This window comes from Collinsella aerofaciens (assembly GCF_901212495.1).
Taxonomy (GTDB): Bacteria; Actinomycetota; Coriobacteriia; order Coriobacteriales; family Coriobacteriaceae; genus Collinsella; species Collinsella aerofaciens_H.
The window spans coordinates 21,386-66,966 of record NZ_CAAKNY010000041.1 but is presented as its reverse complement, the minus strand read 5'-3'; the positions used below and the strand labels follow the sequence as shown (position 1 = coordinate 66,966).

At 58.5% G+C, this 45,581-nt stretch carries 44 protein-coding genes and 1 pseudogene; 20 read left to right on the top strand and 25 right to left on the bottom strand.

Going from position 1 to position 45,581, the window contains the following annotated elements; genetic code table 11:
* Positions 1-30 precede the first annotated feature (30 nt).
* Both SFLMC1_RS04535 and SFLMC1_RS04530 read right to left on the bottom strand, forming a co-directional pair.
* Positions 31-984, bottom strand: a complete 954-nt coding sequence (locus tag SFLMC1_RS04535; protein WP_152074256.1) for a tRNA dihydrouridine synthase — start codon at positions 982-984, stop codon at positions 31-33.
* 54 nt (positions 985-1,038) lie between these two features.
* Positions 1,039-1,923, bottom strand: coding sequence for a LysR family transcriptional regulator (locus tag SFLMC1_RS04530; protein WP_152074255.1), 885 nt, complete (start codon positions 1,921-1,923; stop codon positions 1,039-1,041).
* Between the two features lie 141 nt (positions 1,924-2,064).
* On the opposite strand from SFLMC1_RS04530, the gene SFLMC1_RS04525 reads away from it, so the two are divergent.
* From SFLMC1_RS04525 to SFLMC1_RS04510, 5 genes and pseudogenes are all read left to right on the top strand, one after another.
* Positions 2,065-3,084, top strand: a complete 1,020-nt coding sequence (locus SFLMC1_RS04525) for an aldo/keto reductase (protein WP_152074254.1) — start codon at positions 2,065-2,067, stop codon at positions 3,082-3,084.
* A gap of 4 nt (positions 3,085-3,088) precedes the next feature.
* Positions 3,089-3,322 carry a hypothetical protein gene (locus SFLMC1_RS04520; RefSeq protein WP_152074253.1) on the top strand — a complete coding sequence of 78 codons (234 nt, stop codon included), beginning with the start codon at positions 3,089-3,091 and terminating at the stop codon, positions 3,320-3,322.
* Between the two features lie 5 nt (positions 3,323-3,327).
* The gene (locus SFLMC1_RS04515) at positions 3,328-4,080 is read left to right on the top strand and encodes a carboxymuconolactone decarboxylase family protein (RefSeq protein ID WP_152074252.1); all 753 of its coding nucleotides are present in this window, start codon (positions 3,328-3,330) and stop codon (positions 4,078-4,080) included.
* A 12-nt stretch (positions 4,081-4,092) separates the two neighbouring features.
* Positions 4,093-4,842 (top strand): annotated as a pseudogene (locus SFLMC1_RS11270) (aldo/keto reductase); the annotation flags it as partial.
* Between the two features lie 250 nt (positions 4,843-5,092).
* Positions 5,093-6,340, top strand: coding sequence for an MATE family efflux transporter (locus SFLMC1_RS04510; protein ID WP_373422690.1), 1,248 nt, complete (start codon positions 5,093-5,095; stop codon positions 6,338-6,340).
* A 72-nt stretch (positions 6,341-6,412) separates the two neighbouring features.
* Here the strand turns inward: SFLMC1_RS04510 and SFLMC1_RS04505 are convergent, their stop codons facing one another.
* From SFLMC1_RS04505 to SFLMC1_RS04490, 4 genes are all read right to left on the bottom strand, one after another.
* Positions 6,413-6,568 carry a hypothetical protein gene (locus SFLMC1_RS04505; RefSeq protein ID WP_187323857.1) on the bottom strand — a complete coding sequence of 52 codons (156 nt, stop codon included), beginning with the start codon at positions 6,566-6,568 and terminating at the stop codon, positions 6,413-6,415.
* 29 nt (positions 6,569-6,597) lie between these two features.
* Positions 6,598-9,357 (bottom strand): magnesium-translocating P-type ATPase, encoded by a 2,760-nt coding sequence (gene mgtA / locus SFLMC1_RS04500; RefSeq protein WP_152074387.1) that lies wholly within the window; start codon positions 9,355-9,357, stop codon positions 6,598-6,600.
* Between the two features lie 276 nt (positions 9,358-9,633).
* Positions 9,634-10,116, bottom strand: coding sequence for a winged helix-turn-helix domain-containing protein (locus tag SFLMC1_RS04495; protein WP_152074250.1), 483 nt, complete (start codon positions 10,114-10,116; stop codon positions 9,634-9,636).
* A 9-nt stretch (positions 10,117-10,125) separates the two neighbouring features.
* Positions 10,126-12,570, bottom strand: a complete 2,445-nt coding sequence (locus tag SFLMC1_RS04490; RefSeq protein ID WP_152074249.1) for an HAD-IC family P-type ATPase — start codon at positions 12,568-12,570, stop codon at positions 10,126-10,128.
* Positions 12,571-12,782: 212 nt separating this feature from the next.
* Here SFLMC1_RS04490 and SFLMC1_RS04485 point away from each other — a divergent pair, with 212 nt between their 5' ends.
* Positions 12,783-12,968, top strand: a complete 186-nt coding sequence (locus tag SFLMC1_RS04485; protein WP_152074248.1) for a hypothetical protein — start codon at positions 12,783-12,785, stop codon at positions 12,966-12,968.
* A 264-nt stretch (positions 12,969-13,232) separates the two neighbouring features.
* On the opposite strand, the gene SFLMC1_RS04480 is transcribed toward SFLMC1_RS04485, so the two are convergent.
* From SFLMC1_RS04480 to SFLMC1_RS11410, 5 genes are all read right to left on the bottom strand, one after another.
* On the bottom strand, positions 13,233-16,481 hold the full coding sequence (locus tag SFLMC1_RS04480) for an ATP-binding cassette domain-containing protein (protein ID WP_152074247.1): 3,249 nt from the start codon (positions 16,479-16,481) through the stop codon (positions 13,233-13,235).
* A 217-nt stretch (positions 16,482-16,698) separates the two neighbouring features.
* On the bottom strand, positions 16,699-16,914 hold the full coding sequence (locus SFLMC1_RS04475; protein WP_154063908.1) for a DUF3923 family protein: 216 nt from the start codon (positions 16,912-16,914) through the stop codon (positions 16,699-16,701).
* A 101-nt stretch (positions 16,915-17,015) separates the two neighbouring features.
* Positions 17,016-17,990 (bottom strand): TlpA family protein disulfide reductase, encoded by a 975-nt coding sequence (locus SFLMC1_RS04470; protein WP_152074245.1) that lies wholly within the window; start codon positions 17,988-17,990, stop codon positions 17,016-17,018.
* A 33-nt stretch (positions 17,991-18,023) separates the two neighbouring features.
* A complete protein-coding gene (locus tag SFLMC1_RS04465) occupies positions 18,024-18,935 on the bottom strand; it encodes a 4Fe-4S binding protein (RefSeq protein ID WP_152074244.1) in 912 nt (303 codons plus the stop codon).
* Positions 18,928-19,104: a CD1871A family CXXC motif-containing protein gene (locus SFLMC1_RS11410; protein ID WP_152074243.1), complete on the bottom strand. Its 177-nt coding sequence runs from the start codon at positions 19,102-19,104 to the stop codon at positions 18,928-18,930. Before SFLMC1_RS11410 ends, SFLMC1_RS04465 begins: the two co-directional genes overlap by 8 nt.
* Before the next feature lie 61 nt (positions 19,105-19,165).
* On the opposite strand from SFLMC1_RS11410, the gene SFLMC1_RS04460 reads away from it, so the two are divergent.
* From SFLMC1_RS04460 to SFLMC1_RS04440, 5 genes are all read left to right on the top strand, one after another.
* On the top strand, positions 19,166-19,840 hold the full coding sequence (locus SFLMC1_RS04460) for a response regulator transcription factor (RefSeq protein ID WP_187323856.1): 675 nt from the start codon (positions 19,166-19,168) through the stop codon (positions 19,838-19,840).
* Positions 19,837-20,976 carry an ATP-binding protein gene (locus tag SFLMC1_RS04455; protein WP_152074241.1) on the top strand — a complete coding sequence of 380 codons (1,140 nt, stop codon included), beginning with the start codon at positions 19,837-19,839 and terminating at the stop codon, positions 20,974-20,976. Before SFLMC1_RS04460 ends, SFLMC1_RS04455 begins: the two co-directional genes overlap by 4 nt.
* Before the next feature lie 159 nt (positions 20,977-21,135).
* A complete protein-coding gene (locus SFLMC1_RS04450) occupies positions 21,136-21,678 on the top strand; it encodes an HD domain-containing protein (RefSeq protein WP_222838030.1) in 543 nt (180 codons plus the stop codon).
* A 272-nt stretch (positions 21,679-21,950) separates the two neighbouring features.
* On the top strand, positions 21,951-22,892 hold the full coding sequence (locus tag SFLMC1_RS04445) for an SPFH domain-containing protein (protein WP_152074240.1): 942 nt from the start codon (positions 21,951-21,953) through the stop codon (positions 22,890-22,892).
* A gap of 51 nt (positions 22,893-22,943) precedes the next feature.
* Positions 22,944-24,008 carry a hypothetical protein gene (locus SFLMC1_RS04440; RefSeq protein WP_152074239.1) on the top strand — a complete coding sequence of 355 codons (1,065 nt, stop codon included), beginning with the start codon at positions 22,944-22,946 and terminating at the stop codon, positions 24,006-24,008.
* 233 nt (positions 24,009-24,241) lie between these two features.
* Here the strand turns inward: SFLMC1_RS04440 and SFLMC1_RS04435 are convergent, their stop codons facing one another.
* The 5 genes from SFLMC1_RS04435 to SFLMC1_RS04415 form a co-directional block, all read right to left on the bottom strand.
* Positions 24,242-24,382: a hypothetical protein gene (locus SFLMC1_RS04435; protein WP_187323855.1), complete on the bottom strand. Its 141-nt coding sequence runs from the start codon at positions 24,380-24,382 to the stop codon at positions 24,242-24,244.
* Positions 24,382-24,912, bottom strand: a complete 531-nt coding sequence (locus SFLMC1_RS04430; protein ID WP_152074238.1) for a hypothetical protein — start codon at positions 24,910-24,912, stop codon at positions 24,382-24,384. The genes SFLMC1_RS04435 and SFLMC1_RS04430 overlap by 1 nt, the downstream gene beginning before the upstream one ends.
* A gap of 316 nt (positions 24,913-25,228) precedes the next feature.
* A complete protein-coding gene (locus tag SFLMC1_RS04425) occupies positions 25,229-25,945 on the bottom strand; it encodes a hypothetical protein (RefSeq protein WP_152074237.1) in 717 nt (238 codons plus the stop codon).
* Positions 25,946-25,971: 26 nt separating this feature from the next.
* Positions 25,972-26,556 (bottom strand): hypothetical protein, encoded by a 585-nt coding sequence (locus tag SFLMC1_RS04420; protein WP_152074236.1) that lies wholly within the window; start codon positions 26,554-26,556, stop codon positions 25,972-25,974.
* Between the two features lie 9 nt (positions 26,557-26,565).
* Complete coding sequence (locus SFLMC1_RS04415; protein WP_152074235.1) at positions 26,566-26,796, bottom strand: helix-turn-helix transcriptional regulator; 231 nt, start codon at positions 26,794-26,796, stop codon at positions 26,566-26,568.
* A gap of 255 nt (positions 26,797-27,051) precedes the next feature.
* On the opposite strand from SFLMC1_RS04415, the gene SFLMC1_RS04410 reads away from it, so the two are divergent.
* From SFLMC1_RS04410 to SFLMC1_RS04395, 4 genes are all read left to right on the top strand, one after another.
* Entirely contained in the window at positions 27,052-28,434 is a 1,383-nt protein-coding gene (locus SFLMC1_RS04410; protein ID WP_152074234.1) for an ATP-binding protein, read from the top strand.
* Positions 28,435-28,700: 266 nt separating this feature from the next.
* Positions 28,701-30,698, top strand: a complete 1,998-nt coding sequence (locus tag SFLMC1_RS04405; RefSeq protein ID WP_152074233.1) for a type IIA DNA topoisomerase subunit B — start codon at positions 28,701-28,703, stop codon at positions 30,696-30,698.
* 45 nt (positions 30,699-30,743) lie between these two features.
* Positions 30,744-32,825 (top strand): DNA gyrase subunit A, encoded by a 2,082-nt coding sequence (locus tag SFLMC1_RS04400; protein WP_261981426.1) that lies wholly within the window; start codon positions 30,744-30,746, stop codon positions 32,823-32,825.
* A gap of 383 nt (positions 32,826-33,208) precedes the next feature.
* A complete protein-coding gene (locus SFLMC1_RS04395) occupies positions 33,209-34,516 on the top strand; it encodes an LPXTG cell wall anchor domain-containing protein (protein WP_152074227.1) in 1,308 nt (435 codons plus the stop codon).
* Positions 34,517-34,633: 117 nt separating this feature from the next.
* On the opposite strand, the gene SFLMC1_RS04390 is transcribed toward SFLMC1_RS04395, so the two are convergent.
* Complete coding sequence (locus SFLMC1_RS04390) at positions 34,634-35,194, bottom strand: hypothetical protein (RefSeq protein WP_152074226.1); 561 nt, start codon at positions 35,192-35,194, stop codon at positions 34,634-34,636.
* Between the two features lie 369 nt (positions 35,195-35,563).
* Between SFLMC1_RS04390 and SFLMC1_RS04385 the strand changes: the two genes are divergently transcribed.
* Positions 35,564-36,145, top strand: a complete 582-nt coding sequence (locus SFLMC1_RS04385) for a hypothetical protein (RefSeq protein ID WP_152074225.1) — start codon at positions 35,564-35,566, stop codon at positions 36,143-36,145.
* Positions 36,146-36,469: 324 nt separating this feature from the next.
* On the opposite strand, the gene SFLMC1_RS04380 is transcribed toward SFLMC1_RS04385, so the two are convergent.
* The 4 genes from SFLMC1_RS04380 to licT all read right to left on the bottom strand — a co-directional run bounded on the left by SFLMC1_RS04380 (position 36,470) and on the right by licT (position 40,204).
* A complete protein-coding gene (locus SFLMC1_RS04380; RefSeq protein ID WP_152074224.1) occupies positions 36,470-37,156 on the bottom strand; it encodes an N-acetylmannosamine-6-phosphate 2-epimerase in 687 nt (228 codons plus the stop codon).
* Positions 37,157-37,169: 13 nt separating this feature from the next.
* A complete protein-coding gene (locus SFLMC1_RS04375; RefSeq protein WP_152074223.1) occupies positions 37,170-37,688 on the bottom strand; it encodes an RDD family protein in 519 nt (172 codons plus the stop codon).
* Positions 37,689-37,767: 79 nt separating this feature from the next.
* Complete coding sequence (locus SFLMC1_RS04370; RefSeq protein WP_152074222.1) at positions 37,768-39,270, bottom strand: PTS transporter subunit EIIC; 1,503 nt, start codon at positions 39,268-39,270, stop codon at positions 37,768-37,770.
* A 49-nt stretch (positions 39,271-39,319) separates the two neighbouring features.
* A complete protein-coding gene (licT, locus tag SFLMC1_RS04365; RefSeq protein WP_187323854.1) occupies positions 39,320-40,204 on the bottom strand; it encodes a BglG family transcription antiterminator LicT in 885 nt (294 codons plus the stop codon).
* A 436-nt stretch (positions 40,205-40,640) separates the two neighbouring features.
* Between licT and SFLMC1_RS04360 the strand changes: the two genes are divergently transcribed.
* A complete protein-coding gene (locus tag SFLMC1_RS04360; RefSeq protein WP_152074220.1) occupies positions 40,641-41,090 on the top strand; it encodes a PH domain-containing protein in 450 nt (149 codons plus the stop codon).
* Between the two features lie 172 nt (positions 41,091-41,262).
* Here the strand turns inward: SFLMC1_RS04360 and SFLMC1_RS04355 are convergent, their stop codons facing one another.
* The 4 genes from SFLMC1_RS04355 to SFLMC1_RS04340 all read right to left on the bottom strand — a co-directional run bounded on the left by SFLMC1_RS04355 (position 41,263) and on the right by SFLMC1_RS04340 (position 42,970).
* Positions 41,263-41,568 carry an ATP-binding cassette domain-containing protein gene (locus SFLMC1_RS04355; RefSeq protein ID WP_152074219.1) on the bottom strand — a complete coding sequence of 102 codons (306 nt, stop codon included), beginning with the start codon at positions 41,566-41,568 and terminating at the stop codon, positions 41,263-41,265.
* A gap of 174 nt (positions 41,569-41,742) precedes the next feature.
* On the bottom strand, positions 41,743-42,024 hold the full coding sequence (locus SFLMC1_RS04350) for a hypothetical protein (RefSeq protein WP_152074218.1): 282 nt from the start codon (positions 42,022-42,024) through the stop codon (positions 41,743-41,745).
* A gap of 15 nt (positions 42,025-42,039) precedes the next feature.
* On the bottom strand, positions 42,040-42,663 hold the full coding sequence (locus SFLMC1_RS04345) for a DUF1700 domain-containing protein (protein WP_152074217.1): 624 nt from the start codon (positions 42,661-42,663) through the stop codon (positions 42,040-42,042).
* Complete coding sequence (locus SFLMC1_RS04340) at positions 42,650-42,970, bottom strand: PadR family transcriptional regulator (RefSeq protein WP_187323853.1); 321 nt, start codon at positions 42,968-42,970, stop codon at positions 42,650-42,652. Before SFLMC1_RS04340 ends, SFLMC1_RS04345 begins: the two co-directional genes overlap by 14 nt.
* An 840-nt stretch (positions 42,971-43,810) precedes the next feature.
* On the opposite strand from SFLMC1_RS04340, the gene SFLMC1_RS04335 reads away from it, so the two are divergent.
* The 3 genes from SFLMC1_RS04335 to SFLMC1_RS11260 all read left to right on the top strand — a co-directional run.
* On the top strand, positions 43,811-44,251 hold the full coding sequence (locus SFLMC1_RS04335) for a LytTR family DNA-binding domain-containing protein (protein ID WP_152074216.1): 441 nt from the start codon (positions 43,811-43,813) through the stop codon (positions 44,249-44,251).
* 25 nt (positions 44,252-44,276) lie between these two features.
* Positions 44,277-44,756 (top strand): DUF3021 family protein, encoded by a 480-nt coding sequence (locus SFLMC1_RS04330; protein WP_152074215.1) that lies wholly within the window; start codon positions 44,277-44,279, stop codon positions 44,754-44,756.
* Between the two features lie 577 nt (positions 44,757-45,333).
* The coding region (locus SFLMC1_RS11260) for a YjdF family protein (protein ID WP_261981425.1) at positions 45,334-45,581 on the top strand (248 nt) is incomplete at its 3' end.

The following is a 45,581-nucleotide window of genomic DNA, read 5'->3' as shown; positions in this document are numbered from 1 at the left end:
TAGTCGTTTAAGAACGTCCCCAATGACTAGCTAGTTGTGGAAGCGGGCTGTGGGCGCGAGGGGTTGTTCGCGGAAGACGCGCTCGACGGTGGCTCGGTATTCGTCGACCTTTTTGGTCTTGCGCACCAGCTTGTGAACGGTGGCGGGATCGGCGAAAGCGCACTTGGCGTAGAACCACCACTCCTTCATGCGAAAGACCGCATTGCCGCCAATCTCTTCTGCATATGCCGCGAACAGCGTGTCGTGGAAGCGCTGCAGCTCGGCGACCGTGGCAGCAGGGCCGCCCTTGACCATGCGGGCCAGCGCAGGATTCGCAAGCAAGCCGCGCCCCAGCATCACGTGGCGCGTGCCGGGATAGGCCTCCACCAGCGCGTCCATGTCCTCAAGATCAAAGATGTCACCGTTATAGGCCACCGGGAACGGCGCACGCGCGAGCGTCTCACCGTAAAACGCTTTGCGCGGCGAGCCCGTGTAGCGATCCTTTTGCACACGAGGGTGCACGATTAGCTCGGCCAGTGGCATGCGGCAGTACAGGTCGAGCACGCGCTCGTATTCGCCGTCATCCTCAAGTCCCAGTCTGGTCTTAACGGACACCGGCAACGGCGAGCGTTCGCACACGTCACTCAAGAACACCTCGAGCTCGTCCAAGTTGCGCAGGAAACCCGAGCCTTTGCCCTTAGCAACGACCGTTCCCGAGGGACACCCCAAGTTGAGGTTGACCTCGTTATGGCCCATATCGGCGAGCACTTGCGCCGCCCACACAAACTCGTCCGCATTCTTGGACATAAGCTGGGGGACGACGTTGAGCCCCTGGTTGTTTGCGGGATCGACTTCCTTTAACGCCTTGCCGCCAAAACGGTTGCCCACCCGCGGCGGCGGCAAAAACGGCGTGTAGTAGCAGTCGAGCGCACCAAAGCACTCCGCATGCACGCGGCGGAACACATGCCCGGTAATCCCCTCCATGGGAGCCAGCGATAGAATCATCAACATCAACTTTCAAATCTATGTGACAAAGGGACAGTCCCTTTGTCACATGCATTATGCCTTGCGCTTTAAGCGATTCAGAAACTCTTCGCAGGCACGCGAACGCAGACGGTACTTTTTCCATACCAAGAACGACGCAATCTCGATCGGTGGGTCAAGCGGCACAAATCGCATCTGGGAGCTCGCATCCACTTGCAGCAGATGATCGATGCCCATGGCGCACGCCGCGCCCGAGCGGATGAGATGCGAGGCGTTGCCGATCAAGTCGAAGCACCCCACCACGTTAAGGTCTTCGGGGTCAATCCGCCCGCCCGACCATGCCACCAGGTCAATCGCCTTATTTGATGTGCGCGAACTCAGCAGCAGCGGCATCTTTGCCAAATCAGTCGGAGTCAACGAATCGAATGCTCCCCATGGACCATCGCTCGCTACAGCCACACCCGCTCGATCGGTTTGCGGAATACGGACCCACTCATACTTATCCAGGTTAACCGGCTCGAGCAGCAGGGCAAAATCCAGCAGGCCTCGTTCCAGGCGTTCCTCGGTCGCATCGGCATTGCCCGTGTAAAGCTCAATCGTCACGGCTGGATAATCACGGCGCAGTGCAGCAAACGTATCCAGCACATAGCTCATGGCCTGCGTTTCGCCCGCGCCGATCCGTATGTTGCCGGCAATGCCGAGCTCTTGGTCGCCCATCTCCGATTCGGTCTGGTCCACCAGCGCCAGAATCTCTTCGGCGCGCTGACGCAAGCGCATGCCGTCCCCCGTAAGCGCGCACGATCGATTGGTCCGTTCGAACAGCTCAACGCCCAGCTCGCGCTCCAAGTCGGCAATTTGGCGCGACAGCGTAGGCTGCGTCACATGCAACACGTTGGCCGCCTCTGTCATATTTTCCTCGCGCGCCACCGCCAAAAAATAGCGCAGGGTTCGCAGTTCCATCGCCGCCTCCAATAGCAGTACGTACCGTGCCAACAGTCCATCATTCGCAATTCGTATATCCAGCTAGTCATTATAAGCACTATACATCACAAAACCAGCGACATACGCTATAGCCATCCCCTAGAGAAGATGGAGAGCGCTATGCAATACACCACCCTTGGACATTCCAACATTAAGATCTCCAAGCTCTGCCTGGGCGGCATGAGTTTTGGCGAGGCAAGCCCCGACTTCCACCAGTGGACTATCGGGCCCGACGAGACCCGCGCCGTCGTCAAGCGTGCAATCGACGCCGGTATCAACTTTATCGACACCGCCAACTGCTACAGCTTTGGAACGAGCGAGGAGTACATTGGCGCCGCGCTGCGCGATCTGGGCATCGTGCGCGAAGATGTCGTCCTTGCCAGCAAGGTTCACTTTAACGAAGGCGGCCTTTCCGCTGCGGCCATTAAGCGCGAGATTGAGGGTTCGCTCAAGCGCCTGGGCACCGACTACCTTGACCTCTACATCATCCACCGTTTTGACTACGACGTGCCCATGGAGGAGACCATGGAGACGCTCAACGACTTGGTACGCGAGGGCAAGGTTCGCGCACTGGGCGCCAGCGCCATGTACGCCTACCAGCTGCATAACATGCAGGTTATTGCCGAGCAAAACGGCTGGACCAAGTTCACGAGCATGCAGTGCCACTACAACCTGCTCTATCGCGAGGACGAGCGCGAGATGATTCCCGTATGCCGCCAGTACGATATGGCCATCACGCCGTATAGCCCCATGGCCTCCGGCCACCTGTGCCGCCCCACCTGGGAGAGCGCCAGCACGCGCGGCACCACCGACAAGACCATGGTCGACAAGTACGATCACGACCGCGCCATCGATATGCCGATCGTTGAGCGCGTGGCCAAGGTCGCGGCCGATCATGGCGTACCGATGTCGCAGGTCGCGCTCGCATGGCACTGGGCACGTGGCGTCGAGGCCCCCATCGTGGGCTGCTCCAAGCCCGAGCGCGTTGATGACGCCGTAGCAGCTCTCGGCCTGGCCCTCTCCCCCGCCAAGGTCGATTTTCTCGAGGATCTCTACCAGCCGCACGCGCTCGTGGGACCCAAGAGCCGCCCGGGCGAAAAGCCGCTTGCCGGCACCACTAGCGTCAAGACCTCAAGGTAGGCCCATGGACGGCAGCATCATCGACAACCTGCGCGACGCCGGCTGTAGCGAGGAGCTTATTGAGCAGTACACCTCTGCCGCCAGCGGCTGCGCGCGCATCTGCCTACTCAAACAATATCGTCGCGAATTGCTCGAGAGCATCCACTCGGAGCAAAAGGAGCTCGAATGCCTCGACTACCTCATCTACCAGCTGCGCAGCGTCTCAACCGGATGCTGTTCACGCACATCAAAGGAGTAACCGCCATGACCATTAAACAGACCGCAGGCCACGATGCCCTGGGCGAGTTCGCCCCCGAGTTCGCACACCTTAATGACGATATCCTCTTTGGCGAGGTCTGGAACCGCGAGGCGCAGTTGCCGCTCAAACTGCGCAGCATCGTTACCGTAAGTGCCCTGATTGGCAAGGGCATCACGGACGGCTCGCTCAAATACCATCTGGCCAGTGCCCGCCAAAACGGCGTGACACGCGAGGAAATGGCCGAGATTCTGACGCATGCCGCCTTCTATGCCGGCTGGCCCAACGCCTGGGCCGCCTTCAACATGGCGAAGGAAGTCTATGCCGACGATGCTGCGCGCACCGACGGCCACGGCGGCTTCTTTGGCTTAGGCGAGCCAAATACCGCTTTCGCCCAGTACTTTATCGGCCAGAGCTATCTTAAGGCGCTCACGGGTACCGACGACTACCTGCCCATCCATAACGTGACGTTTGAGCCGGGCTGTCGCAACAACTGGCATATCCACCACGCAAGCAAGGGCGGTGGCCAGGTGCTGATCTGCGTTGACGGCGAGGGCTGGTACCAGGAAGAGGGCAAGCCCGCACAGCGCCTGCATCCTGGCGACGTCGTCGAGATTCCGGCGAATGTCAAACACCGGCACGGCGCCGCGGCCGACTGCTGGTTCAGCCACCTGGCCTTTGGGTTCCCGGGTGAAGACACCAGTAACGAATGGCTCGAACCCGTGGACGATGAAGCCTACAACGCGCTGGACAACCATTAGAAAGGAACCGACATGGACTACGTGACACTTAACAACGACGTCAAGATGCCCCAGGTGGGCCTGGGCACGTACCTGCTTACGCCCGATGACGCTCAGCCGTCCGTCACCTACGCTCTGGACAACGGCTACGAGCTTATCGATACGGCCAACTCCTATGTCAACGAGCACGCCGTGGACCGCGGCATGCGCGACTCCGGTCGCACCCGCGAGCAGATTTTCCTCGAGACCAAGCTCTGGCCGTGCTTCTATGAATCCGATACCGCCGTGGACGAAACGCTCGAGCGTCTGGGCTGCGACTATATCGACCTTATGATTCTGCACCAGCCCGCAGGTGACTACGTGGCAGGCTACGCCAAGCTCGAGGCCGCCTACAAGGCAGGCAAGCTGCGCTCCATCGGCATCTCCAACTTCAATCAGTCCGAGATCGAGAATCTGCTCGCCCACTGCGAGGTAATGCCCGCCCTTATCCAGGTGGAGTGCCACCCCTACTTCCCGCAGACCGAGCTCAAGGCGCTGCTGGACAAGTACGGCATCGTGCTTCAGGCCTGGTATCCGCTCGGCGGCCGCGACAACAAGGTCATCCTCGAGGAGCCCGTCGTTCGCGAGCTTGCCGCCAAGTACGGCAAGACCCCGGCCCAGGTCATCATGCGCTGGCATGTCCAGCAGGGCAATGTCGTAATCCCCGGCTCCAAGACGCCGTCGCACATCGCCGACAATATCGACATCTTCGACTTCGAACTCACCGACGAGGACATGTCGCAGATGGCCGCCCTCGATCACGGCAAGCCCTTCTACGAGCGCACGGCCGAGAAGCTCGCGTTCTACAGCACCTGGCACCCCGACGTCGAAGGCCAGAAAAAAATAGGGAGGGCACAAGCAAACTCTCATGGCTCAATCGAACACCAACATCGACATCCTTCACGGTTCGCTGTGGCGCGATATCCCGTTGTTCGCATTACCTGTCGCCATCACCGGCATTCTCGAGCAGCTATCGAATCTCATCGACACCTTGATGATCGGACACTTCTCGCCCGACGGTGGAACGCTTGGCATGGCCGGCGTAGGCTCGACCACACCCATTGCAGCCTTGCTCATCATGTTGTTTGTCAGTCTCTCTTTGGGTGCGAACGTCACGATCGCGCATGCCGTAGGCGCCGGTGATCGTGAGCGCGCGAATCGCTGCGCACACACCGCCGTCGTCCTCGCGCTTCTTGGCGTCGTTGTGACCATCCTGATGGAGATTGCGAGCCAGCCGGTTTTACAATGCCTGAGCGTGCCGCCCGAGATCTTTAATGACGCCCTTGTCTACCTGCGCGTTCATCTGTTGGGTATCCCGGCAATTCTGCTATTTAACTTTGAATTCGCCATATTTCGAAGCGTTGGCGTTACGCGCATGCCGCTTGTGGCTCTCGCCATCTCGGCGGCCCTCAACGTCGTACTCGATGGCATCTTCGTAGCATTCTTGGGCTGGGGCGCCGCTGGCGTGGCGTTGGCTACCGTGCTGTGCTATATCGTAAGCTCCGGTTTTCTCTTCACGCGTCTTCTCAAAGCAGACGAGGCCATCTGTATCGACCCAAAGCACCTGCGCGTCGACCGCGAATCGGTCACCAAAATCGTTCGCATCGGACTTCCCGCAGGCATCCAGGGCAGTTTCTTTTCGCTGGCAAACATTCTTATCCAGACCTGCATCAACAGTCTGGGCGCACAGGTCGTGGCAGCCTCTTCTGCCGCCCTTGCGCTGGAATTTGTCTGCTACAGCCTGCTTAACTCGTTTAGCCAAGCGTGCACCACATTCGTGGGGCAGAACAACGGGGCAAAAAACCTTGAACGCTGCCGAAAGACGCTCAAGGTCTGTCTTGTCGAAGACGGCATCGTCACCATCGCGATGATTCTCCTCGTTGTGTGGCAGGGACGCACGCTACTGTCCGTCTTTAGCTCGGATGCCGAGGTCATCAATATTGCCTACGTGCGCGTATGCACGATCTTCCCCGCGTACGCGTTTAGCATGATCTACGAGAACATGTCCGGCTACTTGCGAGGGTTCGGCATCTCGGTTCTTCCCTCGGTTCTTACGGCAATCGGCGTGTGTGGCGCCCGATTCTTTTGGGTCCTGGTCGTTTTTCCGGCAAGCCCGACATTCCCAACCGTCATGCTCGCCTATCCTGTGAGCCTCGGTCTCACCGCCCTGCTCATCACCGGCGCGCTTGTCTACTGCAGGCCCGCTCAACAGGTCAAGCGACCCGTCGCAACCGCATCGTAGCGCTTTGAAAAGCTCTGCGTCAGAACATGTCCAAAGCAAAGGGGGCCGTCGCGCGACGGCCCCCCTTTCTTGTTATTCATCCCTCGGCAGCGGCTTCATGCTCCAAAAGACGACGTTCATAATCACAACGATCACCAGCACCACGCCGCTGGCCACCCAAAAGCCCATGTTAAGGCCGAGCCACTCCGTAGTCCCAAACAAATCAATCCAAATCTGCGTCCAGTTCATAGGAACGCTCCTCTCTGCATCGAAGTCCGCTATAGCAGCTCGCCGTAGCGCTTGACGTAGGCCTTCTTAAGACTCGTCGCGAGCGCCATGTACAGCAGGATGCACGGGATCAGGAACAGGAAGTACTCCACAGGCAGCGCACCCAGGCCCAGCGCGGGCCCAAGCGGGCTAAACGGAATCAGCGTGAGCACCGCAATGCCCGTCATCGTAAGCAGCATCACCGGCGCCGAGGCACGGCTCTGGATAAACGGCAGCTTGGGCGTGCGGATCATATGGATGACCAGCGTCTGGCTCCACATGGACTCGACGAACCAGCCGGCCTGGAACAGTGCGATGTAGGCCAGCTGCATCTGCTCCAGCGCAGCGCCCGAGTAGACGCTCACCAGGTCATTAAACAGCACGCCATGGCTCACGAACAGGGGGCAGAAGACAAAGTACATAAAGATATAGGTCATAAAGTCGAAGATGGAGCTGGTGGGTCCGATCCATATCATGAACCTGCCGACACTCGAGGCATCCCAGGTACGCGGCACGCGCAAAAACTCCTCGTCCACGTTATCCCAGGGAATCGCCAGGCAGCTGCAGTCATAGATCAGGTTGAGCAGGATCAGCTGGATGCTCATCATGGGCAGGAATGGCAACAAGGCAGATGCAGCAAGCACACTGAACATATTGCCGAAGTTGGAGCTCGCGGTCATCTTGATGTACTTGATCATGTTGGCGTAGGTCTTACGCCCCTCGATGATGCCCTCCTCGAGCACCATCAGATCCTTCTCGAGCAAGATGATGTCGGCCGACTCCTTGGCCACGTCGACGGCGGTGTCGACCGAGATGCCGATGTCGGACGACTTCATGGCCGAGGCGTCGTTGATGCCGTCACCCATGTAGCCCACCACGTGACCGTTTGCACGCAGCATGGAGACAACGCGTGCCTTTTGATCAGGCGTGAGTTTGGCGAAAACTTGCGTCTCCTCGGCGCGGCGAGCAAGCTCGGCATCATCCATGGCGGCGATATCGCTGCCGAGCAGCATGTTGTTGACTTCGAGCCCCACCTGCTTGCAAATGGTACGCGTGACCTTTTCGTTATCGCCGGTCAGAATCTTGGTGGCGACACCGTGATTGCGCAGCGCCTCGATGGCATCGGCAGTCGACTCTTTGGGCGGATCCAAAAATGCCAGGTAGCCGATCAGCACCATGTCCCGCTCATCGTCGGCACTAAAGGTGCCGGCAGGCGACGGGTTGGATTTTTGCGCAATCGCCAGCACGCGGAAGCCGTCGTCGTTAAGGTCGGCGACCGTCGCCAGAATGCGCTCGCGCACCTCGTCATCCAGCTCGCGCACCGCGCCATCTACCTCGGCATACGAACACACCGACAGCATCTCCTCGACCGCGCCCTTGGTGACCATCTGGGTCTTGCCGCATCGATCGCGCACCACAGTCGTAAGGCGGCGGCGCGTAAAGTCGAACGGCACCTCGTCGACCTTCACATATGCCTCGGAAAGATCAGTGAGGCTCGGGTCGTTTTGCTCTTCTTCCTCGGTGCACTTAATGATCGCCAAATCCATCAGGTTCTTGTAGCCCGTCTGGAAATAGCTGTTGAGGTAGGCGTGACGAAGAACGCGCGAATCCTCTTGACCATCGATGTTCCAGTGATACTCCAGCACTACCTGATCCTGCGTCAGCGTACCGGTCTTGTCTGTGCACAGCACGTCCATCGCGCCAAAGTTCTGAATCGAGTTGAGGTTCTTAACGATGGTCTGCTTTTTGCTCATGGCGACCGCGCCCTTGGCCAAGCACGTGGTGACGATCATGGGCAGCATCTCGGGCGTCAGGCCCACGGCAATACTTATGGCAAACAGCCCGGCATTGAGCCAATCGCTCTTGGTAATGCCGTTAATCAAAAAGACGAACGGAACCATCACCATCATAAAGCGGATGAGCACCCACGAGACGCTGTTGACACCTTTGGAAAAGCTCGTCTCTACAGCATCCTCGGAAAGACTCGACGCCATGGAGCCGAACAGGGTCTGCTCGCCCACGCTAAAGACGAGCGCCGTCGCGCTGCCCGAGATCACGCTGCTGCCCATGAGGGCGACATTCTCGAACGACGTTGCCGAATCGGACTCGGTGCAGGTCGCGGGGACCTTTTCGACCGGCTCGCTCTCGCCCGTCAGGCTTGCCTGGCTCACAAAGAGGTCCTTGGCCTCGATGATTCTCACGTCGGCAGGAATCATGTCGCCGGCGGACAGGTGCACGATGTCGCCAACCACCACGTCGTCGATGGGAATCTCGGTCCTAGGGGCATCCTCGCGGGTGACCGTCACGGTGGTCGTAATCATATCGAGCAGCTTTTCGGCCGCGTTGCCACTGCGCGCCTCCTGGATATAGCGCAGCGTACCCGAGAGCACCACCATCGTGGTGATGATAATCACCGTCAGCGGGTCAAAGTCTTCGGGCGTACTGCCCATCATCGACAGCGCCGGGAACACCATGTCAGTCGTTGCCGAAATGATGGCCAGGAAAAACAGGATTGCCGTAAAGGGGTTGACGAACGCGTCCGCAAGCTTGCGGGCAATTGACTTCTTCTTGCCACGCGTGACCACGTTACGTCCGTTGTCGGCTTCGCTGTGCGCGACCTCGTCGCGATTAAGACCGCCGAGATTCGAGCCGACCCAGGATAGGGCCTCCGTCAGAGGAATGGTCGCCGCATACTGGATACGACCCTCCGCGCGATGCCTCATCAGTTCGTTTTGCGCCTGAACCGCCGTCGGCGTATGGCGCATAGTCATCTTCTTCAATTGCCTCGCTCCGTTCTATCGATCGGATCCAGGGCGAATCAGCCGCGCGTCCCCATCAAAGTGGGCCCGCGCCGGCAACTTCGTCCTGCGTTACTGGTACTGTCACTGCCGCTCACGGTCCTCACCTCTCTTCCGCATCTGCGACGGTCAACAGAATAGAAAAGCCGCAAGACCGAGCACATGGCTGGTTTCTTGCGGCTTTCTTGCGATTTGGCAAGGATTGTCAGAGCGACTATTTAGATCGACGGGAGCAACTCGACCGGAGCGTTATTCGGCCATCTTGTAGCCCACACCCCATACGGTCAGCAGGTAACGGGGGTTATCCGGCTCGGGCTCGATCTTCTTTCGAATTTTGCGGACGAAGGCCATGATGTTGCTGTCGTCGAGCAGATACTCGTCTTGCCATACCGCCCGGTAGATTTCCTCTTTGCTAAAGACCGTACCCCGATTGCTGGCTAAAAAGGCCAGGATGTCAAACTCCTTTGGTGTGAGCGAGACGGGCGTGCCCGAAACCTTGACAGTGCGCGAAGCCAGGTCAATCGAAAGTTCACCGATAACAATGGGGCCAGCGGCAGCACTCGACTGCGAGCCGGCAACCGCCAGCTCAATGGCCGTTAGCCTACCCGAAGCGATATCGGCAAACACGGGCGCGAGTTCCAGGGCGACGGCACCGCCGGACGAGAACAGCGCGCTGCTGAGCTCGGCGGCCTCGGCCGGCGTAATCGCGATGTTGGTTCTGTTGGTACGCATAGAACCACCCTAGAACAGACTGCTCGAGCGGGACAGGTAGACCCGCTTGATCGTCGAAACAACAACAAGATACAGCACGCTCAACAGCGCGACGATGCCTAAATACCATATGGGCAGCGTAGCAAGCCCAAGCAGCTGCGCCGCTGGGCTGGTCGCAAGAAGTGCAGAGGCAACAAGCATGACGGTGACCATCATCACGAGCGGGGTGCAAGGACGATCCCCGTCACGGACGTTCCGCGTTCGCAAGAACAGGAGCACGAGCGATTCGGTCCATGCGCACTCCAACAGCCAGCCGGCCTGGAAGGTTGCAATAAAGGCCGCCCGACCCGCAGCATCAAGTGCGGCAAAGGGCGCGCCACAGACGGCGGGGCATACGCCCAAGAACAGAATGGCAAACGTAATGATGTCGAGGGCCGAGCTCGCAAAGCCAAAGTGAAGCATAAAGCTACCGAGTCCCTTACCCGACCAGGCCTTGGGGCGGGCAATCTCCGCATCGTCGACGTTATCCCACGAAAGCGCCAGACAGGTGGCGTCGTAGCACAGATTGAGCAGGAGCAGCTGAGCGGCGGTTGCCGGCACAAAGGGAAGGAAAATGCTCGAGGCGGCAACCGAGCAGATGTTGCCAAAATTGGAGCTCGATGCGATGCGGATGTACTTGGAGGCGTTGGCGAACGAAGTCCTGCCCTCGCTGACACCCTCGGCAACCACGCCCAGATCGCGCTCGAGCAGCACCAGATCGGCAACCTTCTTGGATTCTGCGGCCGCCGAGTCCACCACGATGCCGACGTCTGCCGACGTGAGCGCCGGCACGTCGTTCACGCCGTCTCCGATATAGCCGACGGTGTGGCCGGAAAGACGAATCAGGCTGACAATCTGTGCTTTTTGCGCGGGCGTGAGTTCGGCGAAAACACGGGTGCGCCCAACCTGGACAAGCGCCTCGGACTCTTCCATGGTATCCAGCATGGCGCCGGTAATAACGTTGTCGGCGGGAATCCCGAGACGCGAGCAGGTAGAGCGAGCAACCGATGCCGAGTCGCCGGTGAGCACGCGCACCTCAACGGAAAGGTCGGACAGGGCCTGCACGGCGGCACGGGCGCTTGCCTTGGGCCGGTCGAAAAAGCCCAAAAAGCCGCAAAGTACCAAATCGTCCCAACCCGTCGAGGTCGTGCTATAGGCAACAGCGAGGACTTTGATGCCATCGGTGCGCATGTCCTCGGCAACCTCGTAGGCACTCCGACGGCCGTCGGCATCCATGGGAACAAGCCCGCCTTTAAAGTTAGCCCAGGCGCAGCGCGCACACACGCTTTCGACCTCACCCTTTACGATAGTCAAATGCGCACCGGGACGGACATGCAGCCCTAGGCGGCCAAGCGCCCCAGGCATGGCGTCGAGCTTGACGCCCGATGCCTTGGTAACGTGGTCGAAGGGGTCGGAGGCATGCAGCGTAAAGGCACGGCCAAGGCCTTTGGCGGCAAGGTGCAGCTCGGGCGCAGCACATGCATCGGCAATGGCCCGGTTGAGCTGGTTGGCAGTTGCCCCCTGATTTATGCTCTCCAGATACGCAAGGTTGAGGGTCTGCTCGCTTTCGTTGCCCAGAATATCGGTGTTGTACTCGAGCACCGCGGCGTCTTCGGTCAGCGTGCCCGTCTTGTCAACGCACACCAGGTCCATGGAGCCCAGCGACTCCATGGCGTCGACGTTCTTAACGATGACCTGCTTGTTCTTGAGTCGATGTGCACTGCCCGAAAGGCAAACGCTCGTGACGACCGGCAGCATTTCGGGAACCAAACCGACGGCCGTACCCAGCGCAAACAGCAGGGCCTGCGCCCAGTCGCCCAGCACAAAGCCTCGGATCATAATGACAACCGGCAGCACGATGAGCATGCACCTTACCAGGGCGGCACAGATGCTCTTGGCGCCGGCGCCAAACTGCGTACCCGCTCGAGCACGCCGGCGCGAAACAGGCTGCTCCTCGGCAATGCGGGTGAGAACGGTTGCCGAAGCCTTGCCGTCGACAATGGTCGTTCCCGCGCGAACGGTCTCCCCTTCCCGCTTGGCGGTCTGACCGCTCTCGCCTGTAAGCGACGATTCCGAGACAAGGATCTGGTCGCCCTTGGCAAGGGTCACGTCGACCGGGCAGAGCATGCCGGCATATAGGCGGACGACGTCGCCGGGCACAAGCCGGTCAGCATCAACTTGAATCCAACACGCATCGACGCGTTTCCAAACGGCCGCGTGGTTCGCTTTAAACATATGTCGATCAAAGCTGCGTTTGGCTTCGTTTTCGTAAAACAGGCGCACCAGGCCGCCCACCAGCCACATCAAAAAGAGCACAGCTGGCGCGAACACGCCCGTCTGGGCTTCCTCCTGCGGCAAAACGTCGACCAAGAAAGCCAAACCGGCAAGCGCAAGCAGCAGCGACGAAAACGGATTGAAGAACGATTTTCTAATCATCGGGGCCTCTTTCTAGCATGACTCCGATTGTATCCGAGGGCGCATGCCGGCAACCACGACCCAACCCTTGCGACTTCCTTGCTTTTAGCTGTGACAATGGACTGTCCCTTTGTCATGTCCCTTACGCACTGATTACCGCGCACAAACGCCGTCAATATGCGATTTCGCCATGTTCGACATAGTGTTATCCCGACCAGTAAAGGACGGTTGTCATGGATCGCATCATGAAGGCCTTGCGCATCACGGGCATACCCGGCAGCATCTGCGGCATCATCGGTTACATCGGCTATTTTGTCGGCGGTAACTTTGGCGCATTCGTCGAAGGTGCCCTGCCTGGCATCCTGCTCAGTTTTTCGCTCCTCGTGCTGCTCGTAATTCCGCGAAGCTCCAAAGAGTAGTAGCCAATTTGCTGATGTCCGCTAACCCCTCGCGGCGAGGTCTAATACTTTTCCGTGAAGTGAACGCCCGTTTTTAGACCCCCGAAGCATTGACATTTTTAAACGTCAAACCCGCAGGATTTGACTGACAAAACCGCAGGAAATTGCTTCTCAAAAGTGTCGATACTTCGGGGGGTCTATCTTGACTCGTTCACTTCTCGGAAAAGTATTGGACCTCGAATTCACAAGCCACCCAATGTGGCAAAGGACCGTCCCTTTGCCACACTATTCGGAGCGCAGGGCCTCCACGGGGTCCTTCTTGGACGCGCTGCGGGCCGGCAGCAGGCCGGCAACGACCGTCAGCAGCACCGAAATCGCGATAAGTGCGAGCGCATCCTGCACGGGCAGGCTCATCAGATTGGGAACCTGCTTGCTCGCAAGTGCCCAGGCATTGACCGGAAAGCTCACGAGCACCACCACGACGATGGCAAAGACGCCGGCGATAAGGCCCTCGATAAACGTCTCGGCGTTAAACACATTGGCCACGTTGCGCTTCGACGCGCCAATCGCACGCAGAATGCCGATCTCCTTTTTGCGCTCCAGCACGCTGATATAGGTGATGATGCCAATCATGATAGAGCTCACCACCAGGCTGATGCTTACAAACGCGATGAGCACCAAGCTGATGGTGTTCACGATATCGGTCACCGAGCCCATGATGATGCCCATGTAGTCGGTGTACGAGATCGCCTGATCGTCGTGGCCGGTAGCCTTGACCTGCTTGTTATACGCATCGATATGGTCGAGCACGCGCTCCTTGGCCTCAAAGTCGCGCGGGAAAATCTTGACCGAGATGGGGTCGGCCTCATCCGCATAGCCCAGCGTGGTCAGGTTGTTGTCGTAGGTGAGCTTCGACGCCTTCGCATAGCTCATCATGAGCGAGCTCAGGTCCTCGGTATCCATCTTGAAATGGATAGCACGGGCAAAGGCGCCCGCATCCACGTGCACAGCGCTCGCCAGGTTGGCAAAGCTCGTCGACATCTGCGTGGCCATCTGGTCCATAAGCCCCGCTGCGCCCGCCTTGAGCTGGGATGACACTGTCGCCGCAATCTGGTTGCTGAGCGATTGCATCACTTGGCCCATTGCCTGCTGCAAATAGGGTGCGAGCTGCTTTTGCACGTAGTCGGTCATCGCCTGCTGTAGCCGCTCAGCCAGCGCATCTCCGCCCAGCGCCTTGAGCTGTGCCAGGCATTGCTGCGCTGTGGCATCGTTCTCAAGATACGCCGAGAACGCAGCGGCGAGCTTCGATGCGTCCTTAAGGTCCTCGGGCGTCAGTGCCTTAAACTGATCCGACTGCATAAAGCCCTCAAACAGCTGGTTGGCAAGCGTACCCACCTGCTGCATCTGCTCGGGTGTGAGTTCCAGGCCATCGAAAACACCCGTGAAATCGGGGGTCGGCGCTTTAGCCATAATGTCGCTGAAGTCGATGTCCTTGCCAACACCCGACAGATCAATGTCCAGGCCCGACAAATCGATGCCCGAAAGATCCATGCCGCCGGCCGCACCCGAAAGTGCAGACGCATCGAACGAGAACGCGCTCTTGAGCGCCGCCTCGTCAACGCTGAACATGCTGCTCAGGTCCATGCCCTGTTTGGCCTCGCCCTGCAGCTCGTCAAACGTTTTGCCGGTAAAGACATCCGTCTCGGGGTGAGCAAGCTGCTCCTGCACGATCTGCGAATCGGCCGCACGGTCCATAAGCTGGCGAGTCAGTGCATGCGTGTAGGCAATACCCGGAGTCAACGCACTCGCATTGGCAGTCTCGTTGGGTTGCACCACGCCAACGATACGCACGTCGATGCCGTCAGCAACCTTGGCCGTCATAAAGTCGGCGTCACCAGACATATCGGTCCACATACCGGTCTCTTCGTTTTTGCGATACGCATCGGCCGGCGACAGCACCTTAAACGTCGTAGACAGCGCATCCTCGTAGGTAAAGTTGGCACCGGTCTGCGGTGTTTCGACCTCGCCATCGGCCGTCATGGCGCTGTTGACCAGGTCGTTAAGCTCATTGATATCCAGCGCGCCGATGCTGTAGAGCGTGTAGTCGCCCACTGTGCCACGGCTCGAAAGCACCATCACGGCCTCGTTGGCAGACGTGGGCCAATGACCGGCGACAACATCGTACTGGCTGTCGAGCAGGCTCTGGTCGTCGATCATCTCGTTAAAGACCGACGAGCCCATGGAGTCCATGCTCACCGTTACCGCTGGGCTCGCGCCGCCGCTCATGGCCTCGGTCATAGCGTTGGGCACCAGGCGCACGGGCTTCTCGTCGCCCTTGCCCGCGCGATACACGACTGGCGTCACGCCGTAGCCGTACTGAATGGCGTTGACATCTTTGTCGATGCCGTCGCCCCCGTCATCAAGCCATGCCTTAAAGCTCGTCATGTCGTTGGACTTTACGCTCGCGAACATGTCCTTCACGGCCGTGACCACAGGAATTTTATCGGACTTCTTGACCGAGCTGTCCGCGCCGGCGGATGCACCGCTCGCGTCCTCACCATCCTCCGTGGTCCCCTCCCCGCCCATCATGGACGACAGGTCGTAGTCCTGTTTGGAAATCGTAAGCGGGTAGCTCGAGAGCGTATCCTCCTCGACCTTTTTGATGTAGTTGTTCACGCCGTTGGAGAGCGCCAGAATCGCCGCGATGCCGATAATGCCAATCGAACCCGCAAAGGCAGTCATGGCCGTACGGCCCTTTTTGGTCATAAGGTTTCGGGCAGAAAGCCCCAGCGCTGTCATAAAGCTCATCGAGGTTTTACGCGTGGGCTTAGCCTCGCGACGCGCGGCCTTTGCTACATCAAAGGGGTCGGAATCGTCGGTGATCTTGCCGTCGGCAAGATTTACGATGCGCGTAGCGTACTGGTGCGCAAGCTCCGGGTTATGCGTGACCATGATGACCAGACGGTCACGCGCCACGTCCTTGAGCAAGTCCATGACCTGCACAGATGTCGTTGAATCCAAAGCGCCGGTCGGCTCGTCTGCCAGCACGATCTCGGGATCGTTAATCAGGGCACGGGCAATGGCCACGCGCTGCATCTGTCCGCCCGAAAGCTGGCTCGGGCGCTTGTTAACGTGCTCGCCCAGGCCGACTTTCTCCAACGCCTCGCGTGCACGCTGGCGGCGCTCGGCATGTCCCACGCCCGTGAGCGTGAGCGCCAGCTCCACGTTTTCCAAGATGGTCTGATGCGGAATAAGGTTATAGCTCTGGAACACAAAGCCAATGCGGTTGTTGCGATAGGCATCCCAATCGCGGTCGCGGAAGTCCTTAGTCGAAATACCGTCGATCAACAGGTCACCGGAATCGAAATGGTCCAGTCCACCAATAACGTTGAGCATCGTAGTTTTACCCGAGCCCGAAGGCCCCAGGATGGCCACGAACTCGTTATCGCGAAACGCCAGGCTCACGTTGTCGAGCGCTACCTGCGTAAACGACTGCGTAACGTACCTTTTGCAAATATCTTTGAGCTCCAGCATGGACGGCACCCTCTCCCGCGCGGGTACACTCGCCCGCTCTCCCCCGCCGTTCGTATTCGACGCGTTTGTCCTACTCGTTTGTCCTACTCTATCCCCATTTTTAGCCAGCACCAGTGGGGAATGTAACGAACCGGGCAAAATCGAACGGAACAGCGCCAAAAAAAGAGGTCCCGAACGGAACCTCTTTACGGCAGAGCTTATCTTGAAAGGCAGCGGACTACTTCGCACAGCGGCGCACGATAAAGAAACCGAGCCACTCAATAGCCATGAGCCCAATGTAGAAAATTGCCCATATGGCAAAACTGATGAGGCGTACTTCCGCTGTCTGTACCGCCCCATGGCCATCCACTGTTCTTAAAAATAAAAACCCGCTAAAGCAGAGAAACAGCACCAGTTGAATGATTTGAAACGTTCTCCAGCCGTTGCCCTTCATAAGCGACCTCCCAAGTCACATTGTCTGTGTCGGAGTATATCCCGAAGAGGCCACTGCTCAGCACGCAATCTTCAGCATGCTTACGTATCTTTTACTGCATTTTACTGCTCGCTCTTCGCGAGCGCCTGATCGATAAGTTTGTTGAGTGCATCGCGCTGTTCGGCAGAAGTGATGCCGCCAACGATCGGGTCTCCTACGATATTGCCCTTTTGGTCGATCACATAAGTGGTCGGGAAGGAGAACAGGTTCGACGTGAACTTGCCGGCATCGCTGTTAGACTTAAACCAGATATTCTTGTACGTTATGCCCTTCTTGCTCAGCACGTCTTTTGCATTTGCAATCTCGTCCTTGTTGCCATCGAGCGTAAAGGAATTGACACCCACGACCTGGCCGCCCTTCTCGGCAAGCTCCTTGTTGAGCTTCTCCAGATCGCCCAACTCCCCCACGCACGGCTTACAGGTGGTAAACCAGAAGTTCATGACGGTAACTTTGTTCTTGGAGAACAGCTCGTCGCTGTTCACATCGTTGCCGTCCAGGTCCTTACCCTTAAAGCTGGGAAACTGTCCTGCTTCCTTGCCCGAGTCGCCCTCGGCAGATGTCATACCGGCAGTCGCGGCATCGACGCTGTCACCCGTACTCGGCTGATTTCCGCACCCCGGGAAGTCCTTTTCCAGACGAGCGAGCTTGTCCTCGATCTTCTTGATCTGCTGCGCCCCAGCCTTGAGCGTTTTGAGTTCATCGGCCGTAAAGGAATCCTTAGCCCCGTCTATGGTGCTCAGTAGAAAATCTCCGTAGTTGGTGCCGTCGCCGATCATCGCCGAGTCTTTATTCGCCGCATTGAACACCTTGTCCCATAGGGCATTGTCTTTGGAAAAGATGTCGTTTTCCTTTTTCATCAGTTTCGCGTACAGCGCGGACGCCTCTTCGGCATTGGATACCTTCTTCGCCGTCAGCTCTGCAACCTGGGTGTCGCCGCCCGCAGCTTTGTTTCCCCCGTCTTTAGGCGCCGAGCACGCCACGAGGCTCAACGCCAGCACGGGCACCATCAACAGTCCCGCAATTTTCGACAGTCTCATGTTTTCCTCCGTTATATCGAAGCTTATAGGTACCTATTTGTTTTCGCAGGCTTGCGCGGTCTGCGCGGACTTGCCGCCCGTCACGCCCAGCCCATAGCGAAAGCTAATGGCATCGACGGGGCACGCACCCACACATTTGCCGCAACGGATGCACTCGGCATGGTCGGGCGTACGCGTAACGTCCACGTCCATCTGGCACACCCTGGCGCACTTGCCGCACGAAACGCATTTGCACTGGTCAACCTGAATCCCCAGCAACGACACCCTGTTCATGAGCGCATAAAACGCACCGAGGGGGCAGATCCATTTGCAGAAGGGGCGGTAGAACAGCACGCTCAGCACCGCAACCACAATGAGAATCGTGAGCTTCCAGGTAAAGAGCTTTCCCAGCGCGGAGCGGATTCCCGCATTCATGATGGACAGCGGAATCGCGCCCTCGAGCACACCTTGCGGGCAGATGTACTTACAAAAGAACGGGTCTCCCATACCCACATCGTTAACCACCAAGACAGGCAACAGCACCACGGTAAACAGCAACACGGCGTACTTGATGTACGTGAGCGGCTTGAGTTTTTTCGTGGAGAGCTTTTTGCCGGGAATCTTATGCAGAAGCTCTTGCAGCCATCCAAACGGGCACAAAAAGCCGCATACAAAACGCCCCAACAGCACACCGATCAGAATGAGCGTTCCGGTGACGTAATACGAAAAGTTGAATTTAGACGAGCCCACCACCGATTGGAACGACCCGATGGGGCACGCACCCGCTGCCGCGGGGCACGAATAGCAGTTAAGTCCAGGTACGCAGACTGTTTTTCCCGCACCCTGATAGATGCTGCCCTTGGCAAAGTTTGGCAGGTGAATATTGGTGACCAGCGTCGCCGCCGCCTGAATGAATCCGCGAAATCGGGCCAAAACATGCGACGCAGTGTTTTTTCTTTTATCCAATTCCGATACACTCCAAGCACAGCCTAATTGCTTTGGCCAGCACGGCGTCTGCCTCGCCGCGCATAACGCCAAAGCCAACCATGGCTACCCCAACGATCAGTAAAGCCACCTGCGCCACAGGCTTAATCGCTTTGAACAATCTGACCACTCCTTTCGTTTCGCGACCCATTGGACCATACCGACTATAAAATCCGTGTTAAGCGCGATTTGGAATGTGCAAGGAGACTGTTATGCGTATTTTGATCGTCGAAGACGAGCGAGCACTGTGCGACACGATCGCACGCAGCTTGCGAAACCTGGCATACAGCGTCGACTGCTGCCATGATGGGCAGGAGGCGCTCGACCTACTAGGCGTTGAATTCTTTGACCTCGTGGTACTCGATCTGAACCTTCCCCGTATCGACGGCATGACCGTGCTCAGGGAACTTAGGAAAACCGACTGCGAGACCAAGGTACTGATTCTGTCCGCACGTGGCGAAGTCTCCGATAAAGTCGCCGGGCTCGATGCCGGCGCCAACGATTACCTTACCAAGCCGTTTCATCTGGATGAGCTCGCGGCGAGAATCCGCAGCCTCACGCTCAGACGCTTTACGCAAAACGACGTTGTTCTAACCTGTGGATCGTTGAGCTTTGACACCAAGGCGCGCATCGCTTCCGTAGACAGCGATACCCTGTCTCTCACACGCAAAGAAACGGGAATCCTGGAATATCTGATGCTTAATCAAGGACGTCCAGTGAGCCAGGAAGAGCTTATCGAGCACGTTTGGGATAGCACCGTAAACAGCTTTAGCAACGCAACCCGGGTTCATATCTCGTCACTTCGAAAAAAGTTGCGCAGCACTTTGGGATATGACCCAATTCGCAATCGAATTGGAGAGGGCTACGTCATGGAGGATGGCGAATGAAAGGGCTTTCGCTGCAATGGCGCATAACGATCATGACGGCACTGCTGACGTGTGCGGCGTGCGTGCTGACGAACTGCCTGGTCGGCTATACGGGCATGCGCTACATGGATGCCATCGGCAGTGGCATCTCGGCCCTTAGCGCAGCCGACGTAGATACACCTCAGGAGTTTGACCCAACGAAGGGGAGCCTCGATGACGAGGTCACGATCGTCGTAAACGATGCACAGGAGTCTTTTAGCATGACAGCTTGGTGCATCACGGCTGGAGTCACGCTGCTCGGCGGCGTGCTGGCATACTTTGTGAGCGGTCGCGCGCTCAAGCCGCTACGGTCTTTTGCCGCCCAGGTAGAGCGCGTGCAGCCTGACAACCTAAGCGAAATCAGACTCAGTGAAGATGTGCCCACCGAGCTACAACGATGTAGCGCCTCCTTCAACGACATGATCGCCCGTCTTGGCGAAGGGTTCTCTTCACAGCGTCAGTTTACCGGCAACGCCGCACACGAGCTGCGCACCCCGCTCGCCCTTATGCAAGCACAGATTGAACTATTCATCTCCGAGCACTCCGGTTTGCAACCCGAAACAGCCGAGCTGCTCGGCCTGCTGCAAGAACAAACCGAGCGCATGTCTCGAATGACCAAGGTATTACTCGAGATGAGTGAGCTCCGCAGCGTTCCTTGCGAGGACGATGTTGAACTTGGTCCCTTGTCCGAAGAAGTCCTCACCGACCTTGCGCCACTTGCCGAAAAGAAGGGCATGGCCCTCAATTGTGCTGGAGACGCTTTAGTAATCGGGAGCGACACGCTCCTCTATCGGCTGGTGTTTAACCTGGTCGAAAATGCCATCCGTTACAGCCGCCCCGACTCGACTGTCAACGTCTCTATCTGCGATACCAATAGTCACGTATTCCTGCGGGTCAAGGACCAGGGCCCGGGAATACCCAAACAGTACCGTGAGAGCATCTTCCAACCATTCTTTCGCCTGGATAAATCCCGCAGCAGGGCATACGGCGGCGCAGGACTCGGGCTAGCGCTTGTCTGGGAGATTGCGGCGCTTCACGGTGGCACGGTAGAGGTCGAAACAAGTTCCGAGAACGGGACCGTGATGCTCGTGACCCTCTCAAAGGGGGCCATCACGTGATCCGACTGTCCAGGAGTCCCACGGAACTGCGGACAAAAAGTTGGACCATCGGGTCCGGTTTGGAGTCCGCATGACATACAGTAGAGCCGTGGTGGAGAGGGCCGGGGCCGCGTGCCCGCGCTACAATACACTCCACGAAACACCGGCGAAAGGTACACGATGCAGGACGACAAGGACAGCTTCACACAACTCACCTCGGAGCAGAACATGCTCCTCAACCGGCTTATGCTCAAGATGGTTGAATTCGACACCGGCGACCCCAAGCGCATCCAGCACTTCGTGAAGGTGGCAAGTCTCGCGCGTACCATCGGCGAGGCCGAAAGCCTGCCCGCGCGCGAGCTCTTCACGCTCACCGCGGCGGCGATCGTCCACGATATCGGCATCCACCCGGCCATCGAGAAGTACGGCTCCAGTGCGGGCAAACTACAGGAGCAGGAGGGGCCGGCGCCGGCTCGAGCCATGCTGCGCGATCTGGGCTTTGATGTCCAGACCGTCGAGCGCGCGGCTTTCCTAGTCGGGCATCACCACACCTACGACGCCATCGACGGGGTCGACTACCGGATTCTGGTCGAGGCGGACTTCTTGGTCAACCTGTACGAGGACGGCTGCTCCAGGGACGCCATGCTCGCGGCACGCGAGAGGGTCTTCCAGACCAGGACAGGCATAACGTTGCTCAACGCCATGTTCGGCCTGGAGAGTTAGTTCAAGCGTCATCAACCGCCTATGGTGGCGCATCTTTTTTAGTGCTCTGGGAGATGTCATGAGCATTGCGTCGACGCGGTTGCCTTCGGTCATAAACGTAGGATACGTTTCCCGTTCGCGACCGGTAAATAGACGGTAAGCGATCGGTCGGCACAACATCAGACCTCTCATCCCAACTCGGAACGGTGCAAACGCGTACCGTATAATGGGAGGAGAAATCGTGCCCCGGAAGGAATCCTGCAGCACGTATCCAGCCTGACCGAAGGAGCGACATGAATTCCATCGTATCTTTCCTCAACGGCGGCGGCCTGGGAGCCGTCATCCTGATCGTCGTCCTGATTGTGCTGGCCTTCAACGCGTTCTTCGTGGTGAAACAGCAAAACGCCGTTATCATCGAGCGTCTGGGGCGTTTCAGCGCCATCCTGGGCGCGGGCCTACACGCCAAGGTGCCATTCATCGACCGCAAGGCGGCGACAGTGAGCCTCCGCACCATGAAAAACGGCTTTGATATCGACGTTAAGACCCAAGACAACGTGACCATCGGCCTCGAGGTCTCTGTGCAATACCACGTGAGCTACGAGCGCGGAGAGACGCCCGCGCAGTCCGGCGTCTACAAGAGTTACTACATGTTGCAGCAACCCGTGGCGCAGATGCGCGACTTCATCACCGACGCCCTGCGCTCCTCCATCCCGGTCTACACGCTCGACGAGGTCTTCGCCAAGAAGGACGATATCGCCAAGGACGTCAACGCCACCGTTTCCGGGCAGATGGCAGCCTACGGCTTCACGCTCGTCTCCACGCTCATCACCAAGATCGCGCTGCCGGCCGAGGTCGAGAACTCCATGAACGACATCAACGCCGCCCAGCGCAAGCGCGCCGCCGCGCAGGAGCTCGCCGAGGCCGACCGCATCAAGCGCGTCACCGAGGCGACCGCCGAGGCCGAGGCAATGGAAAAGGCGGGCGAGGGCATCGCCGCCCAGCGCAAGGCCATCGCGCTGGGCATCAAGGACTCCCTCGAGATCATCCAGGAGACGGGCATCGGCAACGACGAGGCCAACCAGCTGTTCATGTTCACGCAGTGGTCCGAGATGATGACGGAGTTCGCTCGCACGGGTAAAACCTCGACGGTCGTGCTGCCGAGCGATTTTTCGCAGTCAGCCTCAATGTTCGAGCAGATGCTGGCCGCCACGAAGGCCACCGATGACGAGCGCTAGGTTGGATGCCGTGGTCTAACCGATACCGGCCCATCGGCATCAGGAGGAGACATGACTCGCAACCGTTTTTTTCCGAGAAGGTCCGACGACCGCGAGGACATCAACCCGTTTAACGCCGGCGATCCTGTTATGCCGCTCGATGATGTCGTCCCCACGCGCGATAAGCGCGTGGGGATGGTGAGCCGTGCGGAAGGACCGGAAGAGGCGGGGGCACAGGATCCGCATGCCGCCTCCGCCACCGCAACCAAGGTCCGGACCGAGGCCAAGACCGCGTTCAAGGCTAAATCCAAGAAAAGGGCAACAGATGGCCGGCATGTGTCGCACCGGCCCGAGGCGGAATCCGTCTCGGACAACGATTCCGACACAGAGGAGACTACCGGACATCGCAGGTCCATCCACGGATATTCCACCACAATCGGCATCATCTTTCTTGCCGCACTGCTGCTCGGCGTCGTCGCCAACTGTGGCTCCATGATCCTCACCTCGATTATCGGCGCGGATGTGCCGCTAACCGAGGCGACGGGCGAGTCGGACGACGACACGGAGGAGAATGACGCGGCAAAGGCGCGAGACGATGCCGAAGCCGAGGACAGAGCGGTCTCCGATGCCGCGACCGCGCGTCTTGACAATCTCTTCAACGATCCCGCAACGGGTGATCTCATCAAACGTGGGCTCGACCGTCAGTTGAAGACCGACTTCGGCTACACGGCCAACGAGCTCGGTATCGATGCCACCGCCTATGAAAAGTGGTTCCTTGGCACCATTGACTACCGGCTCAACAGCGCCCATTCCTACGGCGATGGCACGGGGTTCGCGGCGTTCGACGTCACGTCCCCCGATATCTACCGGTTATTCAACGACTTCTACACCAAGGTATCCGATTACGTCTTGAGCAACGGACTCTACGGGGCATATGGACCCGATGGAGTTGCCGTCGCGCTCACGAACGACCAAAAGGCCCAGATGAGCGCCTATTTCAACGAGGTGCTCTCGAAAGCCGCGGTAAGAGACGATGGCTACCTGAGCGCCTGGCTCTCCAAAGGCAATGACGGCACGTGGATGGTGGACGACGCGAGCCTTCGGGAAACCCTGACGTACCTGGTCGGCGCCGCGTAAGGCATGCCGAGCAAGACGAATGGGCAGATACCTAAGGGGATTGTCCTATCGCTTCGCACGGACATGTACAAAACGAGGTGAGGCTTGTGCAAGGAGGTCATGGCCGTCTGGTGCCGCGCCAACTCGAGCGCGCCGCTGCACCGGCGCAGATCGTTTCCTATGGCCGCGTGCCCGCGGATATAGGAATCCCATCGATCGGGCAGAGATTGTCCCGCAACAGCAAGCAGGTGCCGCTACTCCCGGAGGCCGCCCGTGAGGACGCTCATGAGGGCCACGTGCTCGCGCAGGCCCACGCGGGTGCGCACGAACTCGGAGAGCCACCCCGGCAGGCGCGTGCGGGCGACCTGCGCCCCCGCCTTCGAGAGAGCGCCCATCACCCCAGAAGATCACCCAGAACGGCCGCACCGGTTTTGATGATCCCGAAGACGAAAAACGGTAGAAGCATCGCGAGCAGTGCGTCCATGCGCGGATTGATCGTCTCCGGGATCTCCGGCCTGCCGAAGAACAGCGTCCCGTCGGGCGCGAGGTAGTCGATGAGCGGGTACTCCGGCCCGCAGCTGTACAAATCATCCCCCCAAGTCGCCCAACTCGGCTGCAAGGTGTCCCGCAGGACAACTTCCTCACCCGTCTGCTCGCACACGTATACCGGCGTGCCCAAGAACAGCGAGTCGTCATGCTCCGGATCGCCCGTTGTCGCGCAGCGCCACTGCCTCGGGTTCTCCTCGCGCCAGCGGAGGGTCCCGTCCTCGTCACGCTCGAGTCTTTGGAAGACGTAACGGAGCCGCGTGTAACCCCGGGCCCGGAGCTTGCGGTCGAGCAGAAAGCCTTTGATGTCTCCCACGAGCACGACCAGACAGAGAGCTGTGAGAAAGACGCTTGTGACGAGTCCCATCAGCATGTCCACGGCAGCCCCAACCTCTCGGACGAGATCATTTCACATTAATCATAGAAGACGTGAGCCACGGGCGAAAAGAGCACCGATAAGCGTTTACGGAACGCTTATCGGAACGCACGAGTGGGCGGCGCAGACGGGTGGCGACGCCGCGCCACGCTTTACTCCACATTAACCATCTAGGAAAACGCCATACGGAGACCGCTGACACACCCATTGGGCTCGATTCGAGTTTCACGGACCCAGAAACGACCCCGTTTCCCTCGGGGACAAATTCCGCGCGTCTACTCACTCGGGATACTGTCAAGGCGGCGTCAATGCGTTCGACCTACACCTTCTCGCTTTTCGAGGCTTCGCCTGTAGGACCATCGGAATCGATACGGAATCGATCGGCATACCATTCATCCGAAGCAGTCACCTTATGGAGCATCTGAAGATGCAGGTCGACATAGTGGCAGAACGCCTTACCGCATTCCACGAGAGGCGCATTGTTTCTCTCGTTGGGCTCGGCTCCAAAATTAAAATCGACCTCATAGCCCTCCCCAGGCACACCCATGCTCGGCAGAATATCAGTGGAGAAGTGAACGGATCCAGACGTCACCTTGTATACATCTTTTACCTTTGAATCGTACTTCTCGAGTAAGTCTTGAAGTCTTCTATCGAACATCTTCTCACCCGAAAAATCTATCAGCTTGTTCACAGGCACACCTTGAAACACCTGCTTGAGAAAGTCATCCTGGTCTTCGGCAGCGAATAACGCGAATGTCCGCAGGCAGACTCCAACCTGTGCGCGGAGAAGCTGGGCGACGCAAACAAGATTCCTCGACTCGAGCATGGAGATGAATCCGTCTATCAGTCTCATCGCATACTCAAAGGAGGATGCCAGATATAGGTCCCATTGGGTAAAGTCGCCGTTCATGAAGGGAAACACTGCATTGCGCTCGGCGACTCTCAAGGCACTCAGGCTTTGGAAATGACGAAGCTGCTTCCTATAGAAGCGATTACCAACCGTACTCGCACAGAACTTATGGCGACGGCGAGCCATTTGTCGGCGTTAGGCCCGCACATTAATTAGATGTCGCCAGCAGAGTCGAGGTCTGCCTCAATCTTGGCACGGCGCCTTTTCGCCGAGAAGTGCGCTGCGCACAGGGTGGCAAATGTGACAACGGCGACTGCCAGGCCAAAGTACGCGCCCGTAGCCAAGTTCGCCACCCAAAAGACACTTTCGAGCGGCACAATCTGTGCCTCTGCAACACAGTGCATCACCGCAATGACAAGTGCGCTCGTGACCCCGCTGATACCGCAGACGAGCAGGAAGTATCCAACGGGAAGATGCTCGGTTTGCCCAAAACGGTTGGTATCGACATAGCCCTTTCGCGTTTGCAGCACCGCACAAATCAGCATCACGATAACGAGCCACGCATACATGGCAGCCTCAACCGGTGTTACAAAGAGGTGCGGCATTTCGGTGGCGTTGCTGTGAACCCACGCAACCTGTCGAGCTATAGTCTGATAGAAAAGAATCATCAGCATGCCAAACGAAAGCAGCACGAAGCCAATCTTGTAGATCTTCGCGTTCTCTGCTTCCAGGCGCTCATCCTTTGGGCCTGCATACTCACGCCACTTTTGCACGATTTTAAGATCTTCAAATTTCATAGTGGCCTCCTAAAGAGCGTTAGGGTCGGCTTTAATCTCGTCGTCCCAAAACAAGTCGTTCAACGTAACGCGCAGCGCTTTGCAGACTGCCACGCACAGGTTGAGCGTGGGATTGTAGCCACCGGCCTCGATCAGGCCGATGGTTTGACGCGTAACGCCCACGGCCTGGGCTAAGTCGGCTTGCGAAAGGCCAGCCGCCGCGCGCGCCGCCTTCATGCGTAGGTTCTTCTTGCCCGGCATAAAGTTCCTTTCGTGATATCGGACAGATATCCGTTGCAACATGACAGAAATATATTGCATTCATCGGATAATGTCAACTATACCCGTCATTATGAAAACCATGTCCGCCATCGCCATACGGCATAGTGATTTCGATTCGCTTTTCAATCTTACTCGGTCAGAACCGACTCGGTTTTATCCGAGTAAACTTGGGCATAAACTGATTCATGCACTACAATTTACTCGGACAAAACCGAGTCGGAAGGAACCGAGTAAGTGGAATTCATTGGCAGGGAGCATGAACTCGCCCGTATTAAGAAAACGCTCAAGGCGCCCGAGCAGCGCAATGTTCTCGTTTACGGCAGGCGTCGCGTCGGCAAAAGCGAACTCATCAAGCAGGCGCTAATCGATTTGTCAGACACCACAACGATCTACTACGAGTGCCGCCAAACCTCCGAGGCGGACAACCTTGAAAGCCTTTCCGCCCTTGCCGCTGAAGCGTTGGGGTTTCCGCCGCTCGCTTTCACGGGCATCCGCGAACTCATCGAATTTCTGTTTGCCCAGGCCAAGGACAAGAACTTCGCACTCATTCTCGACGAATACCCTTACTTGAGAGATGCGGTTAAAGGCTTAGACAGTATCCTTCAGACTTCAATCGACACCCATAGGGAAGACTCACGTTTAAGCATCGTTCTGTGCGGATCCTACGTTGAGATCATGAAATCCCTCATCGAACATGCGAGCCCCCTTTACGGACGAATCGACCTTACGCTCGAGCTTAAGCCCATGGACTACTTTGACGCCGCGAAGTTCTATCCCGCATTCTCGTCCGAAGACAAGGTGCGGCTCTACAGTGTTTTTGGCGGCATTCCCTTTTACAATCGCCTCATCGATCAATCCCAAAGTGTGCGCGACAACATCATCGAGCTCGTCACAGAACCCGGAGCCCGCTTAGAGAGCGAAGTTCCGTCCTATCTCGGCGCCGAAATCTCTAAGATGACCAACGCCAACGAAGTTTTCGGGGCTCTCGCACAAGGTTACTCACGCTGGGGAGATGTGCTGGCGCAGTCGCACGTCTCGAGCGGCCCCGCCATGGCAGACGTGCTCGACAAGCTCATATCGCTCGAGATCGTCCAAAAGCGTGCGCCCATCAACGACCCTACGAACAAGCGCAAGTCCGGCTACTTTGTGGTGGACCCGCTTTCGCTCTTTTACTATCGCTACGTCTTTCGAAATGCCTCCGCGCGCCAGCTGCTCGACCCAGAAGTCTTCTATGATCGCCATGTCGCCCAAGACTTCGAGGAAAACTACGTCCCGCATATGTTCGAAGAAATTTGTCGCCAATACCTCGTACGACAAAACAGATCCGGCATGGTCGAGCCAGCCTTCGACGCCATAGGCAAGTACTGGTACGACGACCCCGTAAACAAAACGAGTGGCGAATTCGATGTGGTAACGCAAGACCCCGACGGTTACACATTCTACGAAGCCAAGTTCCGCAAATCTCCCATCACTCAAAAGATGGTTGATAAGGAAATCGCTCAGGTCGAGGCAACGGGGCTAACATGCCATCGCTACGGCTTCTTCTCGCGCTCCGGTTTTGAAGCCGACAAGAGCGAACGAACCATCTTCATCGACCTGTCGCAGATGTTTGAGTAAACATGATTCTTAGTGCAGCAGTTGGCTGAAATCGTGTCACCCATAATCGTTCGATTTTGTTTAGTGTATCTACGCCGCTATTAAATAAAACTCATCTGTATCTAAATCTGTTCAACAATGCCGCGCTATAGCCCAATGCCTCAGCTTAATCTTCGAACGCGCGTTCGATGGATTTCGTGTTGGGTGGAATCGCCCACGGGCTGGGCTATGCTACCTTGACTATCTATATGACTTAAACGCAGCAAAGGAGCACCGAGAGAGCGAGTATGGCAAAAAACACCGCAAACTATGGTAACGACAGTATCCGCCAGCTCAAGGACGAGGAGCGCGTACGCCTGCGCCCCGCCGTCATCTTTGGCTCGGACGGCCTCGATGGTTGCGCGCACGCCGCCTTCGAGATCCTGTCCAACGCCGTTGACGAGGCGCGCCAGGGCTACGGCAAGCTCATCACCCTCACCGCCTTTCGCGATGGCTCTATCCAGGTAGAGGATAACGGCCGCGGCTGTCCACTCGATTGGAACCCCTCCGAGAAGCGCTTTAACTGGGAACTCGTCTTTTGCGAGCTCTACGCCGGCGGCAAATACAACAACAACCAGGGTGGCGACTACGACTTCTCGCTCGGCACCAACGGCCTGGGCTCCTGCGCGACACAGTACGCCTCCGAATACATGGACGTCACGGTTTGGCGCGATGGCAACAAATACTCCCTGCACTTTAAGAAGGGCAAGGTTGTCGGCGCCAAAAAGAAGGCTCTCGAGATTGAGCCCAGCGACGAGGACCGTACCGGCACCACCATCAAGTGGCGCCCCGATCTTGAGGTCTTTACCTCGATTAGCATCCCCCACGATTGGTATCGCGAGACCATGCGCCGTCAGGCCGTGGTCAACGCCAACGTGACCTTCCGTCTGCGCATAGAGGGCGACGACGGCGAGTTTTCCGAAGAGGATTTTTGCTATCCCAAGGGCATCGAGGACTACGTGCTCGAGAAGGTCGGTACCGACTACCTCACCGAGCCTTTCTTTATCGAGGCCGACCGCCGCGGTCGCGACCGCGAGGACCTGCCCGACTACAACGTAAAGATCACCGCATGCATGTGCTTCTCGCGCACCTTCATGATGCAGGAGTACTACCACAACTCATCGTGGCTCGAGAACGGCGGTTCGCCCGAGAAGGCCGCCCGCAGCGCTCTGACCAGCGCCATCGATGCCTACATTAAGCAACAGGGCAAATACAACAAAAACGAGAGCGGCATTAAGTGGCAAGACGTCCAGGACTGTCTGGTGCTGGTGACCAACTGCTTCTCCACCCAGACGTCCTACGAAAACCAGACCAAGAAGGCCATCAATAACCGCTTTATCCAGCAGGCCATGACGGCCTTCTTTAAGGAGCGCCTCTCGACCTACTTGATCGAGAACAAAGACGCCGCCAACAAGATCCTGGAGCAGGTGCTCATCAACAAGCGCTCGCGCGAGAACGCCGAGAAGACGCGCCAGAGCATCAAGACCAACCTGCAGCAGAAGACCGACATGGCCAACCGCGTGCAGAAGTTCATCGACTGCCGCTCCAAGGACAAGAGCCGCCGCGAGATCTACATCGTAGAGGGCGACTCGGCAGCAGGCGCCATTCGCACCTCGCGCGATGCCGAGTTCCAGGGTGTTATGCCCGTCCGTGGCAAAATCCTCAACTGCCTAAAGGAGGACTACCCGCGCATCTTTAAGTCCGACATCATCATGGACCTCATGCGCGTGCTGGGCTGCGGCGTGGAGATCAAGGACAAGCGCATCAAGAACCTTGGCGCCTTTGACCTGGACAACCTCAACTGGAACAAAGTCATTATCTGTACGGACGCCGACGTCGACGGTTATCACATCCGCACGCTCGTGCTCACTATGCTCTACCGCCTGGTGCCCACACTTATCGACGAGGGTTACGTGTATATCGCCGAGTCGCCGCTCTACGAGATCAACTGCAAAGAGAAGACCTACTTTGCCTACACCGATCTCGAGAAGAACGGCATCCTCAAGGAGATCGGCGACCAGAAGTGCTCCATCAACCGCTCCAAGGGTCTTGGTGAGAACGACCCGGACATGATGTGGCTCACCACCATGAACCCCGAGACGCGTCGCCTGATCAAGGTGGAGCCCGAGGACGTCACCAAGATGGAAACCATGTTCAACCTGTTGCTGGGCAACGACGAGGCGGGCCGCAAGCGCCATATCTCCGAGCACGGCAAGGAATACCTGGACCAACTGGACCTGCAGTAGCAGCAAATCGATAACGACGGCCCATAAGAAGTTCAAGAGGATATCGTGGCAAAGAAGAAGACGAAGAACCAGCCCAAGAAAAAGCAGGTCAACGCCGAAAACGTTATCGGCCTGCACTCCGAGGTCACCGACCAGCCGATCACACAAACGCTCGAGGTCAACTACATGCCCTACGCCATGAGCGTCAACGTCTCGCGTGCATTCCCCGAGATCGACGGCTTTAAGCCCTCGCACCGCAAGCTGCTCTACACCATGTACAAGATGGGTCTGCTCAAGGGCGAGCGCCAGAAGAGTGCCAACATTGTGGGCCAGACCATGAAGCTCAACCCGCACGGCGATGCCGCGATCTACGAGACGATGGTGCGCTTGGCCACCGGCAACGAGGCGCTGCTCGCCCCCTTCGTGGAGTCGAAGGGCAACTTTGGTAAGTACTATTCGGGCGACCTGAGCTACGCCGCCTCGCGTTACACCGAGGCCAAGCTCTCCCCCATCAGCGCCGAGATCTTCAAGGACATCGACAAGGACCCGGTCGACTTCGTCGACAGCTACGACGGCGCCATGAAGGAGCCGCGCCTGCTGCCCACCACGTTCCCCAACATCCTTGTCTCGGCCAATAAGGGCATCGGCGTCGCCATGGCGTCCGACATCTGCGGCTTTAACCTCAACGAGGTCTGCACCGCCACGATGCACTACCTGCAGGATCCCGACTGCGACCTGCTCGAGTATATGCCCATGCCCGACTTCTCGACCGGCGGCGAGATCATCTACCGCCGCGAGGAGATGGAAAAGATCGTCGAGACCGGCCTGGGCAGCTTCCAGATCCGCTCCCGCTGGCGCTGGATTCCCGAAGAGCGCATCATCGAGGTCTACGAGATCCCCTACACCACCAAGACCGATGTCATCATCGAGCGCATCGTCAAGCTCTCCAAGGAGGGCAAGGTCAAGGAGATCGCAGACATTCGCGACGAGACCGACCTTTCGGGTCTGCGCATCGCTATCGACCTTAAGCGCGGCGTCGACCCCGACAAGCTCATGGCCAAACTCTATCGCTCGACCACGCTGCAGGATTCGTTCTCGTGCAACTTCAACGTGCTCGTCGACGGCTATCCCCGTGTTATGGGCGTGCGCCAGATTCTGCACGAGTGGGTCAAGTGGCGTATTGAGTCCACGCGTCGCCGCATTAACTTTGACCTAGGCAAAAAGTCCGAGCGCCTGCACCTGCTGCACGGCCTCGAGGCGATCTTGCTCGATATCGACAAGGCCATCGCCATCATCCGCGGCACCAAACTCGAGGCCGAGGTCGTGCCCAACCTTATGAAGGGTTTTGACATCGACGAGACCCAGGCCGAGTTTGTTGCCGAACTTAAGCTCCGCAACATCAACGAGGAGTACATCCTCAACCGCACTAAGGACATCGCTAAGCTCGAGGGTGAGATTGCCGAACTTAAGGAGATTCTCTCGAGCGAAGACAACATCAAGAAGGTCATCAGCGACGAGCTGGCCGCGGTCAACAAGAAATATGTGATACCGCGTCGCACGGGCAGGATCGAGCCCCACGAAGTCATCGAGGTAAGCCTGGAGCCCGAGGTCGAGGAGTATCCGGTTACCATCATGCTCTCTCGCGAGGGCTACCTGAAAAAGATGACGGACCGCGTGCTCAAGAAAGCTGCGACGCTCAAGTACAAGGACGGCGACAAACCCTTTATCGAGTTTCCGTCCTCCAACACCCACGAGCTGCTGGTCTTTACCAACAAGAGCCAGGTGTACAAGTGCAAGGTTGCGGCGTTTGAGGACACCAAGTCGGCACAGCTGGGCTCGTACCTGCCCACCGATCTCGAAATGGAACCCGACGAGAGCGTGATCTGGGTCATCGACCCCGAAGACTACAAGGCCGACGTGCTGTTTGTCTTTGAGAACGGCCGCGTGGTGCGTGTCGCACTTGCCGGATACGCTACCAAGACCAACCGCAAGCGCCTCAAGAACGCCATCTACGGCGGCAGCAAGCTGCTGTATGCGCAGGTGCTCAAGGAATCACCACCGTCGGCACAACCGAGGAGATTCTTGGCGCCGGCGTCTCGGCCGAGAAGTTCACCGCGCAGAGCCCGCCCTCCGCCGGCGCCCTCATGAAGGAAAACGATATGCCGAGTCTGTTTGACTAACGCCCACAACTTCGTGTCATTTTAGTTTGGCATTATCGCAAAAGGGGACTGAGTGGCACACACAATGTCACTCAGCCCCCTTTTACATCCCCGTGCGCGTTTTCGCGGCCAACTCACGGGCAGAAATCTGACCTATTCCTTAGGAAGCAAACAGGCAGATATAGGTACCTTGACGACTAAGATGACGAGCCTATGCTGACACAATCGGCAATACCGTTTATATAGACGACTCATCTAGGCAGCTCACTGGGCAGTTCATCGCGATTTCTTTACGGTCGCCATACGTCCTGCAATTCTGAGGTTCATATCATAACAACCGTTCCATATGACGTTCGTCAAAAGGAGATAGATATGAAGCTTAAGCACGCGATTGTCACCGTCATGGGTACCGCTTTGATTATGGCACCGGCGGCGATGCCTGCAACGGCTCTCGCCGCACAGGCGGACGCCACCCCGGTGGCCGCCCAGGATGCGCAGAGCGGCTACAATGTCAAGGCGCAGAACGCGACCATCAACGCGAGCCAGCTCAAGGGCAACCTCATGCAGCTCAAGTGGCAGCTCAAGGATCTGATGCTCGTCGAGGCGACCTATAACGGCCGCGACATCAAGGACAGGGTCGACGTCGGCTTCGGCAACAGCGCAGGCGATCTCCAGAACAAGAAGCCCGGAACGTACACGATTCAGTTCTTTGACGGCAAAAAGATCGCCGAGGCCAAGCTGACCGTGACCGATTCCGCCAGCGAGGCGGCGCCCGCGCTCACCGCGGACACGGTGTCCTCCACGAAGGGCGGTATACTGCTGACCGTCATGGGCCAAGGAATCACGAACGAACAGCATGCCCTGCCCGCCGGCTCCTTCTCCATCGCAGCGGCGCACAAGGGCACCGACGGCGCCTGGTACACCGACGTGACGGTCAACTCGTCCGCAATCGATTACTACTACCGCCCGCTGGTTCCGCCCGTCGTCCTCGACAAGGTGGCATGGGACCAGAGCGCCTCGAAGCTGACCGCGACGTTCAAGTGGGATGCCGCCGCACAGCGGTGGACGGTTGCAGATCCTGCGAAGGTTACGTTTAAGGTCGCGATCACCAAGAAAGGCGTCTTCGAGTTTGCCGAGTCCGCAACCCTTGCCCCCAGCGACGTCAAGGGTCTCAGCACGAACAAGCTCATCGCTCTCATCAAGGAGAAGCTCGTCAAGACCGCCGAGGTCAACGGTAGCTCCGTCGTGAACGACAGCAACTTCCACGTCATGCTGGGCACGCAGCTGACCGACATCCAGAACGGGAAACCGGGCACCTACCAGATCGGCTTCATGTACGACGGCAACGGCTACAACAACGAACAGGTCGGCTCCGCCACCCTCGTGATCGCCCAGCCCAGCAAGCCCGGCACGACGACACCCGGCACCACAACCCCCGGCACCACAACCCCGAACACCGGCGATAAGACCGAAAAGGGCGATAACGCCAACGGCGATAAGAACGGCTCACCTAAGAAAGCCAATGTCAAATCTTCCGGCAACAAGACCTCCCAGAAGTCCGGCAAGGACCTCCCCAAAACAGGCGACGCGGGTCTGGGCATCGCGGGCATCATCTCTGCTGCCGGCGCCTCCCTCGCAGCGCTGGGTATCTTCACCAAGCGCCGCGAACACCAACGCTAATCCCTCAATCATCCGGTAACGAATTCACAGCCGCCTTCCCTATGGGGAGGCGGCTTCTTGTCCCTCCCGACGAACAAACCACGGCAGGTACCATAGATAATGAGGGGGACATACGGCCTAGTCCTGGACGCGGTGATAGACAATCGGGTCGTCAAACCCAAAGACGCGCCTACCGTTTACCTCCATGGTCTCAGTCACCTCTAGAGCATCGGCTGAGAATCGCTCAAAAAGATGGAACTTCATGACCGGCGTAAACATCGAGTCCGATCCGCCCTCCCACACGCCGTCGCGTTCACGATAGAGCGCGGGCACAAATTTTCCGGACTCCTTAAGCGAAGCATACTCTGCAGGAACCATGGTGTCATACGAGAGCGTGCGCTTGTCATTGCCTTCCGGCGCATCGTAGGAGGTCAGCAAAACACCTTCCGACTCCTCGGTGAAGAGGAACAAATGGGGTGACGAGGATTTTTTCCCATCAGTCTCGTAATAGCTCTCTTCGATCATGAATACGCCGGGGAAATCTGCCGGTAGGCCTAAAATCTTATCGTTGCATGCGGTGTTGACATGGCGGGCGAAAGGAAACACTTCCCCGGCCGCCCTCTTCGCCTCAAACTGTTCGCGGTTGTCGAAGCGTCCCAACAGTAGGCTCATAAAACTGTCCAGCGTTGACGTTGCCATAGCTATCTCCTTAATCGACGCCATCATCGTTTTGCACTGATACCCATGGGCGCGACGAGGCCGAAGCCACCCCTCCATCCACACGGTTTCTTCAAATGCCGCATATTACACAGTTCGCATACCGCCCACACCGCACACCGATTGGGCCGATAAACCGTTTGCGTGAGGAAACGGAGCCTACGAGATGCCGGAGTACACAAACACGCTTCTGATGCGCGCCAATCTAAACTGGCGGGCATTCCCGCGTTGTGCGTGACGCCGTGGACTCCAAGTGTAGAATGAAACGAGTTGACGGCTCGAGCGTCGATTGAATAGACCTGGTAAATGACATGTCTTTGTTGTCCGTCATGCGGAGAAGGGACGGCAGTCATGCAATGTGGCAGACGAACGAACGGGTATGTCGCACTATTCGTCTTCGCAGCGCTGGTGGGCCTCCTGGGCCAGACGGTCGTTCCGTGGTTGTCCGACCAACTGAACTCGCCCCATCTAGGATTCAGGTTCCTGGTCTCCGACATCGACATCTATCCATTCGTGGTGGTTGCGCTCATAACATTCGGGAACACGGAGCCCAAAAGGGCGTTCTGGAGGGTTCTGGTTTTCTTTTCCGGCCTGTGCCTGGGCTACTACGGGTACACGGCCGCCCTTGCCGCCTATAGCGCACTTGAGTCCGGCAGCGCGGGCTATCTTGCGAACGTCCTGTCCAGCGCAAAGGACGCGCTCGGGTACATGGCCGTCGCGCTGTGCGCGGGCACGTGGGGGTTCGCCATGCAGAGGAGCGCGCGCAGGCGCCTCCTGTACGCGGCGATGCTGGTTCCGTTCATAGTGATTACCATGGCGTGCACGTACTCGAACCTCGTCGCCGAGCCTCCCCAGATACTCATGGCCGCCGTGGACATCCTCTGCCTGGCGGGGATCTTCCAGTGTTTGCCACGCAAGGCGACTTCTGAGTAAGGCGCGGCGTCGGCACGGCTCTCGACGGTCATGGCATCAGAGGTGGATTTTACGATTCACCATGATTGCTTTAAGGTATTCCTCATCGTCCACGGCCTCCAACCACTCGTTGGAGGCCTCCTCGCCCGGAACCTCCAGCGCGAGATGGGTTGAGCCCCGGCGACTTGAATCAGCGGTCGTACCGGGGCTAACTGTTTACGCTGTAACACGCCATTCGATTTATGGGAGTCTCTACTGGCATCTGCAATCAGCACCAATCAAGGCGTGCTTTTTCGACATGACGCATAAAGCACGCAACAAAACGAGAGCGATGCCATGACAACCCTACTCGTCAAGAGCCGCCTTAAACCAACTCGTAACGCTCGTAGGATGTGTGATAGCCGTCCCAACCACCACGGCCCAGGCGCCAGCGTCGAGGGCAGCGCGGGCATCTTGCGGCGTATGCACATGTCCCTCGCAGATGATTGGCAAATCTGGAAACTCCTCGACGGCCTGGCGCAATAACGGTAGATCGGGTCCTTCGTTCAATGACGTCTCAATCGCAGGTTTATTGTGCGACAGCGTGGTGGAAACCAAGTCGAAGCCCAGCTCGTACGCATGGCGAATGTCCTCGATAGTCATGCAGTCGGCCATGAGCAACACCCCCTCTTCCTGAAGCGGGCGCACCGTATCCTCGAGCAACTTACCGTCGGGACGATGACGGTCGGTCGCGTCGACGGCCACGATATCAGCACCTGCGGCGACGCAGGCGCGGGCATGACGCAGCGTGGGCGTGATATAGACACCCTCATGCCCGTCCTTCCACAGACCGATGACTGGCACCTCGACACGGCCTTTGATGGCAGCAATATCGGAAAGCCCCTGACAGCGGATAGCCGCTGCGCCCCCTAACTCGCAGGCACGCGACATCTGCGCCATCGTTTCGGGCGTGCGCAGCGGCTCGCCGGGATAGGCCTGAACGCTCACGATGAGACTTGCCTTTAGGGATTTAATCAGTGGGTGCACGGACATGGTAATCCTCCATCTAGGATGATTGTCTATTGGGGATGACGTGGATCTTCAAAATAGAATCGAGTGCGAACTCGTGATCGGGATCGCGATGCAGCAGTAGGCCGCCGATCACGTAATCGAGTACAAACAGCACGATAGTGAACGGGCCGAAGACGACTTTCATTATGCACTCCTGAACAAATATCTGAGAGGGTGTGCGGGCGCGACGATCCCACCGGATGACCCTGAGGCGCAACAGGTGTTCTCCCACGCTCGCCCCAGTTTTCCATGGGACATAGATCGTCGTCTGCAATACGAACAGGATTGCACACAGAAGCATCAAGCTGCCCTGCGAGGAGGTGGACGTATCGAGGTAGAAAATGTACGCGCATGCGTAGAAAATACTAACGACCCCCGCGCTCACTACATAATCGACCAGCAAGGACACAAGTCGGCGTGCGAAGAAAACACATCCTCCGTCACTGCGGGCGGCAGGCTGCTGGACCCTCTGCGCAGGCTCACTCGGGCGGCGTTTTGCCTTGTTGGCAGACATTTATGCCCTTTCTGTCGCGATGGCCGCAGCGCACCGCATCAACGATGTTCGCCATGCGATGCGGATGCGGCCGCTCATTTTACTCGTCTATGCCGAGCTCCTCGAGGACGGCGGTCTTGTACAAGATCGCCTTTGCACCAAAGACAGCCTGGATGCCGCCATCGACATCCAAAACTCCGGCAGCGCCAAGCTTTTTGAATGCATCGTGATCGACCTTGGCAGGATCTTTCACCCCAACGCGCAAGCGGGTAATGCACGCATCCACATCCTCGATATTCTCGGGACCGCCCAGTGCCTCGACGATCACTTTCGCATCATCGGCAAGGTCGCCTTTGGCAGGAGCCTTCGGCTCTTCAATCGTCGCTGCCTCCTCATCGCGACCGGGTGTCTTGATATCGAATTTGGTAATCAGGAAGCGGAAGGATAGGTAATACAGAGCGAACCACGCAACACCGACCGGGATCTCGAGTAGCCAGTTTGTCTTGGCGTTTCCCTGCATGATGCCAAAGAGGAAGAAATCTATGAAGCCGCCAGAGAACGTATTACCGATTCTGATGTTCAAGATATCGGCGACAAGAAACGATATGCCGTCAAAGAACGAATGCAGCACATACAAAGGTGGGCAAACGAAGAGGAACATATACTCGAGAGGTTCGGTGATGCCGGTCAGAAACGACGTCAGGGCAACACCCAGAAAAAGGCCGGCATATTTCTCGCGGCGCTCCTTGGGCACACAGTGGTACATGGCCAGTGCGGCGGCGGGCAGACCGAACATCATGGTCGCGAAGCGCCCCGCGAAAAAGCGCGTCCCCTCGGTAAACAGGCCGGTGTGATTCGGGTCGGCAAGCTGGGCGAAGAAGATGTTCTGGGCACCAACCACGGAGTGGCCGGCAACGACAGCGGTGCCGCCCAGCTCCGTGTACCAGAACATGGGATAGATCATGTGGTGCAAGCCGATGGCCCCACACAGGCGCATGAGGAAGCCATAGAAGAACGTACCGACGACACCGGCAGCAGAGATGACCTCTCCCGCATGAACGAGCAGCTGCTGAAACGGCGGCCAGACGATATAGAACAGGGATCCGACAAAGATCGCTGCCAGGCTCGTGACGATAGGCACGAAACGCGAGCCGCCAAAGAAGCCCAGGACCTGCGGAAGCTGGATGTTCTGGTAGCGGTTGTGCAAGGTGACGGCCACGAGGCCAATGACGAGGGCGCCGATGACGCCGGTATCGATCGCCGCACCGTCAGGGTTAAAAATCGAGAGCAGCGTGGACGAGGTCGCCGTCATGACCAGGTATCCCACGATGCCCGCGAGCGCCGCCACACCCTTGTCGCGGCGGGCAAGACCAATGCAAAGTCCGATGCACAGCAGCATGGGAAGGTTGGCGAACACCACGTTTCCCGCCGCGCTCATGACCTTGAAGGCCGCCTGTAGCCAAGGTACGTTCAACAGGGGGTATGCGGCAATGGTTGCGGAGCTGCTAAATGCGCCGCCGATTCCCAGCAGCAAGCCCGCTGCCGGCAGAATAGCAATCGGCAGCATAAATGCCTTGCCGATCTTTTGCAGTTGCTTAAACACGTGTCTCCTCTTTCTCGTGATTCTCTAACCGTGAACGTAGACTGTGACCCTACACATCCCCTCCTCTCCCGGCGTGCTGGCGTGGGCTGCCGTGCACCACGCGCTCGATATGCAAGGCAAGGTACAGACACTCGTCCTCGGGAACAGAGCAGCCATAGGACCGCGCCGTACGCGATGCAATCTCCTTGGCGCACTCGTAGGCATCGGGGTACTGTTGCATCACCGTGATTTGCAACTGGCGGTCACGGGACTCGGTGGCGGCATCGGACATATCGGACATGACAACACGCTGAGCGAAGAACTTAAGATGGACCATAAAACGGTAATAGGCAATTGTTGCCTCGTCCAAATCAATATCGAAGTACTCTTTAACGATATCGAGTGCGCCGCGTATGATCTTGGCCATCGTCGTCGCCGTCTGTATGCCCATACCACCCATCTCGGCGTTGACGAGGTGCATGGCGATGAATCCTGCCTCCTCCTGCGGAAGCGTGACGTGGAAGGTGCGGTCGATAAAGGAGATGGCGGTCTGGGCACATTCGAACTCATCGGGGTACACCATACCGATCTCATAGTTCAGGCGGTTATCGAGGGCCTGCCCCGCAAGGGCTCGCTTGACAGCAAAGTGAATATGATCCGTCAGTGCAAGATAGACCCCGTCATCGAGATTCCTGCCGAGACGCAGTTTGGCATGCTCGACAATCGCCCGCGTCGCCTCGAAGTACTCTTCGGGAATAGATGACACCAGTTGGCCCAGCTTGCCGGACAGCTCGGCGACGTGCTGGGTAAACAGGCGCTCTACGCTATCCTCGTCAATGAGGTCTCCGCGCTTGCGACCAAACGCAATCCCGCGCCCCATGGCAATGCAGTCGCTACCGCGAGCATCAACCACAACAGCAATATTGTTGTTGAGTACCTTTGCGACCTGCAACATACCCATACAATCCTTCGAACGTCCCGTCCAGAAAAAAGCGACACCGAAAGCGGCCAGCGGCCAACTTTCGGTGTCGCCTGTCATACAGTCACGATCCTCATCAAGTTTTTGACATCATACGTGCCGCATGTGACCATGTCAACTCCAAACCAGGGGTGTGGGAGCAACGCCTCGCTGGCCATAATTGAGCACGATGCATTGAATCCGAGACCGGGCGCTGCGGCGGGAAGCCTCTCGCGCGGACAATCTGCTCGATCTTGCCGCACCCGTCTTATATAAGTTCGACAAACGTCTAATAGTACGACATCCGCCGAACAGTCGGGGGTACATACCGCTACAGAAGGCCCACGGAACGGGGGCGAGATGGTCGGCGACGGGTTCAAGGCACTCTCCGGCCCCACGCGCCGCCAGGGAGGGCGTCGGGAGGGAGGCCGTAATGGGTGAGAAGGGCGAGCGGCCGGAGCGGGTGTTCCCCGGCAGGACAGACCCGTGGTTCATAGCGGCCATCGTGATTGTGGCGGGCGGTTTATCCGCGGCGTGTATCGCGTGTTTCCTGAGCTCGAGTCCCGCGCTCCTATGGGGCTGGCTCGCGCTGCTGCCCATCCCGGCCCTCGTGGCCCTGGCTGCCCTTCCCGTCCGCAGCAATCGCCTCGAGCTCTACGGCGACCGCCTCGTCGTCGTGTACGCTGGGACGCGTTCGGTGATACCCTACGCCCACGTGCGGGGCGTCCGGCGCACCAGGACGCTCTGGGCGGGGACGGCCAACTCGCTCGACCGTGTCTACATCGAGGCGTCCTACGACGGCGACGCCATCGTCTCGGTGACCGACAACGACGCCCTCGTGGCGGAGCTGGGGCGCAGGTGCGGCCTTGGGCCCGGCGCCTGACGCCCCGAAGGGAGGAGAAGAAGATGGGCGTCCCGCACTGGCCCTACTGAAGGAAGAACTCCCTCGGCGGCACGCAGGTCTGGTACGCGGACTGGGGCGACTGCCCCTTCGACACTGGGCTACATGAGCCCAGTTGAGTTCAGGAACGCAGGGCCGTCCCTGTAAAAATTGTTTAAGCAACCGTTGCAAATCCATTCTCCCGCGCGGAGAGATCCGGGTAGGCCGAACTCGCGTCGGGCATGTAGCCCATGCGCCTTCGGGCGGCGGCGAGCCCGCGTCCGCCGCGCGCGCCGAATAGCTCGACCGAGCCCGAGCTGGGGCTAGTGGTGCCCGTGATGATGCGGATGAGCGTGGACTTCCCGGCGCCGTTCTCGCCGATGAGCCCGTAGACGCGCCCCGCCTCGAGGGTGAGGTCGATGGGGCCGAGGACGGTCCTCCCGCGGTACGCCTTCGTGACCCCGTGAAGGCGGAGGGGCATGGCTGTCCTCATTGCTTTCCTTTCTCCTCGGACGGATTTTGGGTATGCGTCATGGGCCCCCGCGCGGGGCGGGGAGCGAATCGGCGCAGGCTCGAGGCCGGTTGGGTTGGGGTTGAGGTTCGGGTTCCACAGGCTTGCACAGCCCGACGGACGGGGCGTCCGGGCGCACTATGCTTAGGGAGCGGCGGGCGCCTCCGGGGCAGCAGGGGATTCGGACGCGGTGATGCCGGAGGTGTCGACCTCGCCGATTCCGGCGAGCTGCTCGATGAGGGGGAGGCCCGTCGGGTCGTCCACCTCGACGCCGCCGAGGACGATGGTGTCGTCGCGCAGGTCGATCTGCGTGTTGAAGACTGCCGGGTCGCACCCGGAGACGATAAAGCCGGTGCCCGCGAGGACGACGCCCGCGGCGACGAGCCCTCCCGCCACGGCGAGGTAGATCTTCTTCGCGCTGGTCATGGTACTCACTCCTTTCTACGCCGCGAGATGCGCGGCAGTGCCGCCCTTCTCGCCCCTGTCCTTCCAGAAGGGCGACGCGACCTTCCTCGCCCAGAGCGCCGAGAGGCGCGCGATCTGCTTGGAGGCCGCCCAGGCGCCCGTGCCCGCGAGAAGCGCCGCGCCGATGAGTCCGAGCCCCACGCCCGCCGATGCAAGGACGTACGGGACATGCCCGATGACGACGCCGCACGCGGCGAACACGAGCTCGACCACGCCCGCGCCACCAAGGGCCGCAGCCACGATCCACACGCAGAGCGCGAGAATCCAGATGCAGACGTAGACCGCAACGGCCACGGCCGCAAAGGCGAGCAACAGCGGCACCCACACCGGCGACCACACGATGGTCAGCACCCACAGGAGCGTCGTGCTCCTGCGCCTGGTCCGCGCAATCGCGCGCGGCACGGCGGGCAGGTCGTCGAGCACGGCCTCTGCCACCTCGCCGGGTGCGCCCATGGCGGCCACGGCCTCCTCCTCGCCCATGCCGTCCTCCATGATGTCGGCGATGGCCTCGGCGTAGAACTCCTGCGTCTCCCTCACCTGGTCTGCCGGCAGGCAGGCGAGCAGCTCGCCCAGCCGGCCCAGGAACTCATCGCGCGTCATGGTGCGCCTCCTCAACGTATGCATAGATCTCCTGCACGGACGGCCACTCGGCCAGGAACTCCTCGATGCGCTCGCGGCCTTCGTCCGTGATGCGGTAATAGCGCCGCAGCCGACCGTTGTGCTCGGCGGAGCGCGCCGTGATGCATCCGGCTTTCTCCAGGCGTTTGAGCAGCGGGTAGAGCGTCGACTCCGTGAGCCCCATGCTCGCGGGCACGTCCTTCACGATCTTGTAGCCGTAGGACTCCTCGCCCGAGACGGCCGCGAGCACGCAGGCCTCGAGGAAGCCGCGCTTCATCTGGGCCTCCATCCGTACACCTCCCCTCGTCGTATACTGTGCAATACACACTATACGATGCAATGTATTAGACGTCAACTCTCATCGTGAAGATTCTCCGGTCCCTGCGCGCTGCGAACGTGATATCGCGGGGCGGCTGGCATTATGCATGAAACGTCAAGTAACGCACAGGCGACAGCAGCAGTCCAGCGCTGGCTGGAGACGCCGGGATGCCAAGAGGAGGCGTGTGCCGCGGTTGAGGACACCGCCCGCCCCAGGGGACGCGATCGAATCAACCCAAAGCAAGGGGCCGGATGCCCGCTAATGCGCAGTGTGCGCGTTCGCGGATGACTGCCCGTCCCGAGCGAAACCCACAGGCGCCAACGCGACCTGAACGCGGTGCCGTACCCCGAGATCCGGAGGACGGTCCACCTTTCGGCCCAACCATGGGATTCGAAAGGCCGAAGACGCCGAGAGAGATCCGGGCAGGACGGCACCGGGTGGTTTTCAACCCCGTCAACGGTCCGCGAGCTCTGGAATATTGCCCGCAGGCCGCGGGAAGAGCTCCAACCGAAAGAATCGTCGCAGGCGGCTTATTAGCCCAAGAGTTCAACGGTTCCACTTTCATATGCATGGGGAAATGCGAATGACCTCAATGCGCTCCCGAACTCGGCGCTGATGTAAACGCCGACTCCGTCGAGCGAAGACTGGTTAATCATGAGTCACAGCACCGTCTGATGCGCGACTGCAGTCTCTCATGCTGCTTAGCTCGCCCAGTCTGTATCTTGGTTCCTCGACAGCGCAGCTTGGTCGAACGCCGAAGGTTCGGCGGTCTTCGTCAGCTAGCATGAGAGCAGTCCGAAAGGGGGACGCATGAAGATCACGATCGAAGAGCGAGAGGCAGCTCAAGATATAGAGGTCACGATCGTCTGCGTAAGGGCCGATCGCCGCGTGCTCGATATAGCGGCTCGGCTGCGCATGCTTGACAGGAAGGTGACGGGCACGGCCGACGGCTGCATGCGCGTGCTGAGCGCAGAAGACGTCCTGTTCATCGAGTCGGTCGACAAGCGCACGTTCATCTATACGGCCGACACGGTTCTCGAGACGGGCCTGCGACTTTACGAGATGGAGGAGCGCCTGGCGGACTGCGACTTCCTGCGCATCGCGAAAGGTTGCATCGTCAACTTCCGCGCGATCGCCGCCCCCAAGCCCGACGTCAACGGCAGGATCATCGCCACCTTGGAAAACGGTGAGCGGGTCGTTATCTCGCGCCAGTATGCGCCCGACGTCAAATCGAAGCTCGGTCTGAAGTAGTCGAAACGAAGGAAGGGAGACTGGAATGATTGACAGGGACATTATCGACACCGATAAAAAGACGCCCGTGGAAAACCTCGGATACCTCGTGAAAAGCATCTGTATCGGCTTCACTGTTGCCATGATAGCCTTCTTGGCATTAGGGACTTGTTTCGCTGATGACGCCGCCAAACAGGGCATTAACTATTGCTGGTCGATTCTCGCCGCGTGCGTCGCCGTCCCCGCGCTGCAGCTCGTGTTCTTCACGCCCATGGTGATCAGGCGGATGGCATATCCCGCGCGCCTGGTGCTGTTCGACGTTTGCCTCTACGCAGCCCTCTGTGCATTGGCGTTTGTCTTTGCTTGGGTTCCCGTGAACGACCCCGGGGCGTGGGCTACCTTCACAGTTGTCTATCTCGCCATCCTGGCGGTCCTCACTCTTGCTTTCAACGCCAAGCTGAGCCGCGAGACCCGCGAATTGAACGACAGGCTCGCAGAATACCGCAAGAGCAGGGAGACGGAATAAGGGTATAGCCGAACATTATCGATGCTGGGCAAATCCTTACTCCCGATCCTCGGATTACCGCCCGGTGCGAGGACCTGATGCCAAGGCCAGCGCAGGGCGATGCTCGGCCCCGTTCGCTACCCCAAGCGCTTCCTGCGCGGTCATGCCCTTGTAGCCCTCGTTTGCGCGTATAAGCGGGTTCATGTGCAGGGGATGTCGATCCAGGTGTTGATTGCTCGGTCAGCCTGATCGGATGGGAGGATGACGACCTCGTGTTCAGCATAGACGATGGCAAAACTTCCTACGTATTGCGGTCTACCCAAGCCATCATTCGGTCCTCCTCGGTTTCGAAACTCGATTTTTTTAAAGTTTCGTAACCGGGGAAGCAATATGTTCAGGGATGCATCGAGGAGCGAATCCCAGTCGCGCCACGCCGGCAGCGATGCCGGGCGCACCCGTGCGTGCTACAATACTGGCACCAGAGATGAAAACACAGTCCCCGTCGGGTAGTCGCGGGCGTGCGGGAGTCCGCATCAGTAACCTGCCTCCTTGGTTGTCCCTTCTCTGCATGGTCATCTACATAAAGGAGGAACCAGCCATGCAGATCAGCGTGTCGTCCACCCTGACCGTATATCACGACGGCCAATTCTGGGTCGGGCTGGCGGAGCACGTCGAGGGCGGGAGGTACGGCGTCGCCCGCATCGTCTTCGGCGCGGAGCCGTCCGATGAGGAGATCCTGCAATTCGTTGCCGGCAGATGGGAGAAGCTCTCGTTCTTCGGTGGCGAGCCGACCGAGGTGAGCAAGCCCGCGAAGAACCCCAAGCGACGCGCCCGCGAGGCGTCGAA

Bases quoted from the DNA above. Each gene is read 5' to 3' on its own strand.
- SFLMC1_RS04535 (WP_152074256.1), bottom strand. From the start codon at position 984: ATGATTCTATCGCTGGCTCCCATGGAGGGGATTACCGGGCATGTGTTC.
- SFLMC1_RS04530 (WP_152074255.1), bottom strand. From the start codon at position 1,923: ATGGAACTGCGAACCCTGCGCTATTTTTTGGCGGTGGCGCGCGAGGAA.
- SFLMC1_RS04525 (WP_152074254.1), top strand. From the start codon at position 2,065: ATGCAATACACCACCCTTGGACATTCCAACATTAAGATCTCCAAGCTC.
- SFLMC1_RS04520 (WP_152074253.1), top strand. From the start codon at position 3,089: ATGGACGGCAGCATCATCGACAACCTGCGCGACGCCGGCTGTAGCGAG.
- SFLMC1_RS04515 (WP_152074252.1), top strand. From the start codon at position 3,328: ATGACCATTAAACAGACCGCAGGCCACGATGCCCTGGGCGAGTTCGCC.
- SFLMC1_RS04510 (WP_373422690.1), top strand. From the start codon at position 5,093: ATGATCGGACACTTCTCGCCCGACGGTGGAACGCTTGGCATGGCCGGC.
- SFLMC1_RS04505 (WP_187323857.1), bottom strand. From the start codon at position 6,568: ATGAACTGGACGCAGATTTGGATTGATTTGTTTGGGACTACGGAGTGG.
- mgtA (WP_152074387.1), bottom strand. From the start codon at position 9,357: ATGACTATGCGCCATACGCCGACGGCGGTTCAGGCGCAAAACGAACTG.
- SFLMC1_RS04495 (WP_152074250.1), bottom strand. From the start codon at position 10,116: ATGCGTACCAACAGAACCAACATCGCGATTACGCCGGCCGAGGCCGCC.
- SFLMC1_RS04490 (WP_152074249.1), bottom strand. From the start codon at position 12,570: ATGATTAGAAAATCGTTCTTCAATCCGTTTTCGTCGCTGCTGCTTGCG.
- SFLMC1_RS04485 (WP_152074248.1), top strand. From the start codon at position 12,783: ATGGATCGCATCATGAAGGCCTTGCGCATCACGGGCATACCCGGCAGC.
- SFLMC1_RS04480 (WP_152074247.1), bottom strand. From the start codon at position 16,481: ATGCTGGAGCTCAAAGATATTTGCAAAAGGTACGTTACGCAGTCGTTT.
- SFLMC1_RS04475 (WP_154063908.1), bottom strand. From the start codon at position 16,914: ATGAAGGGCAACGGCTGGAGAACGTTTCAAATCATTCAACTGGTGCTG.
- SFLMC1_RS04470 (WP_152074245.1), bottom strand. From the start codon at position 17,990: ATGAGACTGTCGAAAATTGCGGGACTGTTGATGGTGCCCGTGCTGGCG.
- SFLMC1_RS11410 (WP_152074243.1), bottom strand. From the start codon at position 19,104: ATGGGTCGCGAAACGAAAGGAGTGGTCAGATTGTTCAAAGCGATTAAG.
- SFLMC1_RS04460 (WP_187323856.1), top strand. From the start codon at position 19,166: ATGCGTATTTTGATCGTCGAAGACGAGCGAGCACTGTGCGACACGATC.
- SFLMC1_RS04455 (WP_152074241.1), top strand. From the start codon at position 19,837: ATGAAAGGGCTTTCGCTGCAATGGCGCATAACGATCATGACGGCACTG.
- SFLMC1_RS04450 (WP_222838030.1), top strand. From the start codon at position 21,136: ATGCAGGACGACAAGGACAGCTTCACACAACTCACCTCGGAGCAGAAC.
- SFLMC1_RS04445 (WP_152074240.1), top strand. From the start codon at position 21,951: ATGAATTCCATCGTATCTTTCCTCAACGGCGGCGGCCTGGGAGCCGTC.
- SFLMC1_RS04440 (WP_152074239.1), top strand. From the start codon at position 22,944: ATGACTCGCAACCGTTTTTTTCCGAGAAGGTCCGACGACCGCGAGGAC.
- SFLMC1_RS04435 (WP_187323855.1), bottom strand. From the start codon at position 24,382: ATGGGCGCTCTCTCGAAGGCGGGGGCGCAGGTCGCCCGCACGCGCCTG.
- SFLMC1_RS04425 (WP_152074237.1), bottom strand. From the start codon at position 25,945: ATGGCTCGCCGTCGCCATAAGTTCTGTGCGAGTACGGTTGGTAATCGC.
- SFLMC1_RS04420 (WP_152074236.1), bottom strand. From the start codon at position 26,556: ATGAAATTTGAAGATCTTAAAATCGTGCAAAAGTGGCGTGAGTATGCA.
- SFLMC1_RS04415 (WP_152074235.1), bottom strand. From the start codon at position 26,796: ATGCCGGGCAAGAAGAACCTACGCATGAAGGCGGCGCGCGCGGCGGCT.
- SFLMC1_RS04405 (WP_152074233.1), top strand. From the start codon at position 28,701: ATGGCAAAAAACACCGCAAACTATGGTAACGACAGTATCCGCCAGCTC.
- SFLMC1_RS04395 (WP_152074227.1), top strand. From the start codon at position 33,209: ATGAAGCTTAAGCACGCGATTGTCACCGTCATGGGTACCGCTTTGATT.
- SFLMC1_RS04390 (WP_152074226.1), bottom strand. From the start codon at position 35,194: ATGGCAACGTCAACGCTGGACAGTTTTATGAGCCTACTGTTGGGACGC.
- SFLMC1_RS04385 (WP_152074225.1), top strand. From the start codon at position 35,564: ATGCAATGTGGCAGACGAACGAACGGGTATGTCGCACTATTCGTCTTC.
- SFLMC1_RS04380 (WP_152074224.1), bottom strand. From the start codon at position 37,156: ATGTCCGTGCACCCACTGATTAAATCCCTAAAGGCAAGTCTCATCGTG.
- SFLMC1_RS04375 (WP_152074223.1), bottom strand. From the start codon at position 37,688: ATGTCTGCCAACAAGGCAAAACGCCGCCCGAGTGAGCCTGCGCAGAGG.
- licT (WP_187323854.1), bottom strand. From the start codon at position 40,204: ATGTTGCAGGTCGCAAAGGTACTCAACAACAATATTGCTGTTGTGGTT.
- SFLMC1_RS04360 (WP_152074220.1), top strand. From the start codon at position 40,641: ATGGGTGAGAAGGGCGAGCGGCCGGAGCGGGTGTTCCCCGGCAGGACA.
- SFLMC1_RS04355 (WP_152074219.1), bottom strand. From the start codon at position 41,568: ATGCCCCTCCGCCTTCACGGGGTCACGAAGGCGTACCGCGGGAGGACC.
- SFLMC1_RS04350 (WP_152074218.1), bottom strand. From the start codon at position 42,024: ATGACCAGCGCGAAGAAGATCTACCTCGCCGTGGCGGGAGGGCTCGTC.
- SFLMC1_RS04345 (WP_152074217.1), bottom strand. From the start codon at position 42,663: ATGACGCGCGATGAGTTCCTGGGCCGGCTGGGCGAGCTGCTCGCCTGC.
- SFLMC1_RS04340 (WP_187323853.1), bottom strand. From the start codon at position 42,970: ATGGAGGCCCAGATGAAGCGCGGCTTCCTCGAGGCCTGCGTGCTCGCG.
- SFLMC1_RS04335 (WP_152074216.1), top strand. From the start codon at position 43,811: ATGAAGATCACGATCGAAGAGCGAGAGGCAGCTCAAGATATAGAGGTC.
- SFLMC1_RS04330 (WP_152074215.1), top strand. From the start codon at position 44,277: ATGATTGACAGGGACATTATCGACACCGATAAAAAGACGCCCGTGGAA.